The 57,671-nt window shown below is 44.2% G+C and carries 27 protein-coding genes (2 of these 27 running past the window's edge); 2 read left to right on the forward strand and 25 right to left on the reverse strand.

Annotated features, from left to right (window positions below; translation table 11 throughout):
- The 9 genes from J3P43_RS00395 to J3P43_RS00435 form a co-directional block, all read right to left on the reverse strand.
- Window positions 1–2,693: the 5' portion of a glycoside hydrolase family 2 protein gene (locus J3P43_RS00395; RefSeq protein ID WP_255897776.1), read on the reverse strand. It extends 268 nt beyond the left edge of the window; only the first 2,693 of its 2,961 coding nucleotides appear in the window; the start codon lies at window positions 2,691–2,693; the stop codon falls past the left edge of the window.
- Window positions 2,694–2,808: 115 nt separating this feature from the next.
- Window positions 2,809–5,766: a glycoside hydrolase family 2 protein gene (locus tag J3P43_RS00400; protein ID WP_255897777.1), complete on the reverse strand. Its 2,958-nt coding sequence runs from the start codon at window positions 5,764–5,766 to the stop codon at window positions 2,809–2,811.
- Between the two features lie 152 nt (window positions 5,767–5,918).
- Window positions 5,919–7,079 (reverse strand): glycoside hydrolase family 88/105 protein, encoded by a 1,161-nt coding sequence (locus J3P43_RS00405; RefSeq protein ID WP_255897778.1) that lies wholly within the window; start codon window positions 7,077–7,079, stop codon window positions 5,919–5,921.
- Window positions 7,076–7,888: a rhamnogalacturonan acetylesterase gene (locus J3P43_RS00410; RefSeq protein ID WP_255897779.1), complete on the reverse strand. Its 813-nt coding sequence runs from the start codon at window positions 7,886–7,888 to the stop codon at window positions 7,076–7,078. The genes J3P43_RS00405 and J3P43_RS00410 overlap by 4 nt, the downstream gene beginning before the upstream one ends.
- Window positions 7,889–7,953: 65 nt before the next feature.
- On the reverse strand, window positions 7,954–8,724 hold the full coding sequence (locus J3P43_RS00415) for a rhamnogalacturonan acetylesterase (RefSeq protein ID WP_255897780.1): 771 nt from the start codon (window positions 8,722–8,724) through the stop codon (window positions 7,954–7,956).
- Between the two features lie 50 nt (window positions 8,725–8,774).
- Complete coding sequence (locus J3P43_RS00420) at window positions 8,775–10,631, reverse strand: rhamnogalacturonan lyase (RefSeq protein ID WP_255897781.1); 1,857 nt, start codon at window positions 10,629–10,631, stop codon at window positions 8,775–8,777.
- Window positions 10,632–10,786: 155 nt separating this feature from the next.
- Window positions 10,787–12,943, reverse strand: coding sequence for a hypothetical protein (locus J3P43_RS00425; RefSeq protein WP_255897782.1), 2,157 nt, complete (start codon window positions 12,941–12,943; stop codon window positions 10,787–10,789).
- 89 nt (window positions 12,944–13,032) lie between these two features.
- Window positions 13,033–15,360: a glycoside hydrolase family 2 TIM barrel-domain containing protein gene (locus J3P43_RS00430; RefSeq protein WP_255897783.1), complete on the reverse strand. Its 2,328-nt coding sequence runs from the start codon at window positions 15,358–15,360 to the stop codon at window positions 13,033–13,035.
- Window positions 15,361–15,365: 5 nt separating this feature from the next.
- Window positions 15,366–17,282: a rhamnogalacturonan lyase gene (locus J3P43_RS00435; protein ID WP_255897784.1), complete on the reverse strand. Its 1,917-nt coding sequence runs from the start codon at window positions 17,280–17,282 to the stop codon at window positions 15,366–15,368.
- Window positions 17,283–17,779: 497 nt separating this feature from the next.
- Between J3P43_RS00435 and J3P43_RS00440 the strand changes: the two genes are divergently transcribed.
- Together J3P43_RS00440 and J3P43_RS00445 are read left to right on the forward strand one after the other, a co-directional pair.
- Window positions 17,780–21,532: a T9SS type A sorting domain-containing protein gene (locus J3P43_RS00440; protein WP_255897785.1), complete on the forward strand. Its 3,753-nt coding sequence runs from the start codon at window positions 17,780–17,782 to the stop codon at window positions 21,530–21,532.
- Window positions 21,533–21,575: 43 nt separating this feature from the next.
- Window positions 21,576–21,791 carry a PID-CTERM protein-sorting domain-containing protein gene (locus J3P43_RS00445; protein ID WP_255897786.1) on the forward strand — a complete coding sequence of 72 codons (216 nt, stop codon included), beginning with the start codon at window positions 21,576–21,578 and terminating at the stop codon, window positions 21,789–21,791.
- A gap of 366 nt (window positions 21,792–22,157) precedes the next feature.
- On the opposite strand, the gene J3P43_RS00450 is transcribed toward J3P43_RS00445, so the two are convergent.
- From J3P43_RS00450 to J3P43_RS00525, 16 genes are all read right to left on the reverse strand, one after another.
- Window positions 22,158–24,323: a hypothetical protein gene (locus J3P43_RS00450; protein WP_255897787.1), complete on the reverse strand. Its 2,166-nt coding sequence runs from the start codon at window positions 24,321–24,323 to the stop codon at window positions 22,158–22,160.
- A 32-nt stretch (window positions 24,324–24,355) separates the two neighbouring features.
- On the reverse strand, window positions 24,356–28,057 hold the full coding sequence (locus tag J3P43_RS00455) for a DUF4450 domain-containing protein (RefSeq protein WP_255897788.1): 3,702 nt from the start codon (window positions 28,055–28,057) through the stop codon (window positions 24,356–24,358).
- 10 nt (window positions 28,058–28,067) lie between these two features.
- Window positions 28,068–29,513, reverse strand: a complete 1,446-nt coding sequence (locus J3P43_RS00460) for a glycoside hydrolase family 28 protein (RefSeq protein ID WP_255897789.1) — start codon at window positions 29,511–29,513, stop codon at window positions 28,068–28,070.
- A 16-nt stretch (window positions 29,514–29,529) separates the two neighbouring features.
- Window positions 29,530–30,606, reverse strand: a complete 1,077-nt coding sequence (locus tag J3P43_RS00465; RefSeq protein ID WP_255897790.1) for a glycoside hydrolase family protein — start codon at window positions 30,604–30,606, stop codon at window positions 29,530–29,532.
- A 100-nt stretch (window positions 30,607–30,706) separates the two neighbouring features.
- Window positions 30,707–31,960, reverse strand: coding sequence for a pectate lyase family protein (locus tag J3P43_RS00470; RefSeq protein ID WP_255897791.1), 1,254 nt, complete (start codon window positions 31,958–31,960; stop codon window positions 30,707–30,709).
- Between the two features lie 124 nt (window positions 31,961–32,084).
- Window positions 32,085–33,788 carry a RagB/SusD family nutrient uptake outer membrane protein gene (locus J3P43_RS00475; protein ID WP_255897792.1) on the reverse strand — a complete coding sequence of 568 codons (1,704 nt, stop codon included), beginning with the start codon at window positions 33,786–33,788 and terminating at the stop codon, window positions 32,085–32,087.
- A 49-nt stretch (window positions 33,789–33,837) separates the two neighbouring features.
- Window positions 33,838–37,059 carry a SusC/RagA family TonB-linked outer membrane protein gene (locus J3P43_RS00480; protein WP_255897793.1) on the reverse strand — a complete coding sequence of 1,074 codons (3,222 nt, stop codon included), beginning with the start codon at window positions 37,057–37,059 and terminating at the stop codon, window positions 33,838–33,840.
- 22 nt (window positions 37,060–37,081) lie between these two features.
- Complete coding sequence (locus J3P43_RS00485) at window positions 37,082–38,515, reverse strand: fasciclin domain-containing protein (RefSeq protein ID WP_255897794.1); 1,434 nt, start codon at window positions 38,513–38,515, stop codon at window positions 37,082–37,084.
- Between the two features lie 54 nt (window positions 38,516–38,569).
- Window positions 38,570–40,318, reverse strand: a complete 1,749-nt coding sequence (locus J3P43_RS00490) for a fasciclin domain-containing protein (protein ID WP_255897795.1) — start codon at window positions 40,316–40,318, stop codon at window positions 38,570–38,572.
- Window positions 40,319–40,323: 5 nt separating this feature from the next.
- Complete coding sequence (locus J3P43_RS00495; protein ID WP_255897796.1) at window positions 40,324–41,835, reverse strand: RagB/SusD family nutrient uptake outer membrane protein; 1,512 nt, start codon at window positions 41,833–41,835, stop codon at window positions 40,324–40,326.
- 17 nt (window positions 41,836–41,852) lie between these two features.
- Window positions 41,853–45,095 carry a SusC/RagA family TonB-linked outer membrane protein gene (locus tag J3P43_RS00500; protein ID WP_255897797.1) on the reverse strand — a complete coding sequence of 1,081 codons (3,243 nt, stop codon included), beginning with the start codon at window positions 45,093–45,095 and terminating at the stop codon, window positions 41,853–41,855.
- 20 nt (window positions 45,096–45,115) lie between these two features.
- Window positions 45,116–47,302, reverse strand: a complete 2,187-nt coding sequence (locus J3P43_RS00505; RefSeq protein WP_255897798.1) for a fasciclin domain-containing protein — start codon at window positions 47,300–47,302, stop codon at window positions 45,116–45,118.
- Window positions 47,303–47,706: 404 nt separating this feature from the next.
- Window positions 47,707–52,170 (reverse strand): hybrid sensor histidine kinase/response regulator transcription factor, encoded by a 4,464-nt coding sequence (locus tag J3P43_RS00510; RefSeq protein WP_255897799.1) that lies wholly within the window; start codon window positions 52,168–52,170, stop codon window positions 47,707–47,709.
- A 105-nt stretch (window positions 52,171–52,275) separates the two neighbouring features.
- Window positions 52,276–53,697 carry a glycoside hydrolase family 28 protein gene (locus J3P43_RS00515; protein ID WP_255897800.1) on the reverse strand — a complete coding sequence of 474 codons (1,422 nt, stop codon included), beginning with the start codon at window positions 53,695–53,697 and terminating at the stop codon, window positions 52,276–52,278.
- Between the two features lie 375 nt (window positions 53,698–54,072).
- A complete protein-coding gene (locus J3P43_RS00520; RefSeq protein ID WP_255897801.1) occupies window positions 54,073–56,937 on the reverse strand; it encodes a glycoside hydrolase family 2 protein in 2,865 nt (954 codons plus the stop codon).
- Window positions 56,938–57,045: 108 nt separating this feature from the next.
- Window positions 57,046–57,671, reverse strand: the 3' portion of a protein-coding gene (locus tag J3P43_RS00525; protein WP_255897802.1) for a family 43 glycosylhydrolase. Its footprint extends 385 nt past the window's final position; 626 of the gene's 1,011 nt are visible here — the last part of the coding sequence; its start codon lies off the right edge, out of view; it ends in the stop codon at window positions 57,046–57,048.

Here is a 57,671-nt window from a genome sequence, read left to right on the forward strand (position 1 = left end):
TAAGTTCTTGAAGCAAAGTTGTTCATCTTTAAAGTCACTTCGTTAACTGTAGCTTCTTTTTCCAGTGTGTATTTAATCCACGCGGTAGAGAGCTTATTATCGTTTACCCAGTCGCTCAACTCGCTATCGTCGTAAGTGGCTTTAGCTTTAGCGGCATTCGCCCCGGCTGTAGCATCGATAATTTTTAAAGCGATTCTTGATGGTGTGAATGACAGACCCGAAGGTGTTGGTCCACGTTTTAAACTTGGCTTGAGCCCGTCATATGGCATTTCAAGTGATAACCCGTCTATAACCTTTACGGGAGAAGATGTCAATTGCAGAGCTGCTGGCTTTAGGCCTTCCGAAATTGCAGATAATTTGATTGGACCAGCGGTTATTGTTGAACGTATTAATACACGGTTCACTCCACCTTCAACAGGTAAAAACTTCGACAGTATAAAATTCTCAGCCCCTTGCGCCAGTCCGCCTCGCCATTCTGCGTTTCCTTCCAAATTAAAGTCGACCGTATTTAATGCCGTTGGACAACGATTGCCCTGCGCGTCAACCACTTCAACCTGAACAATGGCCACGTCGGCACCGTTGGCTCTCAGCCCCAGCGGTCCCTGCATAGCTGTGAGCTTCAACGCATGGGGAGCACCTGCAGTTTTTAGCTCCTTCTCTGAAAGCTTGTTGTTTTGAGCATCATAAGAAACTGCTTTGATACTCCCCGGCTGCCACTCGATATTTCTGAATGTGAAGATGAATCCGTCGCGGCGCTCACCAAAACCCTTCGATTGCCCGTTGATGAACAGCTCTGCCTTATCACCGGTACCCAAGACATAAATGTTCTTTTTAGTTCCTGGCTGATAATTCCAGTGGCCAATGATATGCGTTCTATGCTTTTCGACATCTACCCAGCCGTCCCACATTAACTGATGGGCATAAAATCCATCTTTGGGAATGCGTAAAGCATCCACCTCCCCACTGCGACGATAGTTTTCAGAGCCGCGATAATGTGTATTTGAATCTGAAAAGATAATATTTACCCCGCCAGAATTTACTCTCGTACCTGTTCCGGGACGCTCTCTCCAGAATTCGTACCAGCGAACAACATCTTCTAGTGCATGAGAGTCTTGATTTCTGTTATATTGCCCTGCCGGCGCATTGCGATATAGTGGCCCGACACCATCTTTATGGTAAGGAGGTGAAAATTCATCCCAATATTTCCGTAACCCTTCATCGCGTGAATACTCCATTTGCCACATCGGAATACGGGCGCTTTTGTTTGTGTATAACATCTCACCGCCGTATTCTGCAATTTTACTATCGAGCATCTCGCGAGAGCCAATTGCACGTCCGCCATGCGGATCATATTGGTCCCGTATAGCCTTCATTTCGGCCATATGCGGATCACTGATCGATTCGTTGCCGCATTCATAAAATAAAATACTTGGGTTATTGCGGTTGTAGATAATCGCTTCCCGCATCAAATTTGTACGTTGTGTCCAGCGTGGTCCGGTTACATCATGCTCTGCATCGCCTGCAGGCATAGCCTGAATTAACCCCACTCTATCGCATGATTCAACATCCTGTTTCCAGGGTGTGATATGCATCCAGCGTACCAGATTCGCATTGCTTTCTACCATTAAACCATTGCTGTAATCGCTCATCCATGGCGGTACGGATAAACCTATGGCCGGCCACTCGTTACTGGTTCTTTGCGCATAGCCTTTCATCATCAGCACCCTGTCGTTCAGGTAAACCATGCCATTTTTAAACTCCGCCTTGCGAAAGCCTGTTTTTGTATTTACTTCATCCACGACTGTACCGCTAACTTTAAGCCTGGTAGTTACGGTATACAGATATCCATAACCCCAACTCCAGAAATTTAAGTTGCTAAGAGGAGCATTGGCACTAACTATCTTCGTTTCACCCGGCTTAATAGTGGTTTTTCCACCATCGAAAGTTTTTACTGTGTTTCCGCCCAAATCCTTTACAATTACCTCATATTGAAAAGTTTTGGAGCTATTGTAATCATTTTTGACCTGAGATTCGGTTACCACAGTAGCAGTTTTCGCAGGGATATCGAAATCTTTAGCATATACATATACTCCGGTTGTTTTCAAAAATGCATAGAGCGGCAGGGTTTGATACAGCTTATCAGACACATGCAACCAAACGTTTTTTGGCAAGCCCCCGTAATTGGCATTAAAATTTCTGTCGGCCCACTGGAATTTAACTTGGGAAGCCTTTTCCAGGTAATCCCATGAGTTATCTATGCGAACAGCGATAACATTATCTTCACCTTGCTTGATTAGATCTGTAACATCGAAACCAAAGGCCATTGCCCCGTTCTCATGAAGGCCGATAAACTTTCCGTTAAGATAGAACTCACCTGCCTGACGTACTCCTTCAAATTCAAGAAAAACCTTTTTTCCTCTGTCTGTTGCCGGAACTCTGAAACGCTTGCGATACCAAACTATGCCGATTGTATGTTCAAAGATATTTTTCCGGAAGGCGTCGTCTTCATTCCAGGCATGTGGAAGTGTTATATTCTCCCAGGTCGCATCGTTGTAATCAGGCACCTCCGCACCCTTAACGTCCTCTCTCATCAACTTCCAACCGGGATTAAAATTATATTTGACGCGAGATTGAGCAAAACCGACAGCGGTAGACACACATAGCAGGAAGCAAAAAACAGCAAGTTTCTTCATTAGTAAAATAGGTTTATTGAACTCCTCACTCTGCCAGTTGGCGATTGCCTTCTCTTGAAGAAAGAGGAGCAGGCAACCGCCCTACCTGAATGAATATATACCTTTAATCTTAATTCTATTTTATCTTCGTGTAAATTTCCGTCTCAATAATATTCAAGGTACCCCTTGCATTTGGATTGGCTGTAACAACACCTTCCTCGAGTTTCTGACCACCAACTTCTACCCCTGCATTTGCATTAGTGTTTACTGATGTTGAACCGGTTAACTGGATGGTTACCGTTTTGCCTTTCGTAGATTTCACCGGAATAGTACCATAACCAAGACTCCGCGGAGTTCTACCGCTAAACACTTCCTGTCCGTCAACCAGAATCTTGATCGGGTAAGACGCACTTCTAAAATTATTTACTTTAAGTGTCACTTCATCAACAACTGCCTCGTTTGCTAATTCGTATTTGATCCATGCCGTTGACAGTTGTCCGTCATTGGCCCAGTTTGTTAATTCATTATCATCGAAACTTGCGCTAACTTTTTCAGCATCCGAACCTGCAGTAGCGGTTATAATTTTGATTGCTTTTCTTGAAGGAGTAAAAGACGGACCTTCCGGGGTTGGACCGCGCTTAAGACTTGGGCTGAGGCCAGCATAGGGCATATCAAGTGAAAGTCCGTTAGTTACTTTTACCGGAACTGACTTGAACGCTATTGTAGCTGATTTTAAGCTGTCCGACGTGGCCGATAACACTATCTGGCCAGCCTTTGTGGTGGAACGGATAAGCACACGGTTCACGCCTCCTTCTACTGGAAGAGATTTTGATAGGATATAGTTATCAGGACCCTGAGCAATTCCGCCTCTCCACTCTGCGGGACCTTCTAATCTAAAGTTGATCATATTTAGAGCTGTTGGGCAACGGTTACCCTGAGCATCAACTACTTCTATCTGTGCCAGCACCACATCTGCAGCGTCGGCTTTTAAGCCTCTCGGAGCCTGCATGGTGGTCAGGCGCAAACTCGCAGGAGCGCCTGCTGTTTTTATTTCTGCCTCAGATAGCTTTTTGTTCTGTGCATCGTATGCTACCGCCTTGATAGTTCCAGATTGCCATTCGATATCTCTGAAGGTAAAGGCAAAGCCGTCTCTGCGTTCGCCGAAACCTTTGCTCTTATCGTTTATAAATAATTCTACTTTTTCTCCTGTAGAAACCGCATATACATTCTTCTTAGTGCCCGGCTGATAATTCCAGTGACCGATAATATGGGTGCTGTGTCTCTCAGGATCAACCCAGCCATCCCACATTACTTTATGAGCATAGAATCCATCTTTGGCGATACGCATCGGATCTACTTCGCCGCTGCGGCGATAATTTTCTGCGCCGCGATAATGAGTATTAGAGTCGGAGAAAATAATATTTACTCCACCGGCGCTAACCCTATCTCCGGTGCCCGGCCGTTCGCGCCAGAACTCATACCAACGCGCTACACTTTCCAGGGCATGTGTATCCTGATTGCGGTTGTAACTGCTTGCATTTTGCCCGTTGTAAAGAGGACCCTCACCGTTTTTATGGAAAGGAGGCGAGAACTCATCCCAATATTTACGTAAGCCTTCGTCGCGAGAATACTCGGTAGCCCACATAGGTATATCTGCACTTTTATTGGTGTAAAGCATTTCGCCCCCCCACTCTGCTACTTTACTGTCGAGCATTTCGCGTGACCCAATGGCTTTCCAGCCATGCGGGTCGTATTTATCGCGGATGGCTTTCATTTCTGCCATATGCTCCTCACTTATGGCCTCATTTCCACATTCGTAGAACAAAATACTTGGATTGTTACGATTGTAAATAATTGCATCACGCATCAACTGTGTACGTTGTGTCCACTGCACTCCCCTAGCATCGTTTTCAGCATCTCCTGCAGGCATAGCCTGAATTAATCCAACCCTATCGCATGATTCAACATCCTGCTTCCAGGGTGTGATATGCATCCAGCGTACCAGATTCGCATTACTCTCAACCATTAAACCGTTGCTGTAATCGCTTAACCATGGCGGTACAGACATGCCCAGAGCAGGCCATTCGTTGCTGGTACGCTGAGCGTAGCCCTTCATTAACAGTACCCGATCATTAAGATAAACCATGCCGTTTTTAAATTCCGCTTTACGAAATCCTGTTTGGGTTTGTACCTCATCAACTGGCTTTCCATTAATTTTCAGGCGAGTGCTTACTGTATAGAGGTAGCCATAGCCCCAGCTCCAAAAATTCAGATTATTTATTCTAGAACTCGCACTTACAGTTTTAGTTTCTCCCGGCTGGATGGTAGTTTGTCCACCGTTATAAACTTTTACAATCTTGCCATCCAGGTCCTTGATTTCAACCTCGTACTGAAATGTTTTTGCACTGGAGTGTTCATTTCTTACTTCAGATTCGGCAACTATAGTGGCTGTTTTATTAGGAATATCGAATTCTTTGGGGTAAACGTAAACCCCTGTTGTTTGAAGAAACGAATATAACGGAAGAGTTTGGTACAACTTGTCGGCAACATGCAGCCATACATTCTTTGGCAGACCTCCGTAATTTGCATTAAAATTCTTGTCGCTCCACTGAAACTTAGTGTCTGTTGCTTTTTCTTTATAAGCCCAATCATTGTCGATCCGAACGGCAATAACGTTATCGCCGGCCTTAACCAAATTCGTTATGTCGAATCCAAAAGCCATCGCACCGTTCTCATGTAATCCGATTTGCTTTCCGTTCAGATAAAACTCGCCTGCCTGCCGAACGCCTTCAAATTCCAGGAAAATTTTCTTGCCCATATCAGAAGCGGGCAGTCTGAACTTTTTGCGATACCAAACGATGCCTGTTGGGTGTTTATCGATAGCAACCTTAAAAGCAGAGTCTTCGTTCCATGCGTGCGGAAGAGTTATAGCTTCCCAGGAAGCATCGTTAAACGCGGGTGCTTCAGCGCCTTTTGCATCGCCTCTAAAAAGCTTCCAACCCGGATTGAAATTGTATTTAATGCGTGGCGAGTCAGCTGCAAAAACCGAAGCAGCTAAAATCAGCAGGGAATAAAATGCGATAAGTCTTTTCATATTTTTTAATATTAATAGCTCTCGATTCGCTGGAGCGAACTTGCTGCGAGAATCATGAATAACATGAAATATCCATCAGCTAAAGAAAAATCTGAACAGATCTGTATTTAGCTATAATAACGAAGCCCCAACTTACAGAAGGGGCCTTGTTATTATCGTGCCATCTTGTATACCTCACTGCCTGCCATCAGGAAACAGCCCAAACCATAATCCTCAAAATCTGGTTTGCTGGTATAACTTACCGGCTGGCCATCTTTGGGCTCTTTACCAGTACCTTGTACATAACCCAAAAAACCATTTTTGTGGACTGCATCTTTGTGCATTGCATTCCATGCCCTGGTTATTACCGGTGTATAAACATCCTTGCTTAATATGCCCTTATTCACTCCCCAAGCCATGCCATAAACAAATAAAGAAGTCCCTGTAGTTTCTTTTCCGCCGTAATTATTCGGATCGTGTAAACTTGCATTCCAAAAACCATCTGCTCGTTGAATAGGAAGCAATGCAGCCATCATATCTTTATAATCCTGCATGTATTCATTATAATGCGGGTCTGACTTAGGAAGCATGTCGAGCGTACGCACCAATGCCGCAACCACCCAACCGTTACCTCTTGACCAGTAGCAATCCTGACCATTAGGTTCTTTGTAAGGAGGATCAAAATCCCTGTCTCTCCACCATAACTTATCTTCTGGATTCCACAATCCTTTGTCGCCGTGCTTTGTTTTGCTGTAGTTATACAACTCATACATTTTGTCGAAATATCTCGTATCGTTATACAATACCCCCAACCTGGTGAATACGGGCATAGCCATCTGCAAAGCGTCTATCCACCACCAGTCGTCTACTTTATCGCTGACAAGCATTCCATCAACAGCCGTTTTTATATCTCTGATGCGCTCTTCCTTTTTATCGATCAAATAAAGATCAATATAGGTTTGTCCACAGGTTTGATCGTCAGCATTCTGGCGTTCTCTTGCGGTACCACTTCTCAATCCCCACTTATGTTTTTCACCCCAGTCTACAGCATAATCGTAGTACACTTTTTTGTTCTTCTCGTTGGCATCTGTGCGATACAGTTCCATTAGGCCTTCGTAGTACACGCCGCGAGTCCAGATATTACTTGGCCTTTCTCTGTTAGTAATGATAGATTTGCCAGGATCAGGCCATTTATTCATAAAATACTCATTTGTGCGACGCATATCCTTCAGCACATTCTTCTTCTTTGGAAGCTTTTGGGCATGGACCCCGGTAAAAACAGAGGCAAGCAAAAGCACTGCGATGGATTTAATCCACGGACGAAAAGTTATCATATCGGATCAAGTGTATTAGTTTTTAAATATTTTTTTAGTGGATTTCTCTTCAGTTGATTTAAGCCCTCAACCACAGATTGAGCATTTAATCTTGCGCCGGCTTCTATAGTATGAGTTCCGTCTGTAGCGTTAAAGTAGGTCGCCCTCACTTTCTGTTCACCTTCGCGATCATAATGATCTGAAGCTATTTTATGAAGATCTATAAAATAAGCCCCTCCCTGCACCGCAGCGTCATGAGCCCATTGTGAATAGTTTGTAAAGTTGCGCTCCACTTTACCGTTTGACCAGTTATTTTGCGGGATAGAGGATGCAACAATAGCAGTTGCACCCTTCGCTTGTATGTCTGAAATGAATTTTCTGAGATACCAACCATATGTGTAAACTACTTCTTTTTGCTTAGTTATAGGATTATAGATTTCTTTACTTTCGTTTCCGTTACCCTGAATAGTGCCCCTCGCACGTGCAGCGTCGTCCAATGGACTCCGGTCGTTATGTCCGAACTGCATAATCACATAGTCACCTTTTTTAATTTGCGGAAGCACAGCAGCCCACCTGCCACGATGCATAAACGTACGACTGCTGGTTCCTCCAAGCGCCTCATTCTTTACCGAGATCTTTGTGGTGTCGAAATAGGCGGCTATCAGGTCTCCCCAACCCCAGCGTCCGCCGTCGCCCATACCTTTACTTCCGTGCCTCACGGTAGAGTCACCTATTAAAAAAAGGGTTGGCTTATCCTCTGGCTTCATCACCAGGCAAGAAGAAATAAGAACTGCTAAACCTAGCAGATATGTTCTGAGTGTTTTATTCATTATGCTGTATTGTACAGAGAGCAGATCCGGTTACCCGAAATAAATTGGTCTGCGAATTTAAAAACTTAGCGTAAATATTTGGTTAATTGCTTTTGTAATCTTAATCCTTCGGCCACCGAAGCAGCATTAATTCTGGCACCGGCCTGGTTAGTATGGGTATGATCGCCAGGAAATAATTCCTTTACCTTCTCCGGCCCCATAATATCATACTTATCGGCGGTAATTTTATTTAAGTCAACGAAGAGAGCGCCGTCTAGTTCGGCCGCTTCTTTGGCCCACTTGCCGTAATCATTATCTGCCCGTTTAACTTTTCCGTTTACCCATTGATTGCGCGGAATCATTGAAAGCACAACAGGCGTAGCTCCCTTCGCTTTTGCTTCGCGGATAAACCTACGAAGATAGTGCCCATACGTATAGACAACCTCTTTTTCACCACTTGGCCAGATTAATTCCAATGTATCATTACCGGTGCCTCTAAGTACTCCCCGAGCACCAAACCTGTCTGTAGTACTGGGCTTTGCGCCTTCGTTATGGCCAAATTGCATAAACACATAATCACCCGGCTTTAATGTGGATAATACTTTATCCCAGCGACCCTCTTTTATAAAGGTCCGGGTACTGCGCCCTGCTGCTGCCTGATTACTGACATTAACTTTATTGCTGTCGAGAAAATCTATTAGATAGGTTCCCCAGCCTGCCTGCCCTTTGCCGGTATTCTGGACTGTTGAATCGCCAATAATATAAACTGTAGGCTTATTTTGTAGAGTAAAAGCAGCAAAAAGCATTATAACTGCAAATGCGGGCCAAAATCCTCTAAAAAATATCTGTTTTTTCATATGCTTATAAACGTTATTTATTTACTGATTGTGTTCTGGGCTTCCTGACCTCAATAACTGGTTTCGGAGCTTTTTTTCATGTCCTCTCCAATATAAAAATTTGGGTGAGGAGGTTGATTATATGCAACGTTCTGCCAGGCAATTGCCATACGGTATTGCGGGTTATGCATTAGTGTATACATTTTATGATTTGTCGGAATAGTAGTAGTATAAATCCTCAATTCCTTGTTATCAGTAGACCTGAGAATCACTTCCTCTCTCCAGTCGCCCAAAATATCTGCGCTTAAAGCTGGTGTAGACTTGCTTCCATTGTTTGAAGAGGCACCTGTAGCGGTAAATATACGTCCAACTTTATACTTGTCAATTCCGTTTCCATTAAGTAATTCGCGAGTCAGATCGCCATCCCACCATACCAGGAAATTTACTGAAGACGGTTGCGGACCTATTTTCTCTCCTTTCATGTTCAACACTCCGTTTGAACCAGCGAACCACATTTCTCCTCCGGGATTTTCCGGATCAATATTGGCAGCAACGCCGCGACCCACATCTTGGTTCTGATGGCCCGACCATAAAATCTCACCGGTTCTGGCATCGTATAATGCAGCGCCAGGGCCTTTGGTAGCATCTTCAATTTCATGTACTCCAAACACTTCAAGACCCGGCCGGCTCAGATCAAAATCGCTCACATGCAGTGCATCTCCATGACGCAAGCCGGTTGTAAATAATCCTTTTCCATTATCATCTACAACCATCGACCCGTAAATAACTTCGTCTTTGCCGTCATTATCCACATCGGCGATACTTAAGCCATGGTTACCCTGGCCAGAATACGGGTTATCAGCATCTTTACTATCAAAAACCCAGCGTGATGTTAATTTTCCATTGCGATAATCCCAGGCGGCTATAACCGACCGGCCATAATAACCTCGGCACATCAATACGCTTGGAAGTTTACCGTCAAGATAAGCTGCCCCGGCTACCATGCGATCCACGCGATTTCCCGTGCTGTCGTTCCCGCCGTGCCCTCCATGTCCTCCCCATCCGTTTAAGGGATAGCGGTTCGGAATATAATCTGTTGTTGCTAACGCTTCTCCGGTTCTGCCGCTAAAAACGGTGAAGTATTCCGGACCGTCGAGTATCTTTCCATATAACGTATTTCGAGGTGGAACAGTCAGATTCCGCCAGTCTTTTGTCGAATCTCCAATAACTTTTCCTTTACCATCAATGGTGCCGTCAGCTGTTTTGCAGGCAAATTCAGATATCCCGTCACCATCCATATCAATTACAATGAATTGAGTATAATGCGCGCCTTCACGGATATTTTTCCCCAGGCTAATCTGCCACAATAATGTTCCATCGAGTTTATATGCCTGAAATACGGGGATACCCGAAATCCCCGGCGAGGGGGTATCAATACCACGGGCGGTTTGATGCAGAATAATTTCATACTCGCCATCACCATCCAGATCGCCTACCGAGGCATCGTTAGGCGTATAACCATCGAGTGTTTTTAACGGAATAGAAAGATACTGCCGTACGGCTGCATGAGCCGGAAGGGTAAAAACTTCACCGGTTTCAGTTTCCTTTCCCTTCAAAACTGCCTTAACATAGTACGCGTTCGACTTTGTAGAATCAACACCAGAATCAAGGTAATTAGTACTTGAGGATATTGGCGTTACATTCAACTTAACAGCCTTTGCACCGCCGGTTGATCGATAAATATTGAAAGTAATATCGTCTGGGTCGGTACCAAGCATGCGCCATCCTAAATACACTTTTCCGGCGCCCTGGCTAATTGCAATTGTACCCCTGTCAAGGTATTCCATCCGACGCTTTTGGGCAGCCGCGGAAAATGTCAGAAAGAGAGAAAGAACTCCCAAAAAGAAGCTTTGCGAAAGTTTTATCATTATTGTTTATAAACGGTGCAATAAAATAAGCGATTTAGGGCCGTATAGCTATCCTGCGCTATCATGCACCTTAAAGAAAAAAGCCTTGTCTATTAAACGCACAAGGCTTTTTTAAACATGCAGTAATACACATGTTACATTCTTCCAAAGGATTGCTATCTGATTCGCTTGATTTCGTACCAGGTAGTAGCAGTGTTTCCGATATCTATACTCCAACCCGAAGTGGTTTTCTTAGCCATCACTGCTGGCCCCGAAGGCTTACCCGAACCGTCAAGCGGCTGGACACTTAGTGAAGACACATTTTTTAGGCCCTTCAGAGTTACCGTACCCTTAACTGTTTCGATAAGTGAGGGAGAGCCTGCACTCCGTACAGATTTAGTGCGAGTTTCATTCCATTGCAAACCAGTATTTTCTGCTCGCGCCGCCGCTACAAGCAGCAGATGAGACGAGCTTTCAATGGCTTTGTTATCGAGTGCTGTTAAGGTAAGCGAACAAAAATCATTCGAAATATTTGCTGACAAATTTTTTACAGACTTGCCATTTGCCTTAACGAAGCCTACTAAAGCCTGAGAGCTTGGTGTTTCTACGGTTACCAATCCATTTTTCTGATTCTCGGTATACCATGCCAATTCCTTTGTATCTGATACTACAGGATTTTCTTTCAAAGGCTTGAACTGCTGCGTTGCCGGACCTTCCATCGAGCCTATTCTCACCTGATGCTTCAACACATTGGCTACGGGGAACCCAGTGGTATAATAAGGAGCTTCAGATTGAGGCATACGCATAGTTTCACGAATCTGCTCTGTTGTATAATTACGTTTAATAACTTTTTTTCCAGCTTTAACGTCTCCCCTTAAAAACATTAGCGCAGCTGCTGCAAATTGAGGCATTTTTACTGGGTGATGAGAGATATCGAAGGCATCCGGGATATAGCCTTTAAAGTCAGGAGTTGATTTTGGTTCAAATGTATACCAGATTACCGCATCCCAATCCTGCAGACCAGCATAAGCTGCAAGAACGGGGATTCCTTCTGATTCATAATCGTTAGGAGAAGAATGGTTCACTTCGGTTACTGTATATGGCATTCCTGCAACTGCAGTGCGTGACAGCTTTACCACGGTAGATGAATCTGGCTCGTTGACCATGGGGGTATTTAATTTGCCCGGCCAGCTAGGATGCTGCCAGTAAACATGTCCGTCCTGTATATCCATAGCGGCGTTAGACCAAATCATAGGAGTCTCAGGCTGATTATGAAGAAAGTCGTTACTGCCCAATAGAAGCTGATTAATTTTTAGTGTATCTTTCAAATAACGTCTCATATCCTTAAAAAAATCACGCTCGGTTTCCATATAGAACTGAACAATGGTATTAAACAACTCCTTTGGCGACGTTTGGTAAGCTGCTTTGCGGATACGCGGAACCAGTTCACCCTCTTTTACACCGGCCTGTTGTCTTAACTGAGCCAGTTGCTGAGGGCTTTTAGTCTTCTTCAGATAATCATTAAACTGCTGCGTAAGCATATCTGAATAAAACGGCGAAATAGCTTTGAAATTGGGGTCGCGGTTAGGTTTCTCTAAGGGGTGCAGGGCATCCCTTTCCCATGCATCAAACAGAGTATTTTCGTTCACAAGCTCTAATATCACAATTGCAGGCTCGTTACGATACTCTGTTTTGGTATAGGGATTATAATGCGTAAGCAGCTGCTTAGCATACTCCTTTTGAAGCTCGATTAGCCTTGGTGAAAAATATGAAACATATTTTGCCCAACCTACCTGATCATGATCTTTTAAGTCGTCGCCTTCTTTAAAGGTACGGCCCACCAAAAGATTTAAATCGGAATAAATGCCATTCTTTTTTAGTTCAGCTATCCAGAAATCCAGTTTATCCATTTGGATCGAATCTAAGTGACGGGTATCGGTCCGTCTGCCGTCAATCACACCACCCCTCGAATGCGGAAAATCAAGAAAATGCAGGCGCACGCAGTTCACACCATAGCGGGCCAGGGCTTTTGCCCAGAATACTGCTTCCGCTTTTGTGGGTAACTGAACAGAGCTACGGGTCCACTGGGTAATGTTTACACCCCATAATTTGAGCCGCTTTCCGTCTGGCTTAAAAAAGTGTCCATCTTTTATGGTGACGAAACCACTTTTCCCGGCTGGCTTTTCATGCAGGAAAGACAAATCTACAGTTGAGCCGGCAGCACTGCGGTGATCAATAACAAAGGGCTCCATCTGGATGGAAGTCTGTGCTTTCGCAAGCCCTGAACAAACACAAGCCGCAATTAAAAATGTAATTGGTTTAAAAATCTTCATTCGTATTATCTGGTAAGCAAATTAACATCTTTCGGCAAGAGTACCGAACTTCATTTAAACCCTGTCATCTGATAAAACTGTCTACAAGGTCAGGGAACTAGATTTAAAGTAACGATTCCACTCTTCAGCCCATCTGCGGAAGCTAAGACTTCAATTTTACCCTTTGAACCATTTGCTTGTATAAGGGCTACAGCCCGTCCCCGGTTTGCCCTTCTTTCCGAACCTTTGTAGGATTCCGTACTTTGCATCAGGCCATTATCCACAGAATTAATCCGACCGGCCCCGCTCACCTTGAAAGAGATTGTATTGTCTGAATTGGGACAAGGAATGCCATTTTCATCTACAATCACCGCAGTGACAAGTGCTGCGTCGTCGAAGTTAGATGATAGCTTTGTCTGATCTGACGTTAATAGTATGGCGGCTGGTTTCCCTGCAGTCTTTAGTTCATATTCGGCAGCTATCTTTCCTTTATTTTTCCCGACAGCTTTAAGCGTTCCCGGCGCGAAAGTCACCTTCCAGCTAAAGGGAGATGCGTCTTTTGCCAGGGGCTTCACGCCTAAGGATTTTCCGTTATGAAATAACTCAACCTCCTCGCAATTACTGTAAACCTGAACATGTGCTTCGTCATAAGTGTCAAAGTCTGCGGGAGTCCAGTCGGAGACACCTTGACCACCTCCTGCATTCCCGGCACTTCTGGAAATATACACCATCGGCTTATCCGACCACCAGCTCTGACGCTGATATCCCCTGGGCTTTATTGCCCCGGTTCTGTCAAGAATACCTGCAGGATTACCAACCGAAGGCCAGTTGGCTTCGCCAAAATAATCTATACCAGTCCACAAAAACTGTCCTGCCATATAAGGTTTATCGCGAAGAATAAGCCAGGCCTCCTGCTGATGACCGTTCTCTGTTCCGATCACTTTTCGCTCCGGTTTCGATTCATGTGCTGCCACTAATTCGCTTTCGCGATAGTTTTGACCAACAATATCCATCAATTCCACAAAACCGTTGTCGTATACTTTAGCAGAATTGGGGCGGAAGAGCGCCATGGTAATTGGGCGGGTACCATCCAACCTGTTAATCAGGTCTCGCTGATCAGTAAAGGTTTTAAAATTTGCAGGACTCAGGTCATCACGTATTTCATTACCGACACTATACATGATAATACTCGGGTGATTTCGGTCGCGCTTGATGACGTCACGCGTATCTGCCTCCCACCATTTATCGAAATACAAGTTGTAGCCATTTTCGCCGTTCGCCTTTTTCGCTCTCCAGGTGTCGAAAGTTTCATCCATAACCAACAGACCCAGCTGGTCGCACAAGTCGTAAAATTCCGGTGCCATTGGATTGTGAGCGGTGCGGATTCCATTTACTCCTAATTCTTTCAGAGCCACCAGACGTTTTTTCCATATAGAAGCCGGTACTGCTGCTCCCACTGATCCACCATCATGATGGAGGCAAACTCCCTTTATCTTCATGTTTTTTCCGTTAAGATAAAAGCCCGTGGCTGCGTCAAAACGAAAATTCCTGATTCCGAAGGTAGTTACTTCATCATCGAGAACAGTTTTATCGGATAATATCCGGGTAACCGCCTGGTAAATATGAGGCGTCTGGATATCCCATAATTGTGGCTTATTCACTGAAAAGTCCTGTGAAATATCCGCTGATTTTCCGGCAGGTATTAATTGTTTCGATTCGCTTGTTTTAAGAATTTTACCATCGGGACTATACAAGGCGGTTTGCAGGGTAATCTGCTTTGAGGATCCAGATTCGTTTAAAACTGCGGTTTTGACGTTAACCATCGCGGATTTATCCGATACATCTTTAGCAGTGATAAATACGCCCCATTGGTCAACATGAACGGGGTTTGCTGTTATCAGTCGCACGTGCCTGTAAATACCGGCTCCGGTATACCAGCGGGAAGCAGGCTGTACAGAATTGTCTGCACGAACGGCGATTATATTTGTTTTACCGGGAACAAGATGGGGACCGAGCTCGTATCGAAATCCAACATATCCGTTGGGCCGCTGGCCCAGATGTTTTCCATTTACCCAGACGTCGCTGTTAGCCATTATCCCATCAAACTCAATGTAGATCTTTTTACCTGCATCGCGCTGCGGAATTGTAAAAGATTTACGATACCAGCCAATTCCTCCCGGGAGGTAGCCCCCGCCTCTGCCGGTCGTGTTATTGCGGTCGTATGGCCCTTCAATGCTCCAGTCGTGCGGAACGCTTAGAGTTTTCCATGTGTTATCATTATAATCTGGCTTCTCCGCTCCCGCGACATCTTTTTGTATAAACTTCCAGTTTTCTTCAAACGGTACTACATTCCTTACCGTCTCGCTTTTTTGTGCAAACAAGGAGCTGGTAGCAAACAGGCAAACAAGTACCAGGTTCTTTAATTTATATCTGATCATAATAATTATTTCTTTGTTGTGGCTTTGTATTTAACTAACGTGATATTCGGCTTTGGCGGCGCCTTCATTTCCGGACCGATGTAAAAGCTGGTGTGAGGTGGTTGATTATAGGCCACATTTTGCCATGCTATACTAAGCCGGTATTGCGGGTCGTGCATAAAAGTATAAAAGCGGTTGACAGCAGGTATGGTAGTTGTGAAGATGCGTAGCTCTTTACCGTCGCGGGTACGGTACATTACTTCTTCCCGCCAATCGCCCAGGATATCTGCACTTAATGCGGGGGTAGATTTAGTTCCGTTATTGTGCACGCAATCGTATTGAGATGCATTTAAAATCACGTCTGTTTTCTGATTGGTATAGTCCCACTTCCCGATTGAGGTCGAGTTTAGAATTTCACTTAACATATCTGAATCCCAGAAAATGCCAAAGTTTACTGAGGGTGTCTTTTCTGCGATTTTATTCCCTTTTGTATCAAACATGCCGGTAATATTTGCGCCCGCCACCCACGATTCAAAGCCCTTGTATCGGGGATCAACGTCAAGCGATAATCCGCGACCAGGACCTTCTCCATCTTCGCCGGCTTTAACAGAAGGCTTCTTCCAAATCACTTCACCGGTGCGGGCATCGCGGAAGTTTGCCCCTGCGTCTCCAAATCTTTCCTGTATACTAAATACTTCTAATCCGGGTCTTTCAGGATCGAGATCAGACACATGTAGTGCATCGGAATGCCCAATTCTGGTTGTGTACAATCCTTTTCCGTTATCATCGAGAGTCATCTGTCCATATACAATTTCATCCTTTCCATCCCCATCTACATCAGCAACAGACAAATTATGGTTCCCCTGACCGCGGAAAGGTCGGTTCTCCTCACTGGCATCGCTATCAAAAACCCAGCGTTGTGTGAGCTTTCGGTCTTTCAGATCCCAGGCTGCTATAACTGTGCGGGTATAATAACCGCGACACATAATCAAGCTTGGGTGTACTCCGTCCAAATAAGCGACAGCTGCCAGAAAGCGGTCTCCCCGATTACCGTTTCCATCGCCCCAGATGGTACGCATTTCCTCCTGTGTAGGTTCTAGCTTATCAGGATGTCGGGGAGGATTGTAATTAGTAGTATGTATTTCTGCCCCGGTTAATCCATTGAAAACGGTTAGATACTCGGGGCCTTTCAAAATCATCCCACGCGCATCAACGTAGTTTTTTGTAGAGTCGCCAATAACCTTTCCCTTTCCGTCAATTGTACCATCAGCAGTTTTGCAGGCGACTTCTGCTATTCCGTCCCCATCCAGGTCGTAAACCATAAATTGGGTATAGTGGGCGCCTTCGCGGATATTTCTTCCAAGATTGATTCGCCAAAGCAATGTTCCGTTGAGTTTGTAAGCTTCAAGTATTGGCGGATCAGTAATTCCCGCCTGCGAATTATCCCGGCCACGCCCGGTCTGATGTAGTACGATTTCGTATTCTCCATCACCATCCAAATCGGCAACTGATGCATCATTGGGATTATAACCCGCAGGTGTTTGCAATGGAACTGACAAATATGGGAGCGCAGGAGATTTAGCCTTTAAAACAAAAGACTTACTGGTTTCAACTTCTTTACCCTTTAGTACTGCCTTAACGAAATAAGTGTTGGATTTAAATGTGTCAATTCCTGAATCCACAAAATCGGTGGTTTTAAGAAGCGGCGACTTATTTAGCTTAACCGACCGGCCGCCATTTACCGACCGATAAATATTAAAGGCTATTTCTGAGGGATCGGTTCCAAGCAGCCGCCATCCAATATACACCTTTCCCTGCCCCTGATTAACGGCCACAAGACCGCGTCCAAGACTCTCCATTTGGCGCTGAGAATAGGCAATCGAACCGTTAAACACTATAGAAACTAGCAGGAGAAACCTCCAAACGAGTAGAATTTTATTCATAATCAGTAATAATTGGTATCTGAAATTAGATAATTACCAAGGCAGGGCTATCATGTACTGTCATGAAAACTCCGCCAGGCAAATCTGCAGACCTGCTTAAATTGCTTATCATAAGCAATTTACTCATTTCACTACCATGAGGGGTAATACATATGTTACAATTTTAAATGTAATAAGCTCATTACATGAAGATTAAGAACACACGGAAAGCTTTAGCGATACCTACCCAACTCTTGCTTTCGTAAAGCAGCTATTTTAAACTGCAAACAGAAGACTCTGGCAAGTTTCCCGAAAACACCTGCAGGCGATAAGTGGGCCAGGTTAAAAATATTTTTCAGAACTGTTACCCAGCAAGTTAGACTGAACTTAAAAAAAAGAATTATTTGTTTGCATCTTTTTTAATGACCTTCACGTAAAAAAAGGGAAATAATATCCACAAATTGCGGATATTTTCCGCAAAGCGCTCTCATTTTTCATATCTCTAACAGGTAGCAAAAATGAAACACTTACTCTCAACCTCTAATGCACAATCTAATCTATCCGAAAGAAAAACTAGCCTTAGTGATGCGAGATGCAAGAATTACAGCAAATACAGCAGTATCTTCCGCTCCCTTGCGGCCGGCGTTTTTCTAATTTTTCTTTCGCCAGCGATAGGTTTGGCACAGGGGATTACCGTTAGAGATGCTAACGGCGCTGGAAATGGCATTACACAAGGCTCCTTAACCCTGGGGCAAAAAAATATAGTATTATTCGGCTTTGGTATAAAAGCGGAGGTGATAAGTACGCTGACGGAAATGAACGTTGGAATTTTCTCTCCCGACAGTCGTAACAACTACTTCAGCAATTTTAGAATTATAAAATCGGCCGATAGCGTACACTCCTTCGATGATATTCAGCTCGGTATCACTGCAAGTTGGAAGAAAAACAATCTGAGCAGCCTGAGCATTTCGCTTTCGGACGAGCTTGCAGACACCTCGAAAGCATCTTATTATTTTCTGGTAGCGGATTATAGCGGCAACACCGGGACCGTCCCGGGAACCATACAATTTAATTTCTCAACTACCCAAAAGTCAAGCGCATTGATAACAAGCGGCGGCAGTTATAACAATTTTAACCTGCCGGGAACTACTTTTAGTATGAACCCGCCAACGGTTGCTGTTTCAAGCAACAACAGTGGAACTAATGGAATCACCCCCTCTTTAATCACTTTCAACCAAAAAGGCATTGTCCTTTTTGGATTCGGAGTGAACGTTCAGGGAGTTTCCACCATAAGCCAGTTTAACATCAGCAGCACCAACAACATCGGCAGCTATTTCAGCAATGGAAAGCTTTACCGGTCAACAGACAACGTCTTTTCTATGGACGACGCTTTGATCGCGTCAATAAATATCGGAAAGAACGTAAGCACCAATCTCGCCATATCTAACCTGAGTGAGTCGTTTGACTGGTCGCCGATACGCTATTATTTTTTAGTGGCTGACTATACTACCAATGGCCCTGTATTGAACAATACCATAAAACTCCAGTTTAAAAGTGCGCAAACTGCCGAGGCCGTTGTGCAAAGCGCTCCGCAAAAATACTCATACAATAATTTCGATATTGACGGGCAGACCTTCGTATTTGCAAGAACTACCATTTGGCTGGGCAACGCACTGCTGAATCCAGCCAACTGGAATAATGCCGAAAACTGGAGCGGAGGCTATGTTCCGGGCACAACAGATATCGCCTATCTGGGCACACAAAGCTTTCTTACACAACCTGTGGTCTCCGCCAACGCCAGCATTGGCGCCATCCACCTTGGAACCGCGCAATCAGTTACTCTTACCGTAGACAGCGCCGCGACTTTATCTGCAGGCGATGTAATTTTCAGAACTGCCAATGCTTCAGTAACTGATAGCATCAGGGGTGCAGGAAACTTGTTGGTCAATAACTTCCAGTTAAGTGAACCCACCACCAATCCTGTGCTTTCTGTCAACCAGATCTCAAAAATCGTTTCAAGTATTGCTAATCTTAGGGCCAGCAACATTATTCTTCGTTCAAAAGCAAACGGCTCAAAAAATGACGCGGTATTTGAAGTATCGGCCGGAACAGTTTCAGTAACGGGAAGCATTCAGACTATCCATACCAGCGCAGCTAACACCGCAACTTTTTATACAGACAGCAGCAGTGTCATCCACTTATCAGCAGCAAATCCATTTCTCTTGTCGGCCACCGGCAGCAATGCCATCACCCACCGGGGAGTAACCGCTTTTAATGGAGCACTGGCTCAAAACATAAGCGGCAAAGTAAACTTTAAGGACCTAATTCTAAGTGGCGATGGTGTAAAAACTATTGAAGCCACTATCCCGGGACCATTCAATCTTGCCGGAAACCTCACCATCACTGCCCCGGCGAGAATCAACTATTCTCCGAATATCACTTCAATAAACGTTAGAGGAAATTTTTCGGGAAATTCTGCTCTCAATTCGGGCGCCCTTCCGGTCTATATTGGAAGACACTGGCTAAATACCACGCGTGGGCCTATCACCGGGACCGTAAATTATGACGGGCCAGGCGATCAAACGGTGGCCGGATTGCAATATACCAACGTCAATTTTCTGAACGGCGGAATTAAGAGCTTGTCGGACTCCGCATCGGTTAGTACAACGCTTACTGTTGGAGCAAACACTATTCTTTACACGGCCAACAAACTTACGTTGAGAGCCGACGCCAGTTCGAACGCTAATATAGCTCCGCTGCTCAACGGCGCCGATGTTCAGGGAAAAGTAATCGTGCAGTCGCATATCAAGGGCGGTAAACGAGGCAATGTAATATTAAGCTCTCCTATTTACGAAACCATCAATTCGGTTAAAGCTTTTCCGTACCGCCAGCTAAAAAGCCACATGCCGGTTACTGGCAATGGCGGCCCTACAAATGGATTTGACGAAGGAGCCGCTGTCAACCCCAACGGCTTTACCATCCGTAATTTCGTTGAATCTGCCTCGCCATCGCAGACGCAATACCTAAGCATTTCGCATATCGATAACACTATCGGCCCGGGCTTCGGCTTTGTATTCTTCTTCCGCGGCGATCGTTCAAATATTTACAACAAAGTGAATGCGCCCTTCATCACCCCGGAAGACGTAGTATATGAACATAATGGGGAGATCAACAAAGGCGACATCATTCTTCCTTTATCGTATACTTATTATTCGGGAGCAACCGATAACGGCTTTAACCTTGTAGGAAACCCGTACCCCTCAACCATTGATCTGCAAAAGTTACTGGAAGGCACACCATACACCCGCACCTGGATACTTAAACAGGACAATACTTATGCTGTTTATGACCCGGCACTTGGAACGGGTACTAACGGCGCTTCGCGTTATCTCGTACCCGGACAAGGATTCTTTGTACAGGCCAGCGAGGCGAATCAAACACTGACCTTTACCGAGGCTTGCAAAGTTACTTCTATGGCCTCAACCCGCACTATGGGAGAAAAAGACGAACCCACGAGCCATATATCTGCCTTGGCGCCAAAAACGGGCGACACTCAATACATAAAGCTGAAGGCACAAAAATCGGATATCGATTTAAGCGACGAAACGATCATTGCATTCAAAAGCGGGAGCAGTTCAAACAAAGATTCGGAAGATGCCGTGTATCTAAGTGAGGCAAGCGTTGTATTTGGCAGCCTCTCGACAGACAATGAATTACTGGCTATAAATTACCTTCCTGCCGGCGACAGCGACACGGAAGTTAAGCTGAATTTGACCGGAGAAACAGGTTCTTATAATCTAAGCTTAAGTGAAAAAGCTGCAACTGGTTTTTCAGACATTCTCCTGGTTGATAATTACTCCAATAAAATAGTTAGCCTGATAAGCGAGCCGGTTTACAATTTCTCTATCGATAAAGCTATCAGCAACACGCATGGAAATACGCGCTTCAAAATAGTTTTCAGAAAACCCTCACAGAATCTTGTTAAAACGGACAAGACCGCTGCAATGATGGAAGGAAGCAAGGAAGCTAGCTTACTGGTATACCCAAATCCGGTTGAGGACGAACTGAGGATTAATCTTTCGAACAATATCGGAACCGTAAAAATGAAGATCTATTCGATAAGCGGAAAAGAAGTAATGCACCACGAGGCTGAGTATGCCGAAACCATTATTCAGAACGTGTCTGTTCTCGGTAAAGGCCATTATATTTTAAAGCTCATAGACGCCAAGTCTGATAGCGTGATTGGGACAGAAAAGTTTATTAAGCAATAGAAATGGGAAGCGGAGCTTATTCTGCGTAAGGAGTAAAAGTTTGATGCAAAAAAAAGCCCTTTTAATTGCAGGTCTCATTTTTTTTATTTTTTCGTTTTGCTTTGGACAGGAAGAATTGCCACCTCCCCCTCCGGAAGACTGCGATCCTGATTACGACGTTTGCGAGGAGGATACTGCACCAATAGATGACGGAGTGATTCTGCTTTTGATAGCAGGAACGCTTTATGGGTTAAAACGGATAAAGCCAGGAGATTCTTAGCAATCAGAGGCTAAAGCACTTTGCATCCCATCCAACAGTAAGGTCGTACGGAGTTTTTAAAACATAAAACAAATGCACTCACAGGGGGGCACTGGCGGCATTAATCCCAGTACGCCCGGGTCAATCCAAGATTAAAATGCAACACCATGCTGAGAGGTAATTTTTTTTACGAATGCTGAAATCACTATGACCTGTAGCTATTGCCTTGATAGCTTTCCAAAAGTTTGAAACTTTTGGAAAGCTTAGCCAACGTCACAGGTAGTTGAGCGACATCGACATTAAAGACTTTGCAGCAGTTAACCGTCAAGCTTTAGATAGCAGCCTATCCACCATTCTTCGAAAGGCTCGGAGTCACCGCAACATGCATCAAGGCATTTTCTTAAACCCTTCAGACCTAACCTTCCACTTTCCGTCTTTGGGAAACCCGGGATTTGGTCCTACGCTTCCATCCCATCCTCCGGCCATCATCGCGACAGCGATAAGAACACCACCGTTTCCGGGAAGGTAAATACGTAAACGTCCGTCCTGGTAATTATGGCCATTTTTCAGGTATGTATTTGTTTGAACCTTCATGAAAAGTGCATCAATTGCCTTGTTTGGCTTGCCCAGTCGTGCTGCTGTTAACGCTGTCATCGGAAAATCCCAGCCCCAGGTATCAGGCCATTGCCAAACTTTCCAGACGGTATCAAAAGTACGCTGCATCGTCGCCTTGTCAAGTTTTGCAGACGCCGGAACCATACCTAATGCGCCAAGAACCGAAGGGTGATCTCGCAACCACTTCTCGTTAGTAAATGAGTCAGGGTTATTTTCGGTCGATAAATAAACTCCGTTTAATTCAGGAAGAGGCGCCAGTTTGTTAATTATGTTATCCCATTCAGCATTACGGGGCATACCGAGGCGCTCACGCCACTTTTGAGCGATGCGTAAAGCCCAATCCCAATAAGCTACTTCGTAAGTAGGATTATAGGTATCTTCTGCTTTAAACACTTCCTGGGCAGGGATCAACCCCTTGCCCAAATTATAGCGATTTTTCAAACTATCGTAGGCCGGAAATGAAGCCATAAATTCGGCAGTGCCAAAAACAAGGTCTTTATATTTCTCCAACATCTCTTTACTGCTGCTATCGCGATAAGCGAGTTCGGCCATATAAATGGGGTGCGGCTGCTGCCAGAGAATAAAAGCTCCAACAGTAGACGGACTTTCCAACCCTTCGTGATCGGTCATCTTCTGCCAGCGATAGCCCTTAAAGCCCTGCCGTCCGGCTATTTGCCTTGCCGGCTCTTTCACATTAAAATACCAATCGAGCGTTTTAGTCATCAACTCAGGCCTATTCCATAAAGCAAAGTGCACCGCGTGCCACCAATGCATTTCGAGGTGAGGCTTGCCAAACCAGCTATTGAAAGTCAGCCCGGTTTCCTGTGGAGGAAAATTACCCGCACATTGAATTTTTGTAAGATATTGAGACGTGATCACTCTTCGCTCAAGCTCCTTAGCTCTTGGATCAGTGCTCCCTGTGAAATCAATAGCGGCGCCACTCATCCAGAATTTCTTCCAGTTGCTGTTGCTGCTTTCACGGGTAGAACTAAAATCTGGAATCGACTCGGATTTTGCCGGCGAAAACAAAGCACTCAATTCAAAGCTTTCAGAATCTTTATTTGGCGTGAGCTGAAAATAGTGTGGCGTTGATGTGGGTGCAATAGAAGATTTGGTATTCCATTTTAACGCGGTAAAATAGGTTATTCCTTCCAACTGATGCTCGATTGTTGCTCCTGTTTCCCGGGGATCTATAATAGAGGTTTTATGCTTTTGATGATTTTTATAATTTACGCCTTCATCCAAAAACTCGGCTGTTGGATAAGGATAGCGCAACTTGAATTTAAGTCGCCCCATTCTGATCAAACCCGAGTTTACCTGTACCGAAATTAGATCCAGATTCTGATGCCCTACTGTAACAACATTTACGGGGATACCTTCCAGGGTGAAACTGCTGGTTAATTCGCCGGTCCACATGTTTAGAGTTTGACGGATATTCTTGATGTCGGCTGGTTTAGCCAAAGAACCATCTGCTTTGTAAAGATCGAAACCTAAATTACCCAACTGAAGCCGGTGAACGCTTTTGCGGAACCAGTCTGCCGCGTTGCGCTTGCGTAATGGCTCTGAATACTGAATAGAATAAGTGGATTTCTTCCCATTCAGGGTATATTCTTTTAAAGTCTCCTCAAATTTGAAACCTGCGGTATCTGACCAGCGATTCCATCCCCACTCAGATTGCGTTCCCAGTGACACTCCTTTGGCGTATCTTTCAGGAAAAGTCTGCAATCCGGTTACATCTGCAGTGAATGCAAATTTTCCATTTCCCAGCGAAAGCGACTCGAGGGAGTCGATACGAGTGTTAACAATATTGTGCCGTTGCACAAGCGCCTGCCGGTTAATAGGCTGGGCAATCGAAGCTGCGGTAAACGAACACGAAATAGCAATTACACAAGAGCCCAATCTTAACTTTTTAAACAGGCTGTTAGGTTTCAGTAGCATATTATTCATCAATTTATCAGGCCTCTGTGACCTTATCTTTTAAGTGTCAAACTCATTAAACCAACCACAACATCGTTGGCTAAAGCTTTTATTTTTAATTCCTTAAGTTCCTTGTCGGGATTCAGGGGCAGATCAAGAACCGTAGCTGCGCCTCCATCAATACCGTAATTTGAGAACCCTTTAATCGTGTAGAACTTATTGAAATTCCGGCTTATCTCGGCTGTTTTTAGATTAACCCGATATGGCCGCGGATAACCCGTTGCAAACGCAAAATCGTCTATAAAATAGTCTTGTTCTATCGGCCACCAGGTTTCCGGATTACGTAACGGCAGGCGCTCTGTAGTACCATCTGTGTAATAGACAAGTACCTCAGCATTATCAAGTCGGCTTTGCATAGGATTGGTAGATCCAGCCATCAGCAAGTATGCATGAGCAGACTTTCCGCTAAGCGGGATAATTACCGAATCTGGATAATTGTCCCATTGAGATGTAAACACAATATTTTTAGAGCCTGCGGCTGACGGTGTTTGGAATGGCACGCCGTTAGGCAACTTAATCTCATTTCTGGTCGATGCTGCACTTCTTAAACCCGAGTCATCAATATTTGCAGTTGTTAGTGGATAACACCAGTTACCAATTCCCTGCAAAGGGAGCTGCAAAGTTGGCGACGATGGGCGCGGAGAGAGATATCTGTTTTTAAAGATGTTTGTTACCACATCATTATGGACCCCGCTCAAATCGACTTTTTGCCATTTCGCACTTGCAGGAGGAGTAACCGTCCAGTTGATAATTTTCTCTTCCACAAAACGACCATTTGAATATTCGAAACGCAGCTCGTTAGTACCGGAAGAAAGCGCCGCAGCGGGAATTTCCACACCCACAGAACCGTCAGCAGCCAAATTAACAGCTTTGGTAAACGAGGCCGAACCTTTGTTTACTTTTAGGGTTCCAGAAACAGCCGGACCCTGATTCTTCAACGTAACCGATAAGCCATTTCCCGTTTGTTCTTGTTCCGAAACGATCTTTACCGGTTCCTCTATAATGATATTTACCGGAGCCCACCAGGTAAAATCCCCTTGCTTCAGTTTGGTGAACACGGTTCGGTGTCCAGACTCAGCTTGAACCACCCCGGTTATACCGTCATTTTTCAGGCTAGCGTTCTGAAGCACATTTTGCGGGTCGAAGATCTCCAAGGCCTTTGCATCTCCAAAACCGAGATTAAGGGGTGTATTCGATGCGAAAGTCTGCACAGCAGGTTCAGTAATTTTGTCGCCGCTCCAGTCTACAACCACCGTATATTTCGAAGCTTCGGGTGCCACAATTTCCAGCTCAGGAGTCTCGATGGACGACTCTAATGCTCTCCAGTCAGCTTTTACTCCGTTCACCGTAATTGATCGAATTTCTTCTGCCTTTGCTTTTAGCTTAAGGCGCAACTTCATTGAAGTTGGAAACTTCGGACTGATATAATAGGTATCGGATTGTCCGCTTCTTTTAAAATCAAAAGCAATGTCCGGAACATTTAGCGAGGCATAATTCCACTCATCCGGGAAACCGGGACGGATAGTTAAGGTATCTGATAAAGCGTTCGGAAGAATACCATACAGCCCTTCTACTAAACTACGGCTGGCCATTGCAATCGGGTCAGCAAAATCGCGGTAAAGCTCGCCACGGATGGCATCGTAAAATGAAAGCTGCTCAAAACCTCCCGGACTGGAGCTTAAGTACATACTTTCAATGATCATGCTTTCGAAAAGCTTAAATGCTTCTTTTGATCTTCCTCCCTGCCAGTAAGCTAAGGCAGTATGCAGCACCTCTGCTGTAGCCACATTATTCACAGACCAGGTGTAAGGCTGCCAGTTGGTGGTTGGAAGAATGTAGTAATCCTTATCAGGAAGTCCGTTTGCCTTTACAGGGATGCGCGGAATTTCCGTATCTACATATCGCAACGCCTGATAAGCCTGAAAAGCATCGGGCACATCAGAATCAATGGCGTGATAAATGGTCCATAAACCAGCGTATGGATGCACCAATTTTAAGCCCAATAAGTCCTTATATTCTGCAAACCAACCCTTTTTGGGAAGCCACAAATGCGTATTGATCGCTTTTAATATTTTATCAGCTTCCGATTGATAAGGCCGCGGATCTTCGCCCATAATTACCGCCAGCTTCGCAGCCAGTTTATTTGCACGATAATTATAGGATGATGTATGCGTTACCCCGCCACCGCTGTATTGTAAGGCATCGCTTGCCCATATCGCGCAGTAGGCGTCATAGAGGCCGTCGCCGTCCATATCAAAGTTTCGCTTCTCCCAATCCAGGTGACGTTTTATAGCCGGCCACATCTGCTTAGCAAAATCAATGTCTCCTGTCCAGTTGAAATGGCTCAGCATCTGGTCGAAAAACACCAGGTTCATATCGTAATGGTGCGCAACATCATTTCGATTAGGGTGTCGGGAAATATATCCCCTGCTAAACATTGCCGTGCCCATTTTTTCGGCATGGCGGGCGAAGTTCAAGGCGGTATCCGGAGTAACCGGACCGCTTGCAGGCTCAAGCACCTGAGATTTCTCGTATGCCGAAAAATGCATTTTTGCCCGATCATGCCACCCAAGGGGGTCGGCAAGAGAAGCGCCGCGCCAGGCATTTAAACGCATGCGCCAGGCAATAGCTCCATGCAAAAATGTGGGATCCTCCCAAACGGCATCGGCTGCCACTGCCAAAGCAGAACCTAAGGTATTTAGATAGGGATCAGGAGTATTGATATTTACCCGGTTGGCTAGTTTTACCCGCGCCACTTCTGCTTTGTTAAAGTGCTGTGGGAGCATGGAATACTTCAGCTCAGGTTTATTATTCGGCGACTGAATTAAAAAGTAGAATTCTTTCGCTGCCGAAGAACCTATTCGACCGGTTAATACGGGTTGCGCTCCGGCTGTTGACTGAGCCAGCGCCGAAGGGCTTTCGAGCTTCGCTGCATCTGCCAAAGCCAGCTTTGCCCCTAAAGGAAATAATCCCGTGATTTGCTTTTGAGGCGCGATCTGGCCTTTTTCTTTATTGTCTGCTACATGCTGAATTTCATACCTTTCAGCTTCGGACAAAACTCTGCCGGAGCCATAACTAAGCGTAAACGCATTTTTATTAAGTCTGAAAGAATTATCTTTGCAATACTCGGGTTTGAGATAAAAAACCGATTCTGGATCGGCGCCAATATCGCCATCTCTTGAAAACTTTTTACCGGTAGCACCGCCATACGCCCAAAAAAGCTCAATACTTTTTGGCGTGCCCGAGAAGCCTGCTTTCACCAGAATACCTTCACCATCAGTTTGAGCCAGAACTAATAAATGAAGCGTTCCGCTACCCAGCATCGGATCCTGAATTTTATAGATCATGGTTCCTGGCCGGTAACGAGTTTCAATCTGCTTAGCGTCGATGATCCACTTGCTGGTACTGCCAGAAATTAATCCGAACTTAAGATTCCCGCCCATCCCCGGAAGGTAAAGGGCAAATTCAGGAAGGTCTCCTGCTTCCACTCTGAATCCGGTATTTGTTCCGTAAAGCGCCCGGTTGAAGCGTTTAGCACCATTTACCAGTACAAAGTCTTTTCCGTCGGGGCGGTAATGAATCTGTCTTTGTTTGCCATGCCATAGCGCATCAGAGGGCTTATTCGAAGGCTGACTAAACGCCTCGGCCGACAAAGCAGACAAGCATATCAAACAAAGGGTTTTATAAAAATTCATCCAAATCTGATTAACGTTTCAATGAGTCTGGAACGGTTACAATTTCCCCGTTTATACGAACATTCTGAAAATCTAAACCTTCAATGTAATCCACTTTCATTGGTACTTCCACTCCTTTGATGTTAATGTTTATCATCTTTACGTTTTGCACAGGTGATGATTTATAGGCGGCAGACATCAACCCGTATTTTCCGCCTTTTTCAACAGTCATGTTTTCTACCCAAATATTACGGATGGTTGGTATGAAGTTGCCTGGCTTCTCGTAGAACATATTAAATTTAACCGCAGCTTCTTTGTAAGTGCCAACCTTTGTATCTTTCATAAACACGTTCTCGATAATGCCACCGCGCGATGAGCTGGTTTTAATTCTCAAGACCCTGTCTAGCTCAGGGCTATCCATGGTATTGTTTAAGGCATAAATGTTTCTGGCGCCACCGGCAATCTCACTTCCTATCACCACACCGCCGTGACCTTCTTTCATCTCACAGCCCTCAATGATATGGTTTTCAGCTGGCCTGCCTATTCTTCTGCCATCCTGATCTCTGCCCGACTTTATTGCAATACAATCATCACCGGTATCAAAATAGCAATCTTTAATTAATACATTCTTGCATGATTCGGGATCACATCCATCATTATTGGGACCGCTTGAAATCACTTTTACCCGTTCTACGATAACGTTCTCGCATAATACCGGATTAAGACACCACATAGGTGAATTAATCAGCTTAAAATCAGACATCAGCACGTTTTTACAGTTATACTGCTGTATGAAATTAGGACGCAGGTAAAATCCATCGCCAAATACTCTTTTCTTAGGATCGGTTTCTGCATACATCAGTTTATGCAGCGAGTCTCTGGCTATACGCTGGTTACCCATACCGGCTTTCCAGCCATATCTTGGAGCGCCGTTCCAATTCCACCAATTTTCGTTGTCAGCATTACCGTCAAGAACTCCGTTTCCGGTGATAGCAATATTTTCTTCGCCATAGGCATAGATGAAGGCAGAATAATTCATTACCTCCATACCTTCCCAGCGAGTGAAAACGATGGGATAATCTTTATAATCGCGACTGAAAAGAATTTTAGCGCTATCAACCATATGAAGGTTAACGTTGCTTTCGAGATAGATCGCACCAGTCAAATAAGTTCCGGTTGGCACCACTACCCTTCCGCCACCTGCCTTACTGCAGGCTTCGATAGCTTTTTTAAAAGCCTCGGTGTTTTTTGTTTTACCATCTCCAACAGCCCCATAACTAGTAATCAGAAAATCTCTGTCGGCAAACTTAGGCGCTTTGATCTGCTGTCTTAATTTCTCAATTTCTGCTAATGGCTGAGCTGAGCTTTGCCAAACCACCGCCTTTTTTTGTGTGGCACAAGAACTAATAAAGAGGACTGTAAGGAGTACCAGGCTCAATCTTTTGAAAATCTCGCTGGCAAAAATGGATTGGTTCATTATCGTTTGTTATGTGTTAAGATTGTATTTTAAAAACAAAAGGTGAGGCGGTCATATATTTTCCACCCTGCGAAGTTGTGAACAAGTAAGCAGGCTTTCCCTTCATAAAAAGCAATTGTGGCCTTTCCAATCGCCCATATTTTTTTAGGTGACCGGGGGCAGGCGGCTCTTGTACATACTCTTTCACGGGCTTGAACGAAATTTCGGGTTCTGTCCAATCCAGGCCATTTTTAGATTCCATAATGAGGCCAACATCGTGGCTATAAACCCCCATATCTCTTGCCAGCAACTTAAATTTACGCTTTTCGTGCCAAACATAAGCATCTTCAAACTGCCTGTTGCCGCCTTTTTTAGAAAAGTCTATCACTGGTTTGTCAGAGAAGCGAACATACGGGCCTTCTAAATTGTTGGCAACGGCCAGGCCGTATTTGCGATTCCCGCGAATGAGCGGATCCTTGGAGTTATAGTAGTCGTTGTTATTCCATGATTTATAGTACAGCCAATATTGTCCGTTCGGATGTTTCACAAAAGCGGGATTGGTCGTGCAATGGTCATCCCAGGCACCTTCAGGTCCGGCTTCGAGCAAGGGTTTATCTGGTCTTTTCCAGGGACCGTTTAAGGAGTCGGCTGTAGCCAAACCGATGCGTTTCGTATTAGTTTTCCCATTAGAGTTACCCATAAAGAACAAGCAATATTTGCCATCTACATATTGAATATGGGGGTTATGACAGGTAGTTGCATCCCAGAAACCAGGGCCTCTCGGTGCTAATACGGTTTCCAGATATTGGTAGGGCCCTTCTGGCTGGTCGGCTACTGCATGCGCAATTTCACAGCTGTTGATCCAGCCCCCCATTCCTTTTTTTGCAGGCCAGCGCGAATAAAACAAATGAATTTTGCCGTCGGGAGCCTGGATAGGACTGTTGCACCAAACGTAATACCCCTCAGATTCTAATACCCGGCCAAGCGGTTTAAGCTTTTTTGCAAAAGACGACAGATTATCTTTTAAATACCGCACAGCAGCAAAAAGAGAATCTCCTGCAAGCGCACAGACCGAAAATAAAGCCATTGTTGAAATAAAGCGGCGGCGTTCCATTACATCAGATATGAACTGAAAGGTATAAGATATAAGGCTAATTCCATACTATCACAGGTAACGTTCTTGTTTAAAATAGAGACCCCGATCTGGAGTTTTATTAAACCTTAATTAGTGAATTAAGGTACTCTTCAATGTTGGTATAGCCATCCTTATTTGCATCGGCCTTGTCGTCGGCCTTTTTTGGGTTTAATTTATTCTTCTTCTCCCAATTGTCTGGCATCCCGTCTCTGTCAGTGTCTAAAGCCGATTTTCCGGAATTGATGGCTCCGGGACCCTTTTCCGGATTTTCGTCTTCGCTACTGATGATCTTACCTTCTTTCCCTAAAGACTTCAGAGCATTAATGAGCCGGGTGTCCACCTGGTCGCGGTGTAAAGATGCACCTGCATTTGCGGTAACGAAATGATAAGCTTGTTCTGGCTTTAGTATAGTAACTTGGGGATAATCATGCGGTGTTGCCACCCAATCTACAACAGTATATTTTTCTTTAGGGATATCGGCACCATCCAGTTTTCCATTTTTGTTATTATCATGAAAATTTGAAGCAGCAAAAAGATGGAAATTAGTATTACCTCTTGAAAAAGGCGCGGAAGAGGTCTGAGGTCCGTCGATGAAGTAGTTATTCTGAATGTTTGCATACGACTGTGATGCTGACCCTCCAAGGATATACGCTGCTACCCGCCAGTTGTAAACTACGTTGTTCACGTACTGGTTCTTCCCTTTTACTTTTGGGTTCCGGGTATGGTTGTTAATGTACAAGTTCCGAAGCAGACTGATTCCGCCCGTGGTTTGAATTAAGCCTCCCGCAGAATGCGAATGAAGACCTTCAGAAATAATGGAATTTTGAATGGTCACATCGGATACGTCCCCGCTCACTGAAAAGGTCTCGTCTCTGCCCCATGAAACCGAAATATGATCAAATATCATATTTGAGCCCTCAGAAATTGTAACTGCATCTACTCCCTTATCGCCATTTATTCCCGTGCGAATACGCAGATATCTTGCAATAGTATTATTTGCTTTCGAAAACGAGAGACCATTCCCGTAAATAGTGATACCACCCCCCGGAGCTGTTTGACCGGCAATAGTGAGGTTCGGAGCTACCTGAACTCTTGAATTTATCTTAACTACTCCACCCACATCAAACACTACGATACGGTTTGGCTGACTAACAGCATCCCTGAAAGATCCGGGGCCGGAATCGTTAAGATTAGTAACGTGGTAAACTTCGCCACCTCTTCCCCCGGTTGCAAAACGGCCAAATCCTTCGGCACCCGGGAACGCAAGCTGTTGTGCGTTAACTTGTGAGCCACCCATTAAAAGAGCAGCAAAAATTATTGATTTAAATCTCATTATAAATATTATTTAAGTGTTCATATGCAGCTATAAACCTCGATATCGGCTATAACAGATATTATAATTCATGCCTTCTCCAGCGTAATCATCAATTAACAAATCAGTGCATCAGTGGCGACCGTCAGAATTTAAACGGCAGAAACAAATCCTCTTTCGTTTTTATCTCTCTAATCTCATTTCTCAAAGGATCTTTTGCCTCTAATTTTGAATTAATGAAAGCAAATCCAGAACCGGAAGCCTCTTTTTCCCTTCTTAATGCAATTCTCACCAAATCCTGCCAGCGGTTACCTTCATAAGCCAGTTCTAAAGCAGCCTCATCTATAATCACATCTTCCATTTGCATCATTCTGGAGTTATCTTTCAGCTCATCATCCTCCAGAATAGCGGTAGCTACTCTCGAGCGAAGGCCCAGGTTACGGTGGTATTTTCCACGAATTCTTGGAGCATCAAGTTTCCTCGCATCGAAATCATATGGAAATTCCAGATTAGTAATACGCTCAAGTACACTATTAGACAAAGCAGGATCATCATATGTCCCTTTTATACCATCGTTAACCAGGGCATACGCAATTTTTGTTTGTCCGTCGCGATTTGCCGCCTCTGCAAAACGCAAATGGAGTAAGCTCGTACGATATAAAAACCACTTCCCGTTCTTTTCTAAAATATTAGTTGGGAGGCCGGTAGTAGCATTGAGGTAGTTATACAAAAACTTCATTATTACCGGCTGGCCGTTAATAATTTTGTAGCTATTATTCGCACCGCGTAAATCAAAGGGTGTACCGTCGTTTTGAACCTGATTGTTCCAATTATCAATTGCGCTCTGAGAAGGCTTTACCAGGTACCGGCCTCCAGAGTTTGAAAACAGGTCGACAAATGGGTTTTGAGGCTGGAAATTCTTGTCGAAATACATGGTCCACAACCATTCCCACTGATACTGATTATCGTTCGGAGAGCGTGAGAAAAAAGTTTGCCAGGCGCTCGGCTTTGCCGCATCATTATCTTCGCCACTAGAACCAGAATAGAAATTCCAATAAGCTCCTGAAGGTGCCGATTCGCCCAAAGGTGTAGTAGTTTCAAGCACATTCTTATACGAAATAGCTGCCTTGTTATATTGATTAGTCCACAGATACATGTCGCCTAGCAACAACCTTTTATTGATGAACATCATCTTACTTGGATAACCATCAATCTGGCTAATTAAAGAGCTGCCTTCTGCATAAGGATCGAGGTAAGGAAGAGCCTCCATGTAAGCAATCAGTTCCGGCACCAGTTCATCAAGCGTCTTTTTCGGAAACTTTGATGCGTCCTGCACATCATAAATATTCACAACCGGCTCTGTTACATAAGGAATTTCACCGTAGTGAATAGCTAATTGAAAGTAAAGCCAGGTACGCAAAGCTCCAATATCCGAATAGCGCTGCTCGAAATTACTTTCGTTAATCTTCTTAGCCTCGTACATAGTTTGAAGATTTTTCAACACGTCGTTGCAGTTCGCAATTACCGCGTAAAAAGGTTTAGGGTCTATATAGGGGTTATCGGATGATATGTTGTTGGTGCTGATTTCTTTAAGATGAGCATCTGCATTAGAGGTAACCTCCATCAGGTCGGCACGCAGCTCATTTAATATTTCGTATTGCTTTGCGAGGTTTAGGAACTGGCCATAGATCCCTAGTACGGCGGCATCAGCATCATAAATATTCTGATATACTTTTTTATAATCGATGGCATTTTCCGGACTGATATCAAAAGTCTTTTTGCAGGAATTTAAGCTGGTAAAGCTGAAAGCCGCAAGTAACAAAACACTAACTTTAGTTGATAGCTTCATTGATATGAATTTATAACCGGTATGCCCGGTTGTATTATTTGAATTATTTTTATAAACCAACACGAATTCCTAATTGAACAGATCTGAACTGCGGCTCCAGGGCCACGTCAACACCCTGGCCCAGCGGACTGCCGGAAGCGCTGAATTCTGGATCATAACCTAAATAGCGGCTGACAGTGAACAGATTGTTTCCTGTTGCATAAGCGGTAGCGTTCTTTAAGAATCCTGGCTTGATCGGCAATGAATAAGCTACTGACAAGTTTCTCAGACGCAAATAAGAACCATCCTCAATCCAGCGATCGGAAAAACGCGAATTACCCATTGGATCGTTGAAAGAGGCCTTAGGTACATCTGTAACCTGACCTTCGTAAGTCCAGCGGTTTAGCACATTTACCGTTTGGTTCATCGACGAAGAGACTGATTCAAGAATAGCTCTGGTTCCATTGTATACGTCGTTGCCAAGGCTAAAGGTAAACAAGGCGTTCACGCTGAACCTTTTGTATCCCAAGCGGCTTGTTAAACTTCCAAACACATCCGGGTTTGGATTACCAATTACCTGGCGATCGTTTTCGTCGATGACATGGCGGTTTTCGGCAATATCTTCTGCGCTATCGAAGGTATTTACGAAACGTACATCTCCGGCGCCTACTGCGGTTAAGCCACCACCAGAAGATTTGATGAAGGTTTTAGAAGCCTGTGCTTCGGCAGTTGTTGCATAAACTCCGTTGGTTCTATGCCCATAAAATTGATTGGCAGCCTGCCCCACAGATGAAATAAATGTTGCTCCGCCAAACTCGGTGATCTGTCCATTTTGCGGCAAGGCGGTAAGTTCATTACTGTACGAACCGAGGTTCAGTCCAAGGTCTAATTTCAAATTTCTGTTTAAAACCCTGCTGTTTATTCCTAATTCATACCCATTGGTTTTCATGCTTCCGTTATTAGCAAGCATGTAATCAAATCCCACAGCCGTGCTAAGAGGTAAAGCTGTAAGCATATCAGAGGTATTGCGACTGTAGGTATCGAAGCTCAGGTTTATACGTTCGTTAAAAAGGGCCAGGTCTACGCCTAAATTAGCAGTTTTTACCGTCTCCCACTTAAGTGATGGGTTGGCGATGTTGCCTCTTTTTATTCCCTGGTTACCCAACAGATTTTGCGACACATAATATTGGCGCGCCGAATAATTTCCAATATCATCGTTACCTGAGAGACTGTAGCTCGCGCGAAGCTTGAGCAGATCGATGTTGCTGGCAGAAGCCATGAAGTTTTCTGAAGAAATCAGCCATCCCGCTGCAACAGATGGAAGAAAAGCAAATTTGTTTCCGTTGATGGTTAACGCTTCATCAATATCCGACCCAAACCGCGAGGAACCGTCAGCTGCCAGGTTTACGGATAACAAGTATTTACTATTGAATGCATAATCTACATTCAAATATGTATTTAGCCAGCGGGATTTACCAATATCGCCACCGATGCTGCGAAGTGCATTTACACCTGTTCCCACAGTAACAAAGTCGTCTGTAGGTGAATTAAATCCTAATGCGGCATCTTCTTCGCTGTCGGTGTTATTGAAACGAAGACCAAGATTTGCAGACAGCGCATGCTCGCCTGAAAAAGTCTTGTTATAAGACAAATAGGTGTCGTTATACAAAGAAAATAAACGCTGCACCCGGCTGCCCAAACGGCTATATGCCACTGCATTACCTAAGGTATCTGGAGTGATACCCAAACGCGGCATAAAGGAGTTTTCTCTCACCTTATCGTAAGTGATACCAATGAGAGAACTGACACTAACGATTTTTGAAATGGCATAGTTAAACTTTGTGGAACCAAAAAATCTATAGCTTTTATTGGATTGCTGTGCATTCTCGATTACCGCGAAAGGATTGCTGCGGCCGAAAATGTCAGTATCTGCAAGGTTTGGAGATTCTGTACCATCGTCAGCAATTTGTTTTCCGGGAAGAAACGGCGATTTAGTTAATCCCAATAAAATGGGATTTGTAGAAAAGCTGCGACCCTGGTCTTTAAGTTGCTGTTCGATATTAGTGAACGATAGATTGGTTGTCGCGGTTAACTTCGAACTCAGGTTTAAATCTGCATTGAAGTTAGTATTATATCGATTTAACACGGTATTATCAATCGTTCCGTTATTGTTCAGATATCCCATTGATAGGGCGTATCGGGCAATGTTATCACCACCAGTGATTTTCAGAAAGTAGTTCTGACTGTAGCTATCGCCAAGCACATTATTTTGCCAGTTGGTATTGTAATGATATCTGTGGTACTCAGGATTGCTGGTATCATTCATGTACGGCTGGGACTGGATCTGCGAATTTGTCATCCCGGCGCTTTGCAACACATCCGAAAGATAGAGCCTGTAATCGTTCACACCCAAAACCGGCAAATTCCCCGGAGAGGAATTTATCCCGCCATAAGCGGCAAAGTCTATATGCGTAGCGAGTTGTTTCGCACGGGCCGTGCTGATCAGGATAATTCCGTTTGCTCCCTTGGTACCATATAACGAACCGCCATCTTTAATTACGGTGATGTTATCGATGTCTTTTAGATCGATATTGCTGAGAGGATTAACAACGTGGCCACCAATTAAAGAGGTTCCGTAATCGTTGGTATCATAGATCATTCCGTCTACCACAATTAATGGCTGGTTGCGCGTGCTGAGGGACGAAAAACCACGAAGGAATAAATCGGCACCGATACCATTGGTTCCAGAACGGCGAATTACATTTAACCCGCTTACCTGGCCTTGCAAATAGTTATCTGGCGTTTCCGCAGAACGCTCCCAGTTTCCTGTAGTATTGATGGAAGAAACCGCATAGGGAGTTTGTGTTTTAGGCTTAGAGCCGAATGGCAATACCGCTAAATCGTGCACCGAATTCAAGTCATCGCCGTTCAGGCTAACCGTTAAAGTTGTTCTGCCTCTTAGTGCAATGTCGGTGGTTTGATAACCCGGCGCCGACACAGTAACTACTCCTGTGTATGAAGGAACGCTTAGAGTAAAAGACCCGCTTTCGTTTGTGATGGATGCAGAATAATTCCCAGATCTCACACTTACGCCTGAAAGTGGCTTTCCTGTTGAGGCGTCTTTTATTTGACCCGACAGCTTACTTCCCGCCTTAGCTACAGTGCTTACAATAGTTGTATCAGAACCGGCATTAATTGTAGTGGTGTCCTGGGCCGCCAGGTTTAATGACACCAGGGTAATGACCGGGAAAAGGATGATTCTTTTAACTGTTATTTTCGTAAATACGTACATATCTTCTTGATAAAACATTCAACTAAGGAAGCTTCGGCTCAAGTCTGAAATAATCCAGGCTTATCGAGTTGTCTTTGTCGACCCCATTATTAGCAGCCACCACAAAGGCATTATAGTCTCCGATATTCTCAAATGTATACTCGCCTACATACACTTCGTCGAAGTTCTCGATGGCGACCGGGGTTTCTGCAAAGTGCGTATCAGCGGGATCCGAAATTGCGAATCGCTGCTTAAAGGCCTTATCCTGAACATCGTTAGGGGCTACCCAATACACTTTATAGGTGGCACTGTAAACATCCTTAAGCTTGTATTTCGCGTGAAACAGCGGAATTTTATGGTTAAAAATATAGATGTCGTTAAAGAGCGCCTGAGTATTCGGGTTTCGTCTCTGACGATATGCTATGAACTGCGATTTATCTGTCCTGCTGAATCCAACAGGATTTTCACCTTCCTGCCGTATATCACGGATCTTGTTTTGTAATGGAATGTTCATTTGGTCCATCACATAAACTATCCCGTTGCTGGTTTCATAGGTTTCTGTGATTGCTGCCTTGTTAATGGGCACCTGGACACCATCTTCCGAAACGAGCATTGCAGGCAGGTTATTGATTGTGAATTTTCCTTTAAAAACAAGATCTTTCATCACCATAACCGAGGCAAAAAGGTCGGTACTATCCGTACTCTTCCCTTGAGTATAGGGCCTGATTTTGGTCCTTTCCGATTCAAGCGCCGCATCCGCCAGCAGAATTACAGTATATTCCTGATCTTCATTCGCCAGGTTTCCAACCCGGTCGAACAGCATATTTTTTTGTACAAGTCCGGTTCCTGGTTTGTACACCGGCTTTCCTGTTAAGGGATCAACTCCAATCTGCTCAGCCATCGACGAATCAATCACTTGGTAGTTCAGGCTTGCCAGATACTCTTTCTGCTTAAATGCAGAAGCATTTATAATATCAAGGACATTTGGTTTGGCGAACACCGCGTCGTCAATAATATGCAGTACGCCGTTCCCGGTATACTGGTCGGTAAGCACCAGTCCTGCACCTTCGAACGAGGTTTTACTAAAGCGGATATGCTTGCCGTTTAAGGTTTTCAAGCGTAAGGTATCAGTAGCGAGACTGGTATTGTAAGGCAGCTCAACGATGTAAAAACCGATAAAATCTTTCAGCTTCTGCTCATCGTTAATAATATCAGCGCTTAGGCTCGCAAGAGCGTCGTTTGAAGGAGCCCAAACGGTATACTTCTTGGATGAAGAAAGCACTTCATTATATTTCGATTTCAGCAGTAATTCGCTGAACTTGCTTAATGAAGGCTCTTGCTGCACACGTTGAAAAAGGTTTTGGCCAAGATTTGCGTCCTTGAGGCTGGTATGATCGTCCCACTTATCCTGACAGGCAGGCAGCACACTGATTAAACTTGCAATCAGAAGGAAGAAAATTCTAATTCTAAAATTCATTTATAATCGTTTATGTTGCTGCAGGTAGAACCTATCTGCAGCAACGGTTATATTCTACGGTTTCTGTACTACTGTTCCGTCCGGGTTAAACTTTGGCCATAACTGGTCTTCCTTTTCAGGGATGAAATGGATCATATCAAACTGAACATCTCCGCTTCCTTCCCAGGTTGCATCCATGCGGAGGATATGGCGGTCGGTTTTCTTCACGTCGATGGTACCAGCCAGAAGACCATAGCTATCTCTGTAATAATCGATAGTTTGCGAAGGATTTGGCTGATATACATATTCGGAGAACACCATCTTTTTGCCTAAGATTTCCAGCGATTCCGGCGTTGTTCCCGGAGGGTATGTCCACTTGTTGCCAACCAATACTCCGGCAGGTAAGCTTTCTCTCAGGTTCAGTACTTTCGGCAATAATTCGCCATTGAAAGATACTGCGACACCACCGCCACCACCGCGACGGATAAAGCAGATCCAAACCTTGTATCTTCCTTTCACCAAAAGAGGGGTTTTAAACTCGATCCAGCTATTGGCCACTACGTTAGTTCTCAGCGACCCAAACTGCAGGTAATCGTCATTATACACATAGAACTTTCTGGCCTCGGGCGCTACAATGTACTGTGCCGAACCTTGTTCCCAGTTGATGTCCTGTAATTCGCCGGGATTAAACTTTTTACTCGATTTATTAGACACCCGGAAAATGCCGTTTAAGCTTGTAAATTCAGGCTGATCTGTCACTTCCCAGTAAACGGGTATAGGGAAACGCACTTTAATTGCATAGGGATTTGACATCACATGCAATACACCATTCGCGGCAGTAAGATCACTCGCCGGACGGTTTATTGCCGCTCCCTGCTCATGTATTCCGTTAAACGTGTCGTCGTTAATTAAAAGAGTTGTACCCTTAAGCTTTGCAGTAACCACATCTAATGGCGACAAGGTGGTATGCGATGACGCTTTGAAGATATCTGGTATATATTTCAGACCTGGTAAAATGTGATAAGCCATAAAAAGATACAGACTATCGCTTGTTAGTTTTGGATCACCGGTATCAGAGTATTTCTCTTTTAAAGCGGCAAAAGATGTGATTTTGGGATCCATAGCCCTTAATACGTCGTTGGACTCGACCAGTACGGTATGGTATGCTGTGTCAGGCTTAGTACCCGGCAAAACATTCAGAGAATCGTAAAGACCGGTTTCCCGTAACGCTTCTTCAAAAATCGAGAAATCGTCATTTTGGGAGATCATTTCGGCGAGGGTAAGCTTCGCCGGGCTCAATACATTATCCACAACATGGATGATACCGTTTCCAACGCGGATATCAGCCTGTTTTACATTTGCCTGCCTGTTTATCGTAATAAAAGTGCTTCCGTTAATATTCTGCGCTCCAGTAATCAGGTATTGCCCATACATCGTTCTAGTTCGAAGCTTGCCATCGTTAAAAAGAACCGAAGCGATGGTATCTCTTACCAGGTGCATTTTTACCATGTCCTTTAGATCCGCAATAGCTACATCATTAACAGAGGCTTTGCCCTTGCTTGTAAGGAAAGCTGCAATTGCAGCATTATTTGGCGCAAACAAGGTATAAGTACCGTAGGCTGCCAAAAAACCTTCATTCTCTGTTAGCTGAAGAATCTTCGAAAACTCAGAAAACTGCTCAGGTTGCTGCAATAAATAATCAGAAATATTTACATCCGAAGTAGTACTGGTTTTGAACTCCTCTTTTTTGCAGGCGATGAAACCTATCATAATAAACAGCAGAAATATCCCGGTCCTGCTCATTTGATATACAATTCTTTTCATGACGCTTATTTAGTTTTAACGTAAAATGGATTCTGTATAAGTTGTTTATTGGCTTCTAATTCGGTAAAGTAAATTGGAAGATAATGGCTATTATCATCTTGTAACTTAGCTACGGCCGACTGTTGATTTTCCGGGGAAGCTGTAACGATAACGACATCGAATAACAAACTTCGCTGATCGTAATTATCCCTCTTTGCATTCCTTAGTAAATCGTACCACCTTTTTCCTTCGTAAGCAAATTCGCGAGCACGTTCGTCAAGTATAAATTTGGCAAGGTCCGGAGTATTGATCGCACTGGTATAATCCGGATCTGCAGGGTCTGTCTCGAACGTCTCGGTAGCTTCAAGTGCGTTGGCCCGGTCTCTTACAATCTTTATCAGCTTTAATGCTTCGTCCACCTGTCCCAATTGATTTAAGGCTTCTGCTTTCATCAATAGAATGTCCGGATACCGGTAAACTATCCAGTGCGCAAACGATGCAGAAGGGCTGCGGCCCGTGCCCGAATTTACTCCATGATACTTCCAGATAGTTCCTTCGTTAAATCTTGCTGCTGCCCCGTCTCCTCGGATGTCTTTATTCTCGATATCAAATAAATCGATGGTGTAAACCTCCTCAGTAACTCTTAATGCAGCCGTGAACCGTTTAGTTGACTCTGCAAACATCGAATAGAACGGGTTAAGACGGTTCTGATTGAAATAAAACTCAAATATGCTTTCGTTGGAGCCGCCTTCATAAAACACGGTACTAAACCAGCTGCTGCCTTCTACCAAACCAAACTGGCCCGAGTTGATCACCTTATCGCAATAGATAATGCTGTTCTCATAGTCGTCTTTCCACAAATAAACATCGGCAAGCATAGCTTGTACCGCATACTTAGTAATCCGGCCTTTATCGTGGTCGCGGTTTCCATAAGTTGTGAAGCAATATTCCTCGGCCAGCTTTAAATCATTTATAATCTGAGTTAGAACTTCAGCTTCTGAGCTTTTCGGCAATTGAAAATTATCTTCATCGCTTGTGGTAGCCTTGATTTTCAAAGGAACTTCCCGAAAGGTTCTAACCAGGTAGAAATACATCAAACTCCGCAACGCTAAAGCCTCACCAACGTAACCATTCAAGTCCCGCTGTTTAAAAGTATTATCGGTTTGCAACACTTGTGGCGCCAGATCAATAACGGTATTGCAATTATTGATAGTTTGATATACTGCGCTCCAGTTAGTAATAGGATTTGTTGGCTGTATGTTTACATTGATGATATTAAAGTCGTTAGCCGTAGCCCGCACTCCTGTTTGTAACATATCAGCTCTTAGTTCGCCCCACAAAAACAGGTTTTCAACCAATGGCGGCGCCAGTAAAGAGGCGTAGCAGCCATATACTGCAGATGAAACCTGTTCCTTGGTTTGCCAAAAGTCCTGGCGGGTAATACCGTCCTGAGGTTCAAGAGTAAGATATTTCTTGCATGATGACATAGAAATGCCAACGATGCAGAGTAAAAGGATATATTTTAATTTACTGATCATTTCTATCGCTTTAATAGTTAAAAACCCGCAGTTAAGCCAAACACCATATTCCTTGTAGGCGGAGTCATTGAACCATCCTGAATCAATGCAAAGGGACTGTTCAACTTGGGTGAAACTTCCGGATCCTGCCCGGTATAACTGGTGAAAGTGAGCAGGTTTTCTGCGGTAAAGTATATCCCCAGGTTTTTCATCTTCAGCTTGTCAGTTATTGGCTTCGCAAAATTGTATCTCACCGTTACAGTTTTTAACCTGATAAATGAAGCGTCTTCTACATAACGGTCTGACCCTAACCAATTGTAGCCTGAACCATATAATGCTCTCGGAATGTCGGTTACATCGCCTGGGTTTCGCCAGCGTCGCAATACAGCGGTGCTCTGATTATCATAGTTGTGCATACTGGTACTATTCATTTTCGTGGTGTTGATCACGTCATACTTATACCTGAAGCTGAAGAATGCCATTACTTTCAGATTGCCCTTGTAAATAATCTCCGGACCAAAACCGCCTATAAATTTTGGATTACCGTTACCCAGGTAAACCACATCCATATAATTAATATTTCCATCGTGATTAATATCCTCGTACATCGCATCGCCAGGCTGAAATACATAGTTAGTGTTGGGATAGTCGAAACGCATAGGCACCGAAGCACCGTCGGCACCAATCAGAGGCTTATTGTTTTTATCTCTGGCGATGGTAGCGTCGGCATCGGTATAGACCCCTTTGAATCTATATCCATAAAAAGAGCCGAAAGGGTTATCCACCTGTAGGAATCGTTTGTACTCACCATTAGTATTTGTATTTCCTTCCTCAGTAGGATAGAATTCAGATATCTCGCGAATCACGTTTACGTTTCTGGCGAAATTGAAGCTCAGGTTTACGTTCCAATTTTTAGTTTTAAGAGGATTCGCTCTTAAATTAATTTCCCATCCCTGATTATCCATGGTACCCACATTCATATCCAGGCTGTTGTAGCCCGAAATAGATGGAATGCTCAGACCTGGAAAGAACAGGTCGGTGGTGCGCATTCTGTACACATCTACATCAAAATCGAGCTTATTCTTAAATAAAATAACATTCAGCCCGAGGTTCCTTCCGGTAACGGTTTCCCATCTTAGATTCCTTAATTCTATATCGCTTGAATACACTGCCGAATTGCCAAGGTAATCCCAGTCGTAGTTTTTGTAGATGTTATAAAATCCATAATTTGTTTTTGGCGCGCGACCGCTTTGCCCGTAACTCGCACGTAAGCTCAAATCATCAATTGCCTTAACATCCTTCAGGAAGTTTTCTCCGGAGATTCTCCATCGGGTAGAAATGGATGGGAACAAACCATACCGATTGGCCGGACCAAATTTTGAATTACCATCCACCCGCAAACCGGCATTAATAATGTATTTATCGTTAAAGCTGTACTGCCCGTTAAGTAGTCCGGCAACGCTGCGTACTTGTGAAAAGTTTGAAGCCAGATTTTGTGTTCTGGAGGGAGATGAAGGATCCTGTAACTCGGGTGATGCCGAGTTGGACGAACTTGTTTGAAGGCTGGTGCTTCGATCGTCGTTGCTTAACAGAGACAATAAGCCTATGAAATTGTGTTTCTCGCCAAGCTGGGGCGTAAACACCAGATTGGTTTTCGTTTGAAGTCTGAATGCATCCCTGTCTCCATCGTAGGCGCGGTTTACAACTAATTCGCTAATCGGCCTACCAGTCGCTATTTGAGGCAAAAACGATTTATTTTTTGAGTTTTCAATATCAAACTGAACATCGACGGTGGCCTTTAAAAAATCAGGCATAAAATCGTACTGCAAATTGAAGTGTGGGGTAATCCGTTCGCCGATTACATTATTGCGAGCCTCCCTCAACATCGCCACCGGATTAAAGGTTCTGTCAAAAGAGCCCTGAATATTTTGCAACGGCGACAGATAAATTCCAGTATTATTACCCTGAGCGTCATACTCATAAATACTCATATTGGGCATTTTATCGTATGCTATCTTTCTGGCATCACCGTCAAAGATCTTATCAGTTACCGAATGGGTGTAGGCTATATCCGTTCTGAACTTAATCTTGTTCGAAACATTGTAATCGAGATTGATCCGAGTAGAGATCCGATCAAGCCCAGTACCGATGGTGGTACCTTTTTCACCCAAATAACCTACAGATGCATAATAACGTGCCTTTTCACCACCGCCATTAATGGATACGCTGTGATCTTGCTTGTATCCCGTTTGGGTTATAGCATCTATCCAGTTAGTATTATTGCTGTAGTTATAATAATAGTATGGATCGCTGATATCGTACTGTAATTCTTTTACGGTTTGAGTGTTAAGAGGTGTTCCAGTCCTGTTCATGTAGGCCTCCGGGATGAGCATCGAAAATTGATCGCCGGAGAGCATTGGAATGGCTTCCGGTTGTCTTGACATGGTTCCTCTTACTGAATAGCTGACCACGGGTTTCCCCTGGCGTCCGCGCTTTGTGTTAATAAGCAATACACCATTTGAAGCTCTGGAGCCCCATACAGCAGTTGCTGCCGCGTCTTTAAGCACGCTGATATCCTGAATATCTGATGGTGCAATGTTTAATAAAGTAGCGTATCCTTGTTCGTCAGCCGTTCCGAAGTTGAAATCTTCCGGAATCTCTGTTTCATAAGGCATTCCATCCACAACAATCAGCGGATCGGTTGAACCATTAATAGTAGAGGTTCCTCTGATTCTGATCTGCATACCTGCGCCCGGATCGCCAGAGTTTGCTGCGAAATCGACACCCGGTAAGCGGCCCTGAAGCGCCTGATCGATGGATGTTGCAGACATTTCTTCAAGGTCTTTAGCATTAACTCTTGCAACACTTACTGTTGAACTTCTTTCGTCTATTTCTAAAAGGCCGTTGCTCGACATTTTCCTGCCGGTTACCACAACTTCGGTAAGCTCGCTTACGCTCGGATCGAGTTGTACATCCAAAGCGGTACGACTGCCTATATCAAAAACGGCTGTTTTATATCCTAAAAAAGACACATTCACTTTATTCAGCGGATTGGAAACTCTTAAAACAAAATTTCCGTCGACATCAGTAACCACACCGTTAACCGTCCGCCTGTCTTTATCCACTTCGGTTACGGTAGCACCAATTACCGGTTGCTTGTCTTTTCTGTCAATTACCTTCCCGCGAATCGTCCTGGTTTGGGCCGTTACACTTTGAGCTTGAAATGCCAGCATCATCACTGCCAAAGCAAAGGTCAACGGCACCGTAAATAACTTCTTCATTCTATAGTCAGATTTCAGCATCATTTAGTGTCGAATTTTAAAAAACCATTAATAAGATGTATCACAGCACGGTTTGAAAGATTGTTACTGCTTGGAACGAGTACATTGACAGTTCCCGCCTTCATATCGGTAACCTGCATGCTCGTAGCCGTATTGGCGATGGTAATGGCAGTGATAGCGCCATTCTCTTTCTGAAGAAGTGTAGGATATCCCCCCTCTTTCTTACCGTCTACCACTACGGTTTCTTTCTGTAAAATGTGATACCTGATAAAATTGGCCACTTTCTCTTTGTCGTCCGCAGAAGATGAAGTTGGCGATGATGGCAAATATCCCTGGGCAATAGCAGCGTCAATTCCTGCATTGTTAGGCACAAAAACCGTGTATAACGAGCCGGCAGAAACTCCCAGAATTTCTCCGTTGGAGGTGTTGTAAATATTCGAAGCCTTCAGGTAATCGAAGAACTTTTTAAAATTGGAGCCGGTGGTAGCTGCCAGCTTCTCAATATGCTTACCAATAGAGAGGGTTGATTCGTTCAACAGGCCATTAACATAATATACCGTTCCGTTTGAAGCTGCTTCCTCTCCGGATGCAGCACGGGTTACATTTGCGTCCTGATTACCGGCAGAAAAAACTGTGTTTCCGTTGTATTTGATGTACTCGCCATTATAGGTTTCGATAATGCCACTGCCGGTGATATCGGTTAAATCCTGACGCACTACATGAGTATTTAAGATCCTGTTCAATTTATCCCAGGCCGAAGTACCCGTTAGAGTTGTGCCGCCTCCTGGTGGCCTGTACTCCCACCTGTTCGCATCCAGGTTGTAACTGTATCCGGCAGCGGTCAGATCATCATCAGAGATCAGAAATAAGGTGTATTTTGAATTGGTGTTGATAATATTCGTTTTCAGGGCAACAGACAACGCCCTGGTCATTAACGAGTAGTTAGGGTTCAAATAAGCTTTACCGAACACAGAACTAAAAACATTTGCCGACTGTGCCTTATTGGTACCATAGAAAATACCATTACTCAATACTTTTTTATCAACGATGTCAGTCGCCAGATTGAACAGAGCGCCTTCGCCCTGAAGGTTTTTTGTCACCGAAAATTTGCTCGGCCATACGGTGGTACGCCACATATGGGCCATCAGGAAATCTGAAATGATCTCGTCGGGTAACGCCTCAAACGTTAGGTAATGCTTAAGCAGGGTGTCCCGGGTATACGACTCGAACGCTTCGTTGGTAGGTGCAAACATGGTGTATCCATCCATCTGACCGTCATTGTCTTCAACCTTCAGGAAGTTCTCATTATTTGGTGAGAATGGCAGCATTCCGTTATATACTTTTACGTATACATCCAGATTTGAACCCGTGATCTCCTTGTTTTTGGCTGTTGCTGAAGCATTAATCAGATACGACACCATGTGATCATCGAATACTTTCTTGAATTTGCTGTATTCGGGCGCTGTACTCAGGTATTGATCGATACTCGGCAAAGGCAAAATCACTCTGTCGATTTCGTGAATTACACCATTCTCAGCAATGATGTCCTTGTTCACAACTTGTGCGTCTGCTACATTGAATCCAGAAAACGTTTTGCCGGGAAATAGATATGCGTAATCGCTGGTTGGGATTCCGTTTGCGGTGAAGTACGAATTCAGAAAGAATGGAATATATTTATTGTTGTTATCTGCCGATACATAATAGGTACCGCCTGCATTATTTCTGTTCGATGCAGAAACAAGGACTTTCTTACCGTCGATCATCGCGGTATCCAAGGCGGCGTAAAACGTAGTCCGTCTTTTGTATGCCTTATCAGCGGCCCACCCTATACCAGATTGATAGTCGTCTAACCTGTCGGATTTGAAAGAATTATAAGCCAAACTGTATCTAACTATCTTCCGGGCTACCGAATCTTTAACTGCGTTAACATCGCTGATGTTATTCTCTTGTAAATACCTGGCAACTGCTTCATCATTAGGAGCGAAAATTGTCCAGTAACCGGCTTTGCTCAAAATATCCTTATAACCCGCTTTATCAACCAGCACCAGGAAACTATTGAAATTGTTTCGTGCCTGTAACTGCTGATAAATAGGGCTGGCTAGATCATCCGGACGACCGTAATACTCATCCCAACCCTTTTTATTGCAAGCGCTAAAAAGCGCAAGTAAAACGAGCAGAAATGACGAGGTTTTTAGTACTTTCTTCATCTTTAATTTTGAACTTATTTACAGACCTTCCAAACCAACACTAATCGATTAGCTTTTGACAACCATGTCAGTTAGCGTCTATTCCTGAAAGCTTGTTTATAATCCTTAATTGGTTATTCAGGTTAAGGCTTTTCCACCAATATTAAAGATGCACGAAGAATAACAAGGCGCCAGGCATCAAAACAATTGGCAAGGATATCTGGCTTAATACCTCTAAACTCAAAAACTTTATTCAATGTAAATCTTTAATCAATCGGCTTATCTAGCTTTTAATTTTTGGTTTTGCTACATACAAACCTAGCTTAAAGCGCTTCCCCGCAGTTTTAAAAATTGACAAAATGCTTTTAAATATTGTTAATAGCGCGCTATATACCCTCCACAGCGGACCACCCTCCTTATAAAAACTATTCGACGTGCGACTTAATGCCTTTATCTTTTTGATTCCTCAGATATTCTGACGGAGACAGTTTATATTTCTCCTTAAAGCAGGTGCCAAAGTACCCCAGGCTACTGAAACCCGTCATGTAGGCAATCTCCGAAATGGTGTACTCGCCCGAGTCGAGCAATTGCTTTCCGCGTTTTAACCGGATATCCCTTACAAACTCGATTGGAGCGAAACCTGTAAGACTTTTCAATTTTTTGTAAAAAGTGGTCCGCCCCACGCCTACTGAATCTGCCACACTCTCAATGTTAAATTTTGCATCCTCCATTCCCGCCTCAACTATCTTGATCACGTCTTTCAAAAATTGCTCATCTCTCGACGTGATCAGTACTTCGTCAGGTTTCAGCTGAACTACTCTCTTATCCGGATCGAGTATGGATTCAAATATCTTTTTGCGTTGCTTAATCAGGTTATCAACCGATGCAAGAATATGATCGGTATGAAATGGCTTGGTGATATAGAAATCGGCGCCATATTTCAACGCTTCTATCTGGCTTTCTACAGATGCTTTCGCTGTCAGTAAAATCACCGGAATATGGCTCGTTGCCTCTGTATTTTTAAGTTGATCGAGCATTTGAATACCGTCCATATTGGGCATCATCACATCACTCACAATGATATCTGGTAAATGGGCAGAAGCAACATTTAAGCCCTCTGCACCGTCTCCAGCTTCCAGAACCCGATAATATCCTGATAATTGAGAAGCCAGGAACTTTCTCAGCTCCGAATTATCTTCCACTAATAAAACAACCTGCTGCGCCGCACTTTGAATGCCCTTCTCTACCGGGATGATGTGAGTATCTGCTTCGCTTTCTGCATAACCTGCATTCACAAAGTCCAGCGGTTTCTCAGAGTTCACAAAGTCCACTTCATTGTTCTTGAAATGTTCTCTTCCGGTTTTAAGCTTTATGGTAAAAATCATTCCACCTTCGGGATTATTGCTGGCAGAAATATTTCCATGGTGCGCTTCGATGAGCTCTTTGGATAAGGCCAGTCCGATACCCGTTCCTTTTAAATTGTTTTCGCTCGACTTATCACCTTCATAATACAATTCAAAGATCTGCGGAAGCTTGTGTTTAGGGATGCCATATCCTTGATCGGTAATGGTAATAGTAAAATATTCGTCGCCAGGTCTGTGATTTATATCAATTTGTATGGCTTTATGCGGCGGACTGAACTTAAAGGCATTTGAAAGTAAATTGTAGATCACAATATCTATCTTTTCCTCATCGATCCAAACGCTTAGCTGTTCGACATTCGAATTTACCTCCAGGGCTATATTCTTTTCATGCGCCAAACCAATAAAATATTGGCTGATCTCACGCAGCAAACCAACCATTTCTGTCTCGGATACCTTGAGCCGCATTTTACCGCTTTGGGCCTTTCTGAAGTCAAGCAGCTGATTAATGAGCCTGATCATCCGATTCGCATTTCTGTTAACGATACTTATATTTTCTCTGCCTTTTGCCGAAATCTGCTCTGTCCTGGTAATTTCCTCGAGCGGACTTACAATAAGCGTAAGAGGCGTACGGAGTTCATGTGAGATATTGGTAAAAAACTGCAATTTTAAATCAGTAAGCCGGTGTTCAACCGCAACATTGTTGCGCAACCTGATCATAGTTAGAATAATTCGCCGGGCTACCTCTATCAGAATTACAGCGAGCAGCACATAGGCCATGTACGCCCAAACTGTTAACCATGGCGGCGGAAGCACGGTAATCTTTATGCTTTTGGTGGGAACATTATTAAACAGCTCATTATTTGTGCTTTTTACAATAAATTCATAGTTGCCTGGCGGAAGATTTGTGTAAGTAGCTTTGCGCTGATTCTTAACATAATGCCATCCTTTGTCATATCCTTTCAAGAAATAAGCATACATTATTTTATGACCGGCCCTGTAATCCAGTACAGTGTAATCAATGCTGATAACATCTTCGTCATAGTCAAGCGTAATCTTTCTGGTATTATTGATAGAGAAACTCAATGGTGATCCGGTGCTGCCCGGGATGATATCCTCATTATACAATTGAATATTGGTTAAGGCCATGTTAGCATGCAGGCGCTTACTCGATATCCTTGCGGGATCGAAAGAAATATAACCGGTGGTACATCCAAAAAACAGATGGCCCGAACGAGACCGGAAACAAGTAGCTTCAGAGAACCCCGCATTCGGCAGACCATCGTAAGTATCATAGTTTTTAAAGGTTGAGGATGACTGGTCAAATTGCGATAAACCATTTTTTGTAGCCAGCCACAAATTGCCTTTGTTGTCGTCAACCATACTCAGGATAATATCATTGGGCAATCCCTCGTCCCTGGTATAAATGCGAAAGTTCAATTTATTTGCTCCTGCCACAGACACCACCTTGTTCAAACCGCCACCAAAGGTTCCAACCCACATTTGCCCCCGTCGGTCGCGATGAATATACTGCACATCGTTATTACCCAAACTCGTCCGGTCGCCGGGGATTTTATTGTGCTTCGAGAATCTCAGATCGTCTGTATTGCCGGCATCAGGATTAAACAATACTAAGCCATCGGTTGAAGCCACCCAGATCTTTCCGTCGGGGCCCAATTGCAAATGGCGAATTACATTACAGGTAGCGGGATAATTTTTAAAGGAGTTAGCCGTGTTTTTGAACCATATCTTCCCCTCGGTTTTCATTACCAGATTTAATCCGCCCCCAAGTGTTCCAACCCATATTCTTCCAGCCCGATCTTCCAATACAGAGTAAACCTGATTACTGCTTAAACCGGCTTTATCAGCAGGATTAAACACATACTTTTCGAGCCGGTACTGCGATCGCTCCTTATCGAGAGGCGTTGCGGTGACCAGGCCATTACCTTTGGTTCCAAGCCATATTGTGCCGTCACGGCTTTCCATTATCGAGTAGACACTTCCGATCTCCAGATTATCACCGTTCTCAAAAACGTCGCTTTGAAGCACACCCTTTTTAAATATGTACAGTTTTCCGGCTTTGGTTCCGGCCCAAAGCTTACCACTCTTGTCTTCTAACAGTGCCCGAACCTCATTGTCGGATCGGCTTGAGGTATTTGCAACCAAAAGTTGGTGGTTAAAAGCTTTAGGAGGAAAAATAATCTTATTCAACCCACCATCGTTAGCGCTTAACCATAAAATCCCGGTCGGATCGGCATAGAGAGCGGTTACAATATTCGAAAACCGGTTCTGTACAGAACCGGGCTGATTATAGAAATACTCTATTTCATCCGCAGAAGGATTATAATACCCAAAGCCGCCACCTTTAAGACTGGCCCACAGCACGCCATTTATTTCAAATACATTATAATTTTTATTCGGACTACTAACATTAGCGTCTTTCTGCTGATTAAAAACTTTAAAAGTGCCCTTAACAGGATTGTATTTTATGATACCATTACGCTCCGGTTCTATCCACACCTGACCCAACTTATCTTCAAACAGGGATAGAAAAGCGTCTGTTCCGGGGAGGGCCGTAAACTTAGCAGACGAGTTCTGCGGGTTGTAGGTTATTATTCCTTTCCCGGTAGTCGAAATGTAAAGTTCGCCCTTACGGGATGCACAAATGGAATTTAACCGGGTACCTTTTGATAAAGTAATGACGGAAAAACTACCGCTGCGATTGTCAACGGCTATGAGCTGGCCGGTTGCGGTGCCGAAATATAATTTGTTGCCGAGCTCTACGGCAGAGGTGAAAGAAAACGCCGGCAATTTTCTTTTCAATAGTAAAGGTTGGTAGCGGCCGTTCTTTCTCACCAGACAAGTCACACCCGTTGTGGTTCCGATCCAGGCCCGCTGTTGGCGGTCTTCAAATAAAAAGTTTATATCGTTCCCGGCTATCCTGAAGTCTCCGGAAAGGTTTTTAGCAAACCTGGACAGGCGAGGCACAGGAGATGTGTGGTCGTACATCGCGCAAAGCAGACCCTGGTTTTCAGTAAGTAACCAGGTATCGCCGGTACTGGCAGGAACAATTCTGTCGATGATCAGGTTGCTAAACTCTTTGGCCCGTCCGGGAACGGAGACGAACTCTTCTTTTCTTTTATCAAAACGGTACACCAGGTTATCGTAGGTTTTAACCCAGAGGTATCCACGCTTATCTTCAATAATGGTTCTGATTTTATTGTTTTTGAGATTTGAGCTGTCGCCCGGCAGAGATTTATAAGATGTAAACGAATGCCCGTCGAACCTGTTAATTCCATCCCAGGTACCAAACCACATAAAACCCTCCCGATCTTTCGTGATGCATAATACGCCATCATGCGATAAGCCATCTTCGGTCGAATAACGGGTAAAATTAGCTTTAAGTTGAGTGTAGCCGGGATGCGACAAAGCTTCCAGGATTAAAAACACAATCAGATACTTCCCGAACAATCTCAGCAACTCTTCTCTTCCCAAATAAGTGTTAGTACAGATAACCCTGATCAACATATCTGTGAATGATTATTCTTAATTACACCAAATCTTAAGCTATTCCAATGTATCGCCCGGCCAGTCATTTCCCGTGTTGGGCATTAAATATACAACAATTAAACGTTAGGGATTCACATTTTGAGACTGCAAAACCTGTACTTTGCTATTGTCTTTGGCTTGGATAGAAACATTTGTGAACGACCATCCATTAGCGTTTTTTATCGACCCAGCGTTATTTGCTTTTATATCAACGTTAGTAAAATTGAAATTCCTTAAGGGTTCCTGGTCTAATCCATCAGCAAAAATAGCTTTCCGGGCGCCATCCACCGTTATATTTGAGATGTATACATCCTTGAAACGAGGAACCCCTCTTTCCGGAGAAACCGGCTGAAGCATTTTCTTCCAGTGTTCAGGGACGGTATTAATGTCATAGCCAGCCGGCAGCGTTGAATAACTGTACGAGGGATTCCAATTAGGTGTAATTTCTAAAGCAGTTCCTACATTGGTCATTTTTAAATTGTCGATATAGATATCTTCAATAGTCCCGCCCCGGTTGGTAGCCGATTTAAAGCGGATCCCTACGCCTGTTCCGTTGGCTGTTAAATTTTTGGCAAGGATATGGCGCATACCGCCAGAAGTTTCACTTCCGAAAGTAATTAAGCCTCCCCCTTTTCGCGAGATACAGTCGCGAATCACGATATACTCTGCCGGGCGGTTAACACGTAGTCCGTCCCAATCACGACCGGCCTTGATACAGAAATTGTCGTCATTACAGTCGATGTCTGAGTTTTTTACCAGGATCCATGAAGAAGAATCAATGTCTACGCCATCGGTACTCGGGCCGTGGCCGCCAATATTGTTCTGTATCACAATTCCGTCTACGGTAACGTATTTTGAATACAATACATGCACCGTCCAAAAGCCGGCTTGCTGAAAAGTTAAGCCTTTTACCAGGATATTTTCAGAATCCGACACCAGTAAAGTCCGGGGACGTTTAGCGTCGTAATCTACAATCCAACGCAGTTTTTTAGCTTCGTAATCCTTCCTCAAAGCCCAATAAGCATCCCAAAACGGCTTTCCCTGGGCGTTTACTATTCCTTCACCGCTTACTCCTGCATTTTCCTGCTTTATGATATTGATAAGCGCCGCGGGCCACTTCATTTCGATACCAGCAACCCGGGTGTCGATATCAGGGTAATCTTTGAGATTCTGGCTTCCTAAAATTTCGACACCTTTATCTATCTGAAGGAACACATCTTCCTTGACAAATAATGATCCCGTAAGGTATTTGCCGGGAGCAAACACTATCTTGCCACCACCTTTCTTCGCGCAAGCGTCGATAGCTTTTTGAATGGCAATGGTGTTCAGCGTTCTGCCGTCGCTTACAGCGCCGTAATCTTTTACATGGAACACTCGTTTTTTAATCTTCAACTTCCTTACCCCAACTTTCGAAGCCCATGCCGGATCTGCCGCTTCCGCCTGCGCGATGGCAACGATCTGCACTATAAAAAACAGTAGGAGGAATTTCTTTACTAAGGGTGCCATATTGTGTGGTGTATTCTATATAACGCTCAATCTGCTTCTTTAAGATCTGAAAATCAATTCCAGATCTGCGGAGATTTATCCGTTCCCAAGATTAAAAAAAAATCGGGGATGTACTGTCATGCATCCCCCCGATAAAAGACGGCATTGGGTAATATGTTGGTTACTGTTGCGTAGGGCGCTTAAGACATTGAGCTGCGAGTATTGACCCAGTTGGCTAGGCACCCGCTATACTTCCCTCCCCTGGTCTCGTCTGTGAAACACTGACCTAGAGGAAGAATAACCAAACTCCAGGTGGTCTGTAAGACATAGCCTATGGGAGAGCAGATGTTGTATGATAAAAGGCAACAGCGTTCGAAATGCTGTCTGCCTTCGCCTTTAATCCGTCAATATATTCTCTTTCGGCATCACAAACTGCTTGTTCTCATCGCTTGGCTTTGGTATTCCAAAGTAGAACAACAGGGTCCGCTTTTTCGAACCGCTTAAGTGATTTGGCTCCCCTAATGGTCCCAGGTTTCGGGCATTCGGGCTGATTCCCAATGCCAGCTTACTTCCCATGGCAGGGATGGCGTCAAGGAATGAGATGTCGCCTGCGGGAAGTCCTGGATACGAGGTCGGGCCTGATAAACCATAGAATTCGAACAACCTAACAAACATATCGTTGTCTGGCGTGGCAACAGTGAACTTCCCTTGTACGGTATTCATCTCAATCCACACTATTTCAGAAAAATAACCCTTAAATTCCGGATAGATCCAGGGTGCACTTCCTGTTTTTGTATCGTTGTACCTATTTTCCCAAACATTCAAGGTGGCACCGTGCAAGCGATTCTTCCAAACTCTGCTCGGTCCTTTACCTAACCATTTAGCTCCCAAGACATAGTTTTCGGGATAATCGAAGCTTACTCCGGCAAACTGATAATCTCCGTTAAGGGCATACTCATATGTCATCTCAAGCCATCCGTTAGGATTCATCTTCCAGCGAACATATTTCATATCGCCCGAATAAGCAGATTCAACCACATGGCTATTACCATCTTTGAAGTGCTTTAAGCCAGTGAAGGTAGCGTTACCACTCACCAGAACAGGACCATTTTTGAAAGCAAGGGCCATGCTGGCATCGTTGGCGAGGCTTACTATTTTCCCGGTTTTCTTGCTAAGATTTACTGTAATTCCAGCTGCCTTCAACGTTATGAGGCTATCGTTTTCTGTAGCTGTTACAGATTCGCTGCCCGTAACTGAAAGAGCTTTTTGCAATAATTGGGTATTGCTCTTTGCCTTCCAAACCCAACGATAAACTTCATTTTTATGAGGGTCGTATGCTGATAAGGCTACAGCATCGTAGTTCCTCCAATCGGCTGGCAGATTTAAACTGATGGAACCTTTTGCAACCGGAGCTATAGAAGGGGCTGTTGCATTGCCCTGCTTCACAGAAATATAGCCTCCGCCGGCCTGGTTCTGGTTCTTAAAGTTCAGAAGTTCCCACTTAAAGCTGCACTGATTTAGATTAGTATAGTGATACCTGTTCTCCACAGGCAATGAACCGTTGAAATTATCCAAATCCTTTACCTCTATCCTGATTGGTGAGAATATTTCGCGGATCGCATAGAAGCTTCCCTCCTTCTGGCGGTGCGGACCAACAATCCCATCGGGAGCATTGACACCGTTTACATCAATAATATTATTTTGATCTGTACGAACAATGCCTTCATCCGCTAAATCCCAGATAAAACCACCGCCGCCTTTTGGTGCATTCCAATGCAGGTTCCACATGTCGTAAAGTGAAGCAGCAGCTCCCCCATCGTCCTGAGCATGCAGAAACTCGGTAACCATATAGATATTGGTATCAGCCAGAATTTTTTGCGTGCTGTAATAATCTTCGTAATGGTTTGCATCAATACCATTAAAGGCATTACCGGGACGATGATGACCGTGTATCACCGGGCGATTGGATAAATCGTACATTCCATAATGGCTGTCTAATGCGAAGTTATGACCACCCTCATTACCATTGCTCCAGAAAATAATGGAAGGATGGTTGGCATCACGGATCACCATTTCTTTTACCAGAGGCGCACCTGCTTTTGTGCTGTAAGCTTTTTGCCATCCCGCCAATTCATCGAGCACGTATAAGCCTAATGAATCGCAGGCATTAAGGAAAGCTTTATCAGGAGGATAATGCGAACAGCGAACCGCATTCATGTTCATTTCCTTGATTAACTTCACATCGGCCACATCTATCTTGGCATTAACCGAACGGCCGGTTTCTGGCCACCAAACATGGCGGTTAACCCCTTTCATTTTGATCTTGGTTCCGTTCACATAAATACCATCCTGCTTTCTAATCTCGATGGTTCTGAAACCAAACTTTTCGGAAGTGCGGTAAACGTTTTTTCCTGCGTTTTTGATGTAAATGTTTGTCTGATATCGGTTAGGCGTTTCTGCTGTCCACAATAATGGATTTGACACTGATGTTCTCAACTGAACCATTGTATCCCTTGATGCGGTTTTTCCCCTTGCTGTGGCAATAACTCTTCCTTTCGAATCGATGATATCTGCAACGATATCCCTGCCAGCCTGTGCATTTTTGAGATGTACATTCATTCTGAATGACCCGTCGGCCTTGGCATCGATAGATGTCCATGAAATGTGTTCCTTTGGAACTGCTTCAAGATAAACCGGACGGAAAATACCTCCAAAGACCCAATAATCTGCCAGGCGCTCTGCGTTGTTTACAGAATTGTCGGCCGACATTTTACTTACTACAGCTTCGAGCTGGTTAGATTTTCCATATTTCAGCTTATCGCTGATATTGTATTTAAACCGGTAGAACGACCCCTGATGGATTGGCCCGGCTGATTTACCGTTTATTTTTAATTCGGTATCCGTCATCGAGCCTTCAAACACGATGAAAACATCTTTGCCCTGCCAGCTGGCAGGCACATTAAAGCCGTGCCGGTAGATTCCTTTTTCGTCCGCAAAGCGGAAGTTCTTTCCATAGGTTACATAGTCGCGACCATAGTTATACTCGCCGAAGCCGTGTTGTTCCCAATGTGATGGAACCGGAATTTTCGACCACACGGCACTCTTACGACCGCCGGTTACCCAAAAATCCCAATTAACGGTATTTTCATTGTCCTTCCCCGAAAGGTATTGTATCTGCTTTGACGTTCCAGGCTGCGCCAGCACCTGAACCGCAGCAAAAAGTGCGAACCCGATGGTGAAAATCCCCTTTTTTATTTTCATACTTTATAATTTGACGTATTGTGTGCTACTTATTTATCCTGTTTCTCAAATATTGTTTCTTGACTCTTTATCTCTTATTTCTTCCTCTTGGCTTCTTAAATCTAAACCCTATCTCCCCTTTAACTTAATATACACCGGCTTATCGCGGTCTGCTGTAATTATTCCATCCTTATATTCCAGCTCGGCAACCTGGATCAAACTTCGGCGGGTTTCGGTGCCATCCGGCAAGCCTTTGGCTGTCCTGCCGGGATGAGTGAAATAAAATACGTAAGCCCTGTCGCCGTTGACCACTACATCTGCATGTCCACCAATAGCCTGGTCTTCCGGACCTTTACCCGGCTTTTCCAGGATACGATCGGGCTGCTTTTTCCAATCCGTTAAATCGTCTGAATAATAGAGTCCCATTCCGGCCCAGTTATCAACAAGCATCCAATATTTATTTTTCCAGCGAAAAATCGTAGGGCCTTCGCCTCCTCTGTCGCCTATTGCTTTTCCTTTCAGTTCCCAGGTTTCTAGATCTTTGCTGTCGGCGTAGTAGATAGATTTTCCGTCGCGTTCATTATTATACCAAAGTCTCCAGGTACCATCGGGCATTCTGAACACATCTGCATCGATCACCTTATTATTGATAAGTCTCAGCGTTGATTTATAATCCCAGTTCAGAAGGTCTTTACTGGTTAAATGAAGAATTTCCCGGGGATGATTCCAATCGGTAAAGATCCCGGGAACATAAG

The sequence above is a fragment of the Paradesertivirga mongoliensis genome, assembly GCF_024436395.1.
Classification (GTDB): domain Bacteria; phylum Bacteroidota; class Bacteroidia; order Sphingobacteriales; family Sphingobacteriaceae; genus Paradesertivirga; species Paradesertivirga mongoliensis.

Coding starts and splice junctions, on each gene's coding strand:
- J3P43_RS00400 (WP_255897777.1), bottom strand. CDS start 5,766: ATGAAAAGACTTATCGCATTTTATTCCCTGCTGATTTTAGCTGCTTCG.
- J3P43_RS00405 (WP_255897778.1), bottom strand. CDS start 7,079: ATGATAACTTTTCGTCCGTGGATTAAATCCATCGCAGTGCTTTTGCTT.
- J3P43_RS00410 (WP_255897779.1), bottom strand. CDS start 7,888: ATGAATAAAACACTCAGAACATATCTGCTAGGTTTAGCAGTTCTTATT.
- J3P43_RS00415 (WP_255897780.1), bottom strand. CDS start 8,724: ATGAAAAAACAGATATTTTTTAGAGGATTTTGGCCCGCATTTGCAGTT.
- J3P43_RS00420 (WP_255897781.1), bottom strand. CDS start 10,631: ATGATAAAACTTTCGCAAAGCTTCTTTTTGGGAGTTCTTTCTCTCTTT.
- J3P43_RS00425 (WP_255897782.1), bottom strand. CDS start 12,943: ATGAAGATTTTTAAACCAATTACATTTTTAATTGCGGCTTGTGTTTGT.
- J3P43_RS00430 (WP_255897783.1), bottom strand. CDS start 15,360: ATGATCAGATATAAATTAAAGAACCTGGTACTTGTTTGCCTGTTTGCT.
- J3P43_RS00435 (WP_255897784.1), bottom strand. CDS start 17,282: ATGAATAAAATTCTACTCGTTTGGAGGTTTCTCCTGCTAGTTTCTATA.
- J3P43_RS00440 (WP_255897785.1), top strand. CDS start 17,780: ATGAAACACTTACTCTCAACCTCTAATGCACAATCTAATCTATCCGAA.
- J3P43_RS00445 (WP_255897786.1), top strand. CDS start 21,576: ATGCAAAAAAAAGCCCTTTTAATTGCAGGTCTCATTTTTTTTATTTTT.
- J3P43_RS00450 (WP_255897787.1), bottom strand. CDS start 24,323: ATGCTACTGAAACCTAACAGCCTGTTTAAAAAGTTAAGATTGGGCTCT.
- J3P43_RS00455 (WP_255897788.1), bottom strand. CDS start 28,057: ATGAATTTTTATAAAACCCTTTGTTTGATATGCTTGTCTGCTTTGTCG.
- J3P43_RS00460 (WP_255897789.1), bottom strand. CDS start 29,513: ATGAACCAATCCATTTTTGCCAGCGAGATTTTCAAAAGATTGAGCCTG.
- J3P43_RS00465 (WP_255897790.1), bottom strand. CDS start 30,606: ATGGAACGCCGCCGCTTTATTTCAACAATGGCTTTATTTTCGGTCTGT.
- J3P43_RS00470 (WP_255897791.1), bottom strand. CDS start 31,960: ATGAGATTTAAATCAATAATTTTTGCTGCTCTTTTAATGGGTGGCTCA.
- J3P43_RS00475 (WP_255897792.1), bottom strand. CDS start 33,788: ATGAAGCTATCAACTAAAGTTAGTGTTTTGTTACTTGCGGCTTTCAGC.
- J3P43_RS00480 (WP_255897793.1), bottom strand. CDS start 37,059: ATGTACGTATTTACGAAAATAACAGTTAAAAGAATCATCCTTTTCCCG.
- J3P43_RS00485 (WP_255897794.1), bottom strand. CDS start 38,515: ATGAATTTTAGAATTAGAATTTTCTTCCTTCTGATTGCAAGTTTAATC.
- J3P43_RS00490 (WP_255897795.1), bottom strand. CDS start 40,318: ATGAAAAGAATTGTATATCAAATGAGCAGGACCGGGATATTTCTGCTG.
- J3P43_RS00495 (WP_255897796.1), bottom strand. CDS start 41,835: ATGATCAGTAAATTAAAATATATCCTTTTACTCTGCATCGTTGGCATT.
- J3P43_RS00500 (WP_255897797.1), bottom strand. CDS start 45,095: ATGAAGAAGTTATTTACGGTGCCGTTGACCTTTGCTTTGGCAGTGATG.
- J3P43_RS00505 (WP_255897798.1), bottom strand. CDS start 47,302: ATGAAGAAAGTACTAAAAACCTCGTCATTTCTGCTCGTTTTACTTGCG.
- J3P43_RS00510 (WP_255897799.1), bottom strand. CDS start 52,170: ATGTTGATCAGGGTTATCTGTACTAACACTTATTTGGGAAGAGAAGAG.
- J3P43_RS00515 (WP_255897800.1), bottom strand. CDS start 53,697: ATGGCACCCTTAGTAAAGAAATTCCTCCTACTGTTTTTTATAGTGCAG.
- J3P43_RS00520 (WP_255897801.1), bottom strand. CDS start 56,937: ATGAAAATAAAAAAGGGGATTTTCACCATCGGGTTCGCACTTTTTGCT.